45 protein-coding genes (2 of these 45 only partly in view) are annotated in these 57,671 nt (G+C 39.6%); 31 read left to right on the forward strand and 14 right to left on the reverse strand.

The window, feature by feature from the left end; all coding sequences use genetic code 11:
• Positions 1-208, forward strand: the 3' end of a protein-coding gene (locus SOM16_RS07625; protein WP_320463398.1) for a sigma-70 family RNA polymerase sigma factor. 374 nt of this gene lie to the left of the window's left edge; only the last 208 of its 582 coding nucleotides appear in the window; its start codon lies off the left edge, out of view; the stop codon is at positions 206-208.
• A gap of 68 nt (positions 209-276) precedes the next feature.
• On the opposite strand, the gene SOM16_RS07630 is transcribed toward SOM16_RS07625, so the two are convergent.
• Positions 277-2,856: a glycoside hydrolase family 2 protein gene (locus SOM16_RS07630; protein ID WP_320463399.1), complete on the reverse strand. Its 2,580-nt coding sequence runs from the start codon at positions 2,854-2,856 to the stop codon at positions 277-279.
• A 163-nt stretch (positions 2,857-3,019) separates the two neighbouring features.
• Here SOM16_RS07630 and SOM16_RS07635 point away from each other — a divergent pair, with 163 nt between their 5' ends.
• The 4 genes from SOM16_RS07635 to SOM16_RS07650 all read left to right on the forward strand — a co-directional run bounded on the left by SOM16_RS07635 (position 3,020) and on the right by SOM16_RS07650 (position 8,069).
• Entirely contained in the window at positions 3,020-5,491 is a 2,472-nt protein-coding gene (locus SOM16_RS07635) for a glycoside hydrolase family 95 protein (protein WP_320463400.1), read from the forward strand.
• Between the two features lie 399 nt (positions 5,492-5,890).
• Positions 5,891-6,661: a hypothetical protein gene (locus SOM16_RS07640; RefSeq protein WP_320463401.1), complete on the forward strand. Its 771-nt coding sequence runs from the start codon at positions 5,891-5,893 to the stop codon at positions 6,659-6,661.
• Between the two features lie 289 nt (positions 6,662-6,950).
• A complete protein-coding gene (locus SOM16_RS07645) occupies positions 6,951-7,271 on the forward strand; it encodes a hypothetical protein (protein ID WP_320463402.1) in 321 nt (106 codons plus the stop codon).
• Positions 7,272-7,706: 435 nt separating this feature from the next.
• Entirely contained in the window at positions 7,707-8,069 is a 363-nt protein-coding gene (locus SOM16_RS07650; protein WP_320463403.1) for a response regulator transcription factor, read from the forward strand.
• Between the two features lie 178 nt (positions 8,070-8,247).
• Here the strand turns inward: SOM16_RS07650 and SOM16_RS07655 are convergent, their stop codons facing one another.
• Positions 8,248-9,366, reverse strand: a complete 1,119-nt coding sequence (locus SOM16_RS07655; protein WP_320463404.1) for a Gfo/Idh/MocA family oxidoreductase — start codon at positions 9,364-9,366, stop codon at positions 8,248-8,250.
• A gap of 341 nt (positions 9,367-9,707) precedes the next feature.
• On the opposite strand from SOM16_RS07655, the gene SOM16_RS07660 reads away from it, so the two are divergent.
• Both SOM16_RS07660 and SOM16_RS07665 read left to right on the forward strand, forming a co-directional pair.
• Positions 9,708-10,289, forward strand: a complete 582-nt coding sequence (locus tag SOM16_RS07660) for a Crp/Fnr family transcriptional regulator (RefSeq protein WP_320463405.1) — start codon at positions 9,708-9,710, stop codon at positions 10,287-10,289.
• 134 nt (positions 10,290-10,423) lie between these two features.
• Positions 10,424-10,861, forward strand: a complete 438-nt coding sequence (locus tag SOM16_RS07665; RefSeq protein WP_320463406.1) for a nuclear transport factor 2 family protein — start codon at positions 10,424-10,426, stop codon at positions 10,859-10,861.
• Positions 10,862-10,991: 130 nt separating this feature from the next.
• Here the strand turns inward: SOM16_RS07665 and SOM16_RS07670 are convergent, their stop codons facing one another.
• Positions 10,992-11,387 carry a hypothetical protein gene (locus SOM16_RS07670; RefSeq protein ID WP_320463407.1) on the reverse strand — a complete coding sequence of 132 codons (396 nt, stop codon included), beginning with the start codon at positions 11,385-11,387 and terminating at the stop codon, positions 10,992-10,994.
• On the opposite strand from SOM16_RS07670, the gene SOM16_RS07675 reads away from it, so the two are divergent.
• Positions 11,296-12,180: an LLM class flavin-dependent oxidoreductase gene (locus SOM16_RS07675; protein ID WP_320463622.1), complete on the forward strand. Its 885-nt coding sequence runs from the start codon at positions 11,296-11,298 to the stop codon at positions 12,178-12,180. The two genes, SOM16_RS07670 and SOM16_RS07675, sit on opposite strands and share 92 nt — an antisense overlap.
• Positions 12,181-14,636: 2,456 nt before the next feature.
• On the opposite strand, the gene SOM16_RS07680 is transcribed toward SOM16_RS07675, so the two are convergent.
• The gene (locus tag SOM16_RS07680) at positions 14,637-15,542 is read right to left on the reverse strand and encodes a pirin family protein (protein WP_320463408.1); all 906 of its coding nucleotides are present in this window, start codon (positions 15,540-15,542) and stop codon (positions 14,637-14,639) included.
• 373 nt (positions 15,543-15,915) lie between these two features.
• Between SOM16_RS07680 and SOM16_RS07685 the strand changes: the two genes are divergently transcribed.
• The 3 genes from SOM16_RS07685 (at position 15,916) to SOM16_RS07695 (ending at position 19,183) form a co-directional block, all read left to right on the forward strand.
• Positions 15,916-16,602: a hypothetical protein gene (locus tag SOM16_RS07685; protein WP_320463409.1), complete on the forward strand. Its 687-nt coding sequence runs from the start codon at positions 15,916-15,918 to the stop codon at positions 16,600-16,602.
• A 707-nt stretch (positions 16,603-17,309) separates the two neighbouring features.
• A complete protein-coding gene (locus tag SOM16_RS07690; RefSeq protein ID WP_320463410.1) occupies positions 17,310-18,371 on the forward strand; it encodes a cyclic nucleotide-binding domain-containing protein in 1,062 nt (353 codons plus the stop codon).
• A 212-nt stretch (positions 18,372-18,583) separates the two neighbouring features.
• Entirely contained in the window at positions 18,584-19,183 is a 600-nt protein-coding gene (locus tag SOM16_RS07695; RefSeq protein ID WP_320463411.1) for a hypothetical protein, read from the forward strand.
• Positions 19,184-19,356: 173 nt separating this feature from the next.
• Here SOM16_RS07695 and SOM16_RS07700 read toward each other — a convergent pair whose 3' ends face one another.
• A complete protein-coding gene (locus SOM16_RS07700; protein ID WP_320463412.1) occupies positions 19,357-19,947 on the reverse strand; it encodes a TetR/AcrR family transcriptional regulator in 591 nt (196 codons plus the stop codon).
• Between the two features lie 249 nt (positions 19,948-20,196).
• Here SOM16_RS07700 and SOM16_RS07705 point away from each other — a divergent pair, with 249 nt between their 5' ends.
• The 9 genes from SOM16_RS07705 to SOM16_RS07745 all read left to right on the forward strand — a co-directional run bounded on the left by SOM16_RS07705 (position 20,197) and on the right by SOM16_RS07745 (position 30,907).
• Positions 20,197-21,258, forward strand: coding sequence for an efflux RND transporter periplasmic adaptor subunit (locus tag SOM16_RS07705; RefSeq protein WP_320463413.1), 1,062 nt, complete (start codon positions 20,197-20,199; stop codon positions 21,256-21,258).
• An 8-nt stretch (positions 21,259-21,266) separates the two neighbouring features.
• Positions 21,267-24,374 (forward strand): efflux RND transporter permease subunit, encoded by a 3,108-nt coding sequence (locus tag SOM16_RS07710; RefSeq protein ID WP_320463414.1) that lies wholly within the window; start codon positions 21,267-21,269, stop codon positions 24,372-24,374.
• Positions 24,346-25,674 carry a TolC family protein gene (locus tag SOM16_RS07715; RefSeq protein WP_320463415.1) on the forward strand — a complete coding sequence of 443 codons (1,329 nt, stop codon included), beginning with the start codon at positions 24,346-24,348 and terminating at the stop codon, positions 25,672-25,674. Before SOM16_RS07710 ends, SOM16_RS07715 begins: the two co-directional genes overlap by 29 nt.
• A gap of 69 nt (positions 25,675-25,743) precedes the next feature.
• Entirely contained in the window at positions 25,744-26,376 is a 633-nt protein-coding gene (locus tag SOM16_RS07720; RefSeq protein ID WP_320463416.1) for a TetR/AcrR family transcriptional regulator, read from the forward strand.
• A 213-nt stretch (positions 26,377-26,589) separates the two neighbouring features.
• Positions 26,590-27,180, forward strand: coding sequence for a TetR/AcrR family transcriptional regulator (locus SOM16_RS07725; RefSeq protein WP_320463417.1), 591 nt, complete (start codon positions 26,590-26,592; stop codon positions 27,178-27,180).
• 55 nt (positions 27,181-27,235) lie between these two features.
• Positions 27,236-28,330, forward strand: coding sequence for an alkene reductase (locus SOM16_RS07730; RefSeq protein ID WP_320463418.1), 1,095 nt, complete (start codon positions 27,236-27,238; stop codon positions 28,328-28,330).
• A gap of 52 nt (positions 28,331-28,382) precedes the next feature.
• A complete protein-coding gene (locus SOM16_RS07735) occupies positions 28,383-29,111 on the forward strand; it encodes an SDR family oxidoreductase (protein ID WP_320463419.1) in 729 nt (242 codons plus the stop codon).
• A gap of 28 nt (positions 29,112-29,139) precedes the next feature.
• Complete coding sequence (locus tag SOM16_RS07740; protein ID WP_320463420.1) at positions 29,140-29,907, forward strand: SDR family oxidoreductase; 768 nt, start codon at positions 29,140-29,142, stop codon at positions 29,905-29,907.
• 1 nt (position 29,908) lies between these two features.
• Complete coding sequence (locus SOM16_RS07745) at positions 29,909-30,907, forward strand: NADP-dependent oxidoreductase (RefSeq protein ID WP_320463421.1); 999 nt, start codon at positions 29,909-29,911, stop codon at positions 30,905-30,907.
• Between the two features lie 218 nt (positions 30,908-31,125).
• Here the strand turns inward: SOM16_RS07745 and SOM16_RS07750 are convergent, their stop codons facing one another.
• Complete coding sequence (locus SOM16_RS07750; RefSeq protein ID WP_320463422.1) at positions 31,126-31,638, reverse strand: DUF1905 domain-containing protein; 513 nt, start codon at positions 31,636-31,638, stop codon at positions 31,126-31,128.
• Positions 31,639-32,077: 439 nt separating this feature from the next.
• Positions 32,078-32,719, reverse strand: a complete 642-nt coding sequence (locus SOM16_RS07755; RefSeq protein WP_320463423.1) for a DUF2461 family protein — start codon at positions 32,717-32,719, stop codon at positions 32,078-32,080.
• A gap of 206 nt (positions 32,720-32,925) precedes the next feature.
• Here SOM16_RS07755 and SOM16_RS23220 point away from each other — a divergent pair, with 206 nt between their 5' ends.
• A complete protein-coding gene (locus SOM16_RS23220) occupies positions 32,926-33,066 on the forward strand; it encodes a DUF2461 family protein (RefSeq protein ID WP_414692251.1) in 141 nt (46 codons plus the stop codon).
• A gap of 114 nt (positions 33,067-33,180) precedes the next feature.
• Here the strand turns inward: SOM16_RS23220 and SOM16_RS07760 are convergent, their stop codons facing one another.
• Complete coding sequence (locus SOM16_RS07760) at positions 33,181-34,002, reverse strand: universal stress protein (protein ID WP_320463424.1); 822 nt, start codon at positions 34,000-34,002, stop codon at positions 33,181-33,183.
• A gap of 24 nt (positions 34,003-34,026) precedes the next feature.
• Positions 34,027-35,415 carry an inorganic phosphate transporter gene (locus SOM16_RS07765; RefSeq protein WP_320463425.1) on the reverse strand — a complete coding sequence of 463 codons (1,389 nt, stop codon included), beginning with the start codon at positions 35,413-35,415 and terminating at the stop codon, positions 34,027-34,029.
• A 2,908-nt stretch (positions 35,416-38,323) separates the two neighbouring features.
• Between SOM16_RS07765 and SOM16_RS07770 the strand changes: the two genes are divergently transcribed.
• The gene (locus tag SOM16_RS07770; protein ID WP_320463426.1) at positions 38,324-40,006 is read left to right on the forward strand and encodes a GMC family oxidoreductase; all 1,683 of its coding nucleotides are present in this window, start codon (positions 38,324-38,326) and stop codon (positions 40,004-40,006) included.
• A gap of 11 nt (positions 40,007-40,017) precedes the next feature.
• Entirely contained in the window at positions 40,018-40,623 is a 606-nt protein-coding gene (locus SOM16_RS07775; protein ID WP_320463427.1) for a gluconate 2-dehydrogenase subunit 3 family protein, read from the forward strand.
• A 292-nt stretch (positions 40,624-40,915) separates the two neighbouring features.
• On the opposite strand, the gene SOM16_RS07780 is transcribed toward SOM16_RS07775, so the two are convergent.
• The 5 genes from SOM16_RS07780 to SOM16_RS07800 all read right to left on the reverse strand — a co-directional run bounded on the left by SOM16_RS07780 (position 40,916) and on the right by SOM16_RS07800 (position 50,181).
• Positions 40,916-41,731 carry an alpha/beta hydrolase gene (locus tag SOM16_RS07780; RefSeq protein WP_320463428.1) on the reverse strand — a complete coding sequence of 272 codons (816 nt, stop codon included), beginning with the start codon at positions 41,729-41,731 and terminating at the stop codon, positions 40,916-40,918.
• 364 nt (positions 41,732-42,095) lie between these two features.
• The gene (locus tag SOM16_RS07785; protein WP_320463429.1) at positions 42,096-44,045 is read right to left on the reverse strand and encodes a sigma 54-interacting response regulator; all 1,950 of its coding nucleotides are present in this window, start codon (positions 44,043-44,045) and stop codon (positions 42,096-42,098) included.
• Positions 44,046-44,207: 162 nt separating this feature from the next.
• A complete protein-coding gene (locus SOM16_RS07790) occupies positions 44,208-46,145 on the reverse strand; it encodes a sigma 54-interacting transcriptional regulator (RefSeq protein WP_320463430.1) in 1,938 nt (645 codons plus the stop codon).
• On the reverse strand, positions 46,138-48,315 hold the full coding sequence (locus SOM16_RS07795; RefSeq protein ID WP_320463431.1) for a tetratricopeptide repeat-containing sensor histidine kinase: 2,178 nt from the start codon (positions 48,313-48,315) through the stop codon (positions 46,138-46,140). Before SOM16_RS07795 ends, SOM16_RS07790 begins: the two co-directional genes overlap by 8 nt.
• 186 nt (positions 48,316-48,501) lie before the next feature.
• A complete protein-coding gene (locus SOM16_RS07800) occupies positions 48,502-50,181 on the reverse strand; it encodes a sigma-54-dependent Fis family transcriptional regulator (protein ID WP_320463432.1) in 1,680 nt (559 codons plus the stop codon).
• Positions 50,182-50,570: 389 nt separating this feature from the next.
• On the opposite strand from SOM16_RS07800, the gene SOM16_RS07805 reads away from it, so the two are divergent.
• The 8 genes in view from SOM16_RS07805 to SOM16_RS07840 are tightly spaced (at most 35 nt apart) and all read left to right on the forward strand, a layout consistent with a single transcriptional unit that may run on beyond the window.
• Positions 50,571-51,203: a hydrolase gene (locus SOM16_RS07805; protein WP_320463433.1), complete on the forward strand. Its 633-nt coding sequence runs from the start codon at positions 50,571-50,573 to the stop codon at positions 51,201-51,203.
• An 18-nt stretch (positions 51,204-51,221) separates the two neighbouring features.
• Complete coding sequence (locus SOM16_RS07810) at positions 51,222-52,601, forward strand: alginate export family protein (protein ID WP_320463434.1); 1,380 nt, start codon at positions 51,222-51,224, stop codon at positions 52,599-52,601.
• A gap of 18 nt (positions 52,602-52,619) precedes the next feature.
• Positions 52,620-53,363, forward strand: a complete 744-nt coding sequence (locus tag SOM16_RS07815) for a M17 family peptidase N-terminal domain-containing protein (protein ID WP_320463435.1) — start codon at positions 52,620-52,622, stop codon at positions 53,361-53,363.
• 35 nt (positions 53,364-53,398) lie between these two features.
• Entirely contained in the window at positions 53,399-55,291 is a 1,893-nt protein-coding gene (locus tag SOM16_RS07820; protein WP_320463436.1) for an amidohydrolase, read from the forward strand.
• Between the two features lie 2 nt (positions 55,292-55,293).
• A complete protein-coding gene (locus SOM16_RS07825) occupies positions 55,294-55,728 on the forward strand; it encodes a DoxX family protein (RefSeq protein WP_320463437.1) in 435 nt (144 codons plus the stop codon).
• A 24-nt stretch (positions 55,729-55,752) separates the two neighbouring features.
• Positions 55,753-56,226, forward strand: a complete 474-nt coding sequence (locus SOM16_RS07830) for a DNA starvation/stationary phase protection protein (RefSeq protein WP_320463438.1) — start codon at positions 55,753-55,755, stop codon at positions 56,224-56,226.
• Positions 56,227-56,236: 10 nt separating this feature from the next.
• Entirely contained in the window at positions 56,237-56,929 is a 693-nt protein-coding gene (locus SOM16_RS07835) for a YoaK family protein (protein WP_320463439.1), read from the forward strand.
• On the forward strand, positions 56,929-57,671 hold the beginning of the coding sequence (locus tag SOM16_RS07840) for a histidine kinase dimerization/phosphoacceptor domain -containing protein (protein WP_320463440.1). 1,558 nt of this gene lie beyond the right edge of the window; 743 of the gene's 2,301 nt are visible here — the first part of the coding sequence; the start codon lies at positions 56,929-56,931; its stop codon lies beyond the right edge, outside the window. Before SOM16_RS07835 ends, SOM16_RS07840 begins: the two co-directional genes overlap by 1 nt.

Raw genomic sequence — 57,671 nt, forward strand, 5'->3', positions numbered from 1 at the left:
TTTCAAAACCGCTTTATCCAACCTGCCCGATCGGCAACGAGAAGTTTTATTGATGAAATACCATCTGGGTTACAGCTATTGTGAAATTGAGGCAAAAACAGGTATTCGGTATCAATCTATAGCGAACCATTTATATCGTGCTACAATTAAGTTAAAGTCTGATCTGGGAAAGGTGGCTAAACCAGGCAAATATTTCACCTTGGCGTAGGTTTATATGATTTTAATAATTTGTATATCAAATAGTTGTAATTTAAAGTGATATGCTGCAAGACGAAGTTAACGTAAGTCCTGAAGTCCGGTGATGACCACTTCGCTAATCCTTGCCTCATTTTTGTTCTCGAACCGGATTCTTAAAAACCGACCAGCAATCTGCTTTTCGATCATTAAATTTTCCGAATTTTCTGCTTGTGTATTTTTTAAACGGTCTGCGATCGGTTTCCAGTTCACACGATCGTCTGATACTTCTACCACATATTGGTAGATTGCCGTATTAGGGAAATTGATTTTTACGTCAGAAACCGTAACACCACGTTCCATATCCAGTATCCAAAATGGATGTTGATCATCCGTTGATGGTTGCCAAAAGGTAGTTGAATCTCCGTCGGCAGCGCGTCCTGCAGAGTGGTTCTCTTCCGCTGTGCTTGCAAAAGTAGGATTATTACGGCCAAATTGCTGCGGTATGTTTCTGTGGGTGCTATTTTTAAACTGCACATATTCACGCTTTTCTACTTGTGGAGTTTTCTTTTCAAGGTATGGTGTCGGGCCGATAAATTCAAGCGCTACTTCTGAAGATTCCAACCCTGGTGATGTGGCACGGATCAACGTTTTACCTGCATAATAAGAACGGAATTCTATGGCCGCTTGCCCATCCATAATTCTTATATCGCTGGCTTCTTCAAAATGAATCGACCGCCCTGTCGGAAATTCTCCCGGCCCGGAAATAACAGTAAATGTAACAGCAGGTGAGTTGGAAATCACCTTGCCCGTTTTGTCTGTGACTTGAACCAACAAGTGTACATCGTCGGTTCCGTCGGTTTTAAGCCCTGCTTTTTGCGATGCTTTAAGTGAAAGTTTAGCCGGTATGCCAGCCAAAGGCCATATTGGCGGGGCGACATGCGCATACGCATTACGATACCAATACCAGGCACGCTTCGGAATTCTGAAATAATCTATAATTCCCATTTTACCTAATCGGGATCCCGCTATACTGCCATGATCAAATCCGCACCAAATAACTTGCCCACTTCTCCAGGCGTAGGTTGCTAATCCATTGTCTTTTGTTAGATCGCCCCAGCCTGGCTCATACTTTCCAGGCCTATCGGAGGTTGTGCTCCCATACTCTGATACGATTGTTGGAAATCCTGGATGTTGAAATTCTTGAATCGTGCTTCCATCACCATTATAGCCCGCTAAATCTCCCAAATTATCTATTCTGGTTTGGTCAAGTGGTCGCTGTACCCCACCTATGGCTGCGGGTCTGCTGGGGTCAAGTAATCTAGACAATGCCACTTCCTTTTCCAGTAATTTTCTCATGGGGTCAATAGTGGCAGGAGCGGTGAAAAAGGGTTCGTTAGACATGCTCCACGCAATAACAGAAGGATGATTACGGTTTATTCGAATCATGTCTCTTAGCTGTTGCAAAACACTGCTGTCGAATGCTTTTCTATCCGCTTCCACTACTGGGTATGCATTTGTATTCCAATTTCCTTCTGGATTTTGCTCACTACCGCCAATTCCCCAAAAGGCATTTTCCGACCAAAAAAGCATCCCTTGTTGGTCGCAACTTTCGGCAAACGAAGGGTCGTGTGGGTAATGTGATCCCCTAATAAAATTAAAACCTGCTTCCTTAATCATTTTAATGTCCCTGTAAAACCCTGCATTTGTTACGGCATCGCCCCAGCCTGCATGATCTTGGTGCACATTAGCGCCTTTGATGTAAATGTGTTTGCCATTCAGGAAAAATCCACTATCTGCAGTCCACTTTATAGAACGGATGCCGAAATTCGTACTGTAAACATCCCTCACTTTTCCACCTATGCTGATGGTGGAAACTGCCCGGTACAATGCTGGATTATCCAGACTCCAAAGGCTTGGTTTTATCAATTTACCAGATTGTTGATCAATAGTTACCGTAGATTTTGCAGCAATGACCTTGGTTGAACTGAACTGAGCAACTACTTTTCCGGCCGGATTAAAAATACTGGTATGAAGCAATGATTTTACGGGTAGTAAGCCATCGTTGTCCACCTCAGTTTTAATTTTCACGATTGCGGAAGCACCGCTAACTTCGGGAGTGGTAACCTGGGTTCCGTACCACGCCACATGAATCTCATCAGTAATCACCAGGTGAACGTCCCTATAAATACCGCCGGCAAAAACATGTTCACCCGCTCTTGGCGCAATGCCAGGTTTCCAAATGTTGTTTAGCCGCACTGCAAAGGTATTAGTTCCGGTTTGAAGAAATTTTGTAATATCAATCGAAAAGCCAGTATAACCACCTTGATGTTCACCTGCTTTTTTGCCATTCACGAAAAGTTCCAAATCTTGAAAAGCGCCCTCGAAATCGAGACTAATCCGTTTACCTCTTCTGGAAAAGGGAATCGAAAATTCTTTACGATACCAACCATAGCCAACAAAAAAGTCGGGCGATAAAAAATAAGGCATGCTGAATGAGTGAGGTAGTCCTACTGTTTCCCAATTGGCGTCTTTATAGTGAATAGATTGCGCCCCGGTATGGTCACCAATTTTAAATTTCCAGTCACGGTTAAAATTAAGTTGTTGGCGGGGTGTTTGGGCTAAAGCAGAGATCCAAAAAATCGGAAATAAGAAAATAGATAGGAGCAGCTTTTTGATCATATTTAAATTATTGACATGAGTATAGCAAAAATTGTGAAGCCGTTTTAAATCTTCACTGTAACTTAATGACAATCATTTTTACTTAATTTACTCTATTTATTTTTTTTTACTGGGTAAAAATTTAGATAAATAGTGTCTATCAAATAAAAGGACCTTAATGAGCATGGCAAAAACTATCTTAAATTCACTGATCATATCATTTTTGATGATTTTTACTGTATTAAACTGTAGGGCTCAAAATCGTGAAATAAACACCCAAAAATTAAAACTTTGGTATAATACGCCCGCCAATTCTGCCATGCCAGATGTTAAAGATGTGTTTGAGAGCGATTCGGAATGGTTAAAGGCTCTTCCAGTGGGTAATGCTTTTTTAGGTGCAATGATTTATGGAGATGTAAATAGGGAAAGGATTCAATTAAATGAAAAATCACTTTGGTCTGGCAGTCATCAAGACAGTAACAATCCGGTGGCTGCAGAATCTTTACAAAAAATACGTGAACTACTATTTTCAGGGAACTATAAAGAAGCCAGTCGCCTTACAGAACAAACACAGGTTTGTAAAGGTCCGGGTTCGGCAGGCAAACAATATGGCTCCTATCAAACGCTAGGAGATCTGTTCTTCGACTTCCAAACAGAAGCTCCTTATACTGATTATCATAAAGAGCTAGATTTAAATAACGGAAAGGTAACCATCTCCTACATGCAGAAGGGGATACGGTTTAAGCGTGAGATTTTTGCCAGTTATCCGGACCGGGCGCTGGTGATCCGCTTCACGAGTAATAAAAAGTCAGCTATTAATTTCAATGTCAATCTTACTCGCTCAGAACGCTCAACAACTAAGGTACAAGGTAATCATCTATTGATGAGCGGAATGCTCGACGATGGGAAGGGTGGAGCAGGAATGATTTATGCCGCACGCTTGAAAGCGGTTGCTTCGAGTGGAAAGATTAGTCTTCATGACCATTCAATCTCTATTCGTAATGGCGATGAGGTTACATTGATACTCACAGCAGCGACTAATTATGTGCAGCAATATCCCAGTTATAAGGCGGGAGATCCGTTACAAAGTTCACTAAATCAATTGCAGAAAGCGGCTGCTCTCCCTTATGCTTCGCTTAAAAAACGGCATGAAAGCGACTATAAGTCATTATTTGATCGGGTTAAGTTAGACCTTGCTGTTAAAGGTGAAGATACTATTCCAACAGATGTTCGCCTTCATCAGCAAAACGACCTGCGTTTACAGCAAACCTATTTTCAATTTGGTAGGTACTTGTTAATTGCTTCTTCACGCCTCGGCTCCCTGCCCGCCAATCTACAGGGAATTTGGAGCAACAAGATACAAAACCCATGGAACTGTGACTACCACACCAATATTAATCTACAAATGAATTATTGGCCCGCAGATGTGACCAATCTTTCCGACTGTTTTAGTCCGTTAACTAACCTGGTCCAATCGCTCGTTAAACCTGGAGAAGAAACTGCACGTGTTCAATACGGTGCAAACGGCTGGTGTAGCCAGGCGATAACCAATGTTTGGGGTTTTACGTCGCCAGGCGAAGGAACCGGCTGGGGGATGTATGTAGCCGGTGGTGGCTGGGTGGCACAACAGCTTTGGGATCATTATACTTTCAACAGAGATCCAGCTTATTTAAAAAAAATCTATCCAACGTTGCTTGGTTCAGCAAATTTTTACCTCTCCTGGCTGGTTAAAGATCCAAAAACCGGGAAGTTGGTATCTGGACCGTCTACCTCTCCTGAAAACTCATTTACCGCACCAGATGGTTCGGTGGGTTCGGTTACAATGGGGCCATCTCATGATCAGCAAATTATTAGCGGACTTTTTAGTGCGGTAATACAGGCTGGGGAAATTATGAACGATCACTCCGCATTCCAAAGTCAAGTTAAAGAAGTCTTCGCTCAACTTGCCACGCCCACAATTGCTAAAGATGGGAGATTAATGGAATGGCCAGAAGATTTTAAAGAAAGGGAACCTACTCACCGTCACGTTTCGCATCTTTTTGCCTTGTATCCTGGAACTCAAATTAATCCGGAGCTAACGCCTGGTTTAGCTTTAGCGGCGCGAAAAACCTTGGAAGAACGTACTGACATAGGAACAGGCTGGTCTTTGGCGTGGAAGATAAATTTCTGGGCCAGGCTAGAAGATGGAAACCGGGCATATTCGCTACTGCAACGTTTGCTGAGGCCAACAACAAACTATAAAGTAAACATGTCGGATGCTGGTGGTACTTATGCTAATTTATTCTGCGGACACCCACCTTTTCAAATCGATGGGAACTTTGGTGCGACCGCTGGTATGGCAGAAATGCTTCTACAAAGCAGCAACGATGAAATACACTTGCTGCCAGCCTTACCTGATGCCTGGCCGGTTGGAAATGTTACCGGATTAAAAGCACGTGGTGGCTTTGAAGTGGGTTTGCAGTGGAAAGATGGACAATTGCAAGCCACAACGATAAAATCAATAAATGGCTTTCCTTGCAAAGTGCGTACAAGCGCACCGGTATATCTCCCAGGTATAAAAACAATTAAGGAAGGTAGATTTTACTTAACCACTTTTCCAACAGATAAAGGAAAAACCTATCGTCTAATATCCAAGATACCATTATTAAATAAATAAAAATTAATTAAAATATTGATAGTAAGGCTATTGGTATTCAAAAGGGCTCTTCAGTGAGCCCATTTCTATATCTAAATTATGCTGTTTCAGAAAAACGAACACTAAAACGATCCGCAATTAACTCCTTTCTTCGCTCTCGTCAGTTCCACGAGTATTGGCCAGCTTTATAGTTTAGTGGTGGGAAACCTGATCATATTGCAATGGGAACCTTCCTGGGTTTTTGATTGGATACCTGTAATTCATAAATTAATGTTGATAAAAGTCAAAAACTGACAAAAGTTTAATATTTTGTATTTTAAGTAATACTACATTTGGCCTTTCAAACATCGGTTGTCTAGAAATTTCTTCGTATTAAACGTCTTCGGCAATAGGTTGTTTGTATTTGATTAATATAAACATATGTGGGCACACTTTAAGCAATCAGATCTTTTAATTCGACCAGGTATCAATCAGATCAGCATTCAGGGAAATGCATTGAGCAAAGACTTGGAATTAACGAAAGAAAAGATTTCAGCGCTACAGCTATCACTCCTGGAAATAGCTGAAACGGAATTAGATCATGGTATCCAAAACGATTGGTCTGCTCCAATAAGGATAGTGTTGGAGGCGAACCCTGATTGTACTCCGAGTATATTCTTCAATATATTAAGCCAGATTTCCAGGGAAGAATACCTTTTTTTAGAAGAGGCATTACTGGAAATGATTACCCACGTGCATCAATTAAGGAAGGAGATGCAGGACTTATGCAATATTAATGCGACCAGGATCGGAGATTTGAAGCGCAAATTAAAGTTACTGAAGGCATCGTTATTTAAATTGATGGATAGTAGCAAGGGTATCAGTATTAAAGAGGTTATCCTATCAGACAGAATCCTGGCTATTGAATATGAGTTAAACAATTTACAATACAACAGGAAGTATAGTGAACTCTCTAATACCAAAGCGCATGCAAAAGTATTTCCCACGGACAGGCTCAATGATTCGGAATTATCCAGCCTGACCAAACTCGGTATCCTTAAAGTTGTCAGATTCCCGCTTCATCAGGAAAACGTGGTGATTATTGCTGATAAAAATGATCTTCAAACATTTGATTCAGGTGATAAATTGCAGTATGGCTTTTCTGAGCTTGGATTAAAATTCATCGAAGCATGTACAGGCAAAACGCTTTGATTTGCTTTGCAATGGCAAGTCACAAAAACCTTCTCTATTGAGCCTTGCCTGATAAATAGCTGAAGTTATTTAAAAAATTAGCTTATTGGGTGTTTTATTCAGGTTGGCGTTAATCAATTACAACCTTTTGTAATTTTATTTAATGTCCAGGTTTCAGGCGCGGGTGGTGATAAGACTCAGGCTTGCTTTCGTCTGTATGCTGTACTACATTGCAGGTAAATACATTACCTGGGGTCAGGTTTGAATTATTAAATTCAAAACATTTTTATTCCAAATTTGTCGATACAGTATGATAAATGAATTAACAGATATAGTTTTATTTACTCAGCTACAAATCTTTGGAACGGTTATCACTTTGTTTGGCATTACGCTTGTCGCTTTGATTCTGCGCCGCAAATATCTTCGAAGAAGCATTCAGGGTATTCACAAGTTTGCCTTAACTGATAGAGCGCGACTGTCTAAACGTTCAGAAAATACATTGCAAAGAATAGGTTTTTTGATGGTGATGGGCGGAATAATTACAATTGCAGCGGATGCGGTTAAACAACATGAAGAGCTTGCAAGCAATGAACAAAAGCAAGTAACATTACTTAAGCAGGATATTCATTAAAAAGGTAATTTGCTTTCTCCTTTGTTCTGGCTACCGGGCAATTGCCAGGAAGATGCAGATATAATTAAACAAACTCTTGCTATTCACGAAGTGAAGCTGATCGAGGACAATCAGCAAAAGCAATAGGTTCGCTGGTTAAAATTCAGTTGGAGTACAATTAAAAGGTACTTTTGGTGGTTTCGATCATGTTTACAAAAAGCAGGAAATTATAATCACTGTTTCCAATTTTCATGGGTTATGGTTTGGAAAACCTTGATCACCAGAATAGGCCAATCCCACTTTGTGATTCCCGCTTCTTTAAATTTTCCATACGGTAGAACTTTTCGAATATCTCTTGCCTTTCATGCTCAGTAAAACCGTTATAATTAGATTAATGATCATTAGTAAAACAAATAGCCTTATTAAATGATTGTATAAGTTAGAAAGACTGGGATAATGAAAAAAAGAATATGTGTATTAGAGGATGACGAGGGGATAAGAGATATCATCACCATAATTCTATCTGAAGAAAATTATGATGTGCAAAGTTTCCAAAATATTAATGAGTTTATGAAAAGGAACCAATATGAGCTCACTGATCTTTTCCTTTTGGATGTGATGCTGCCGGATGGGAATGGTATGGATGTATGTAACTCACTAAAAAAAGAAGATCATACACGTCTTATACCAGTAATAATGATGAGTGCAAATTTTAATGAGTTACAGATTAGAACCGCTTGCGAGGCTAAAGGTTTCGTTGCAAAACCCTTTGAAATAGATTCCTTTCTTCATCAAATTAGTACCGCCATTAAAAATTAATTGGCGAACTTAAATTGTTCGAAATTTTAAATCTTTAACGCGATTATAAAAGGCTGCAAATTCTATTGAGTCTAGTACCCGGTATAGATTTCTATAACATCACTTAGGGGTCAAAAGTAGATAATTTGTTTTTCTTGACGTAATTAAATCAACACGACCCACTTTAAATGTGTTTTAGCTAAGCCGTTAGTGTGACTTTTTTTCCTGTTTTTACTGCCTGGTATACCGCATCAATAATTTTAAGATCTTTCAGGCCTTCTTCACCGTTAACAGGAACTACAGGCTGTTTATTTTCGAAGATAATAGTGGCCATTTCATCCATTTGTACCGTTTGATGAGTGGTTATTGGCTGCGTCAGTTCACCTTTATGCGTTCTACCTGTAATTGGGCCATAGCCGGTAGAAGGTTGGAGTTCTGCAAATCCATTGTCTCCACTCATAAAAAACCGATCTAAGTGATTGATGTTATAACTAGACAACAGGGAAGCTACTGCACCGCTCGGAAAACCCAATTGAAATTGTATGGTTTCATCTACCCCTTCTTTAAACTTTATTGGGTCGGTTTTGGTTTCCTGAGCCGTTACCCAGATTGGCTCTTCGCCTACCATATATCTTGCCCCGTTGATTGCATAGATTCCAATGTCCATCATTGATCCTCCGCCAGCGAGTGCTTTATTTAATCTCCACTGATTAGGATCGCCTGTTTTAAAACCACATTGTCCCTGAAAAAACATAATCTTACCGAAATCACCTGCATTTCTCATTCGGATCACTTCCAGCGTCTGGGGTTCAAAATGCATGCGATAGCCAACCAGTAGCTTTACATTTGCTTTTTTACAAGCGGCTATCATTTCCTGCCCTTCTTTGGCATTCAATGCCATCGGTTTTTCGCAGATGGCATGCTTCCCTGCTTTTGCTACACGAATAACCTGATTATGGTGCAGTGCATTTGGCGTTATCACGTAAATCGCATCTATATCTGGATTGTCTTTTACCTGATCGAAGTTTTCATAGTTGTAACAATTTTTTTCCGGGAGGTTGTACTTGGCTTGCCAGTCTTTAATTTTTGAAGGCGTACCACTAATTACACCTACCAGCTTCGCCTTGGTACAGGCTTTCATGGCCTCTGCTACGCGGGTTCCATATCCACCCAAACCCATAATGGCTACCCTAAGTACCTTGCCTTGATAAGGCTGTTCAATTTGGCCGGGAGTATTTGAAAAAGCGGTTATTGAACTTAATTGCAGCATTAATGCTGATGCACCTATTTTTTGTAGAAAATCTCTTCTGGTATTCATATGCCCATGGTGGTTATGTATCTATTCAGCAATATACGCGATCATCTATTTTGCCGTTTAATTAGTTGATCTACATCATGAAAGCTAACATGGATTTGGGGCGTTTAGTTTTAGTGATGTGGTTTGCAGCTTGGTTTACACCATAAAATAGTGGCATAATGAGCTCAAAATCTTAGATTTATTTTATGCTTCTATAATATGAAATAGTTGGTTTTTCCGGTAAACTGGCCGAACTTGTGGTTTACTATCGGAGAAAAACAAAGGTATCCTAATCAAATTTGTGCTACCAATGTAACAAAACTATTATGTAAATTGCGGAGCTATAATTTAACCAGACATCAATGCATCAACAGCTTATCAGTTATATTAACAGTCATAATACGCTGCCACTAACCAGCGAAGAAGAAGAATTGGTGAAAACTGCATTTCAACCAAAAAAAATAAGGAGAAAACAATACTTTTTGCAGGAAGGTGATGTATGTAAGTACAGTGCTTTTATTGTTAAAGGTGCCATGCGGCAATATAGTGTTGATGAGAAAGGCGTTGAGCATGTTGTACATATTTTTGTAGAAAACTATTGGGCAAGCGACCGTGAAAGTATGATTATGCTCACACCATCAGTTTTTAATATTGATGCATGGGAAGATACGGAGATGCTTATTATTACAAGAGCTGAAATGCTTAGTTTGATGTCTAAAATCCCTGCTCTTGTGGAAATGATACGGTTAATGGACGAAAGAAATGCCATCGCGAATCAACGAAGGCTAAATTCTACCATCAGTAGTACTGCAGAAAGGCGTTATGAGGAATTTGCCAGTAATCACCCACAGTTTATTCAGCGATTTCCGCAACACCTTATTGCTTCCTTTTTGGGCATCACCAAAGAGACCTTAAGCAGGATACGAAAGCAATCTGTAAAATAACATCATTTAATTTTTAGCAAAACCGTTGACAATTATCAACGGTTTTTTTTATTATATCTCATCTTCAGAGTGGTTGCTTCTTTTGCAATTTTGTATTGTCAAATCAATAAAGATTAAAATAAGATTTAAAGACAATGGAAAATACCAATTCAAAAAATAGCACGGCCGTACAACTAATTCGCAACAGTTTAGACACATTTTTAGCTAAGGATATGAAAGGCTGGTCGGAGCTTTGTGCTGAAGACGTAGTGGCTGAATTCCCTTTTGCACCAGAAGGTTCACAAGCACGATTTGAAGGGCGTGAAGCACTTTATGCTTACTTAAAAGATTATCCAAGTTATATCGATGTGAAATCACTGCCAACTTTAAAAATTTATGGTACCGATGATGAGCATGTTGCTATCGCAGAGTGGAGCGCTTCGGGTGTGGTAATCGGTAACGGAAATCCGTATGAAATGAGCTATGCCACTTTCGTAACTTTCCGTGATGGACTTATTGTAAACTACCGTGAATACTGGAATCCACAGGCTTTTCAAAAAGCAATGAGTGGTGGAAGTTTTGCTGTTGAATAAATATCTGCAACATGGCTTTCTTAGAAAGCCATGCAACTGCCAATGTGACGATTATTGCTATGGCAGAAAATGATGAGCACATCAAGTAGGATTACATCAATTACTGGTGTTGCAACAAGTATAGGCCGTGCTAATGCGCTTCGTTTGGTAAAGGACTCTTGCTGTAGCTGTTAACTATGCAGGCAGCTAACAAAGGCCAAGGGAATTGTGAGTGAAACAATTCAGACTTGGTGGCTTTGGAAGCAAATGTTGGGTTAGCAGCACAAATAAACGAAGGCGATAGGATATAATTTTTAAAAAAGAGTGTAATGGAAATAGGAATAGACAGTTTTGCATCAGGTACCACCCAAAAATCTGCAGATGGCGCAGATGTTTTGGAATAGTTATTAACCAGGATTGAATACGCAGACCAGGCCGGGCTTTCAAGTTTTGGTATTGGCGAACACCACCGTCGTGAGTTTTTTGATTCTGCACCCGTAGTTATTCTAGCTGCCGCTGCCGCCAGAACAAAAAAAATCAGGCTCACTAGTGCCGTTACGGTATTAAGTGCGGCTGACCCAGTAAGGGTTTTTCAGGAGTTTGCCACGCTTGATCTTATTTCGAAAGGAAGAATCGATTTAGTAGTGGGCCGTGGTTCCTTTACTGAAGCCTTTCCTTTGTTTGGATATAATCTTCAGCGTTATGATGAGCTTTTTGTAGAGAAATTGGAACTGTTGATCCAGATCCAACAGAATGAACAGGTGACCTGGTCGGGGAAATTCAGACCTCCACTGGACAATCAATCCATCTATCCGAGACCTTATAATGATCAATTGCCTTTGTGGATTGGCGTAGGGGGTACGCCGGCATCCTTTATAAGAGCTGGCAAATTAGGAATACCATTGATGATCGCCATCATTGGTGGAGAAACCAGAAGATTTAGAGGGCTGGTTGATGCTTACAGGGAAGCAGGAATACAAGCAGGACATGCGCCCGAGAAACTTAAAATTGGCGTTCATTCCTTAGGTTATGTTGCCGATAGTAAAGAAAAAGCACTGGCAAATTATTACCCTGGTTATGCTGAAACCTTTACCCGAATGGGAAGGGAGCGAGGTTGGCCTCCAATTACCACTGCTCATTTTGATGCACAAGTTGGTAGAAATGGAGCTTTGCTGGTAGGTGAGCCCAATGAGGTAGCAGATAAAATTCTCCGGTTTAGTGAAGATTTGGGAGGCGTTTCCAGATTTACTTTCCAAATGGATAATGCAGGCTTAACCCATTCGCAGTTAATGGATTCAATAGCACTTATTGGCAACAAGGTCATTCCTTTATTAACTTAACCCATGGAGATGAGTTATTGGCAAGTTGAGACCCGGTAGACAAAGAAATGAAAGCGCTTCTCAAACTGCATATTTCTAATCCTGTCTCTATTTCCGAAAAAATGTACAACTGATGAATAAATTAAGGCTTGGATCTGATGTCGGATTAGCGCGTTGAAATTTAATGGCGGTAGCGCAAGGCGATTGCAATTCCCCTCCATTGGAGGGGTGCCCGCAGGGTGGGGTGGTTTTTGAACTAGCTGTCTTTCCGCTGCGCTTGGCTTGCCTCGGCTAGCCGCTGAAGGGCTCTCTTCTTTTTCTTGGCAAAAAGAAGCAAAACCCAAGGCTTGGACCTGATGTCGGATAAACTCGTTAAAGCTTTATTTCGGCAGCACAAGCACCCGATGAAGGATCGGGAAAGAACGCGCTGCCTTGGGTTGTGGTGGGTTGAAAGATTGTGGCAGAAGCTTTAACGTTTTCTCCTTCCATCATTTCCTAGGCCGGGTAGCAGGGTGGCCATAGCATGATGAGAAAATAGGATGCAGACTTAGATTTATAACAAGAATGGGCGATCGCTATCACTACCCAACAAGGCCAAACCACCGTTTCTTCGTTCTGCTCTTAGACCGGCATGGTCAATTTTTTGGGATGGCACTGACCTAGCCCATCTACTGACTTGGATAAAAAAATTGCGAGCCGGCAGTTTTGTTTCTTTTGCTGTCAAAAGAAAAAAGGCCCGTCCGGCCAGGACAAGAAAATTTTTTTTCCACTACGCAGTCTTGCCTCGGCTGGCCGCCGAAGGGCTCTCTTCTTTTTCTTGGCAAAAAGAAGTAAAACCCAAGGCTTGGATCTGATGTTGGATTAGCGCGTCGAAATTTAAATGGCGGTAGCGCAAGGGCTCGATTCGTCTTGTCATACAGATTTGTCTTAGTAGCCGTTCGCGCTACCTTGGGTTGTGGGAAAATTTGAACGTTGGTGCAAAAATTTCAACGGCTTCTCTTTCCATCATCTCCTAGGCCGGAGAGCAAATTGGCAATAGCACGATGAGAATTAGGATGCAGACTTAGATTTATAACCAGAATGGCGATCGCTATCACTACCCAGCAAGGCCAAACCACCGTTTCTTCGTTCTGCTCCTAGACCGGCATGGTCAATTTTTTGGGATGGCACTGACCAAGCCCAGCTCCTGACTTGGATAAAAAAATTGCGAGTCGGCAGTTTTGTTTCTTTTGCTGTCAAAAGAAAAAAGGCCCGTCCGGCCAGGACAAGAGGATTTTTTTTTCCACTACGCAGTCTTGCCTCGGCTGGCCGCCGAAGGGCTCTCTTCTTTTTCTTGGCAAAAAGAAGCAAAACCCAAGGCTTGGACCTGATGTCGGATTAGCGCGTTGAAATTTAAATGGCGGTAGCGCAAGGGCTCAATTCGTCTTGTCATACAGATTTGCTTTAGGAGCCGTTCGCGCTACCTTGGGTTTGAGGTATTTGAACGGGAGTGCGAAAATTTCAACGGCTTCTCCTTCCATCATCTCCTAGGCCGGATAGCGAGGTGGCAATAGCACGATGAGAATTAGGATGCAGACTTAGATTTATAACAAAAATGGCGATCGCTATCACTACCCAACAAGGCCAAACCACCGTTTCTTCGTTCTGCTCTTAGACCGGCATGGTCAATTTTTTGGGATGGCACTGACCTAGCCCAGTTACTGACTTGGATAAAAAAATTGCGAGCCGGCAGTTTTGTTTCTTTTGCTGTCAAGAGAAAAAAGGCCCGTCCGGCCAGGACGCGATAAAATCCTTTTAACTCGAAGCTTAAAATACATCTAAATTGTACCAGTCATCTATCAGCTGGTGTCAACACCTGCCGAAAACTTTTCCCGCTGCGCTGGCTTGCCTCGGCTAGCCGCCGAAGGGCTCTCTTCTTTTTCTTGACAAAAAGAAGCAAAACTCAAGGCTTGGATCTGATGTCGGATAAATTCGTTAAAGCTTTATTTCGGCAGCACAAGCACACGATGAAGAATCGGGAGCGGACGCGCTGCCTTGGTTTGTAGTGGGTTGAAAGATTGTGGTTGAAGCTTTAACGTTTTCTCCTTCCATCATTTCCTATGCCGGATAGCGAGATGGAAATAGCATGTGGCTATGGCAGGGTGGCGATCGCTGGAGTGTGAACCATCCTACGGCATAATGCAAATTTGGTCCCGCAGATCTAAATGATCACCGCAGATTTTTACCATCATGATTCTGCGTAAATCTTCTTAATCTGCGGGAAAACTATTTAAGCGAGCAGGGTGGCGATAGCTAGGCTGCGATTGCAATTCCGCTCCGTTGGAGGGGTGCCCGCAGGGCGGGGTGGTTTTTGAACAATAGCAGCATGTTGATCGCGAGATGCGAAAAATTTCCATTGTGCGCCCTTTCCTTCCCGGGGATAGGTACCTCCAGGCGGATAGGGGCTGTTTTTAAAGTAAACGTAGCCACATAATTGTTTAAGAAAGCGCGCCTGGTGGCGGGCCGCCGGCAGGTTTTGAACGGTCTTGTGGTAAGGGTATAAAAACCTCATTATCTGTTGGTGGTAAAAGAATGCGGCCCTGTAGCCAATCTTCTTTAGCCTGTTCAATTCTTTCTTTACGGCTGGATACAAAGTTCCACCAGATATACCGCTCACCGAGGTGTTCCCCACCAAGCATCATGAGTGTTACCTTTTCTTTAGCAATGATTAGCGGGTCTACTCCCTTGGTAAATACCAATAACTTACCTTCGCCGTAAGTAACTCCATTTATTTCAATACTGCCTTTTACAATGTAGGCACCCCTTTCACTATGTTCTTTTGGAAGGCCAAATCTGGCACCCTGCTCAAGTACAACATGCAGATAGAATAGGGGAGAGTTTGTTTTTACATTGCTGGATAGACCAAAGGCATCTCCGGCAATTAAGCGCATCCATACGCCCTTGTCAGTAAAAATTGGTAACTCTTCTGAAGCATAATTTTTAAAAGAAGGATCAGATTCTTCATCCTTTTCAGGGAGTGCTACCCAGGTTTGTATCATTTCCAAACCGCCAGCACGCATGGCTGGGTCTTCAAAGCGTTCGCTATGTGCTATCCCTTTTCCTGCATTCATCCAGTTCACCTCGCCAGGTTTAATTAATTGTTCTATACCAAGGCTATCCCTATGGGTTACATTTCCGCTAAATAGGTAGCTAACAGTAGAAAGGCCAATGTGTGGGTGAGGTAGCACATCCAGGTTGGTGGTGGCAGGAACATCAATCGGACCTCCATGGTCCATAAAGATAAAAGGGCCAACCATTCTCCTGAGCTGGAATGGAAGGATACGTTTTACCGAGAAACCCGGTGAGATGATCGCCTGTCTGGCTTCTATTACAATATCAAGCATACGGTTTGAAATTTATATAAAATTGCTGATAAATAAGAGCATTTCTGTAGATCCATAAAAATTTATTCTCCGTGATGATTGTTTTCCAGCACCGCTGATAGACTCATTTAAATCGTGTTTTATCTATTTAAGATTTTTTAAATGATATCATCTAAACTTTACCTGATCAAAATCAATGATATGGTTAATTTAAGTTAAGTGCGTTTAGGGTAGGTATGTCGAGTTTTACCGTACAATTACCCCCCATTCATGTCTATCAACTCTTTCAAAGTAAAAGCACTGATTTTTAGTAATCATGTCAACTCCTGCGGTTATACGTATGGTCTTAGTGTAATCAGCATTCCATTATTGCAAAAATCAAAAATTCATAGCTATGGATAACCAGGTCAATATATCTGTACTCTTTTTAAAATATATGTTTCTTGCTGGTATTCTGCTTGCCATTTCCTCTATTATTGGAGAAATTGTTTATTATGGAAGATTCAAAATCGATATTTTGGAACTGGCAGGTCCGGTGGAGGTGCTGATGTCTCAAAGAGCATTATCAAACTGGGGTCAGCTGATTTTTCTTCTGGCAGTGCCATTGATAATCAGTATCATCTTCGTAGGGCACTGCTGGCTGAGAGATATCTTATCCATCAGCTTTTGCAGAAAGCTATTTTTTGTGCTGGGTATACTGCCCATGATCTGGCTGCTGGTGAGTATGCTGAATAATGGAGAAGTTTTTTTTACGGTATGGCCGGCAGTTGTAATGGTGCTAACCACTTTCCTGTGGATCGTGTTTTATCATATCCGGAAGTTTGAGATCCGGTACTTTTCGATGCATTTATTTTTTTCGTTTGCACTTATCCTAGCGCATTCCGTTTGTAATATTGCTGATACGCAGGCGGCTAAATGTCTTAACAACCCTTCTAATCGAACTTATGCGGAGCAGTCACGCATTTCGAGAAATTCTGTTTTTATAGGATGTACCGGGGGCTGGAATATGTATTATGACCGTAGTCGGGATTGTGCCGTTCTTATTCCCCAGGTGCCAGACTTCAGCGAAGTACATTATTAGGGATGCAAGTAAAAATAGTTATATCATCGTTTTTATGCTGTTGATCAAGTATGAAATGCATCATTCCTGAAAGGAATAGTATTGATTAGATTTACTGTTTTAATGAGGGAACGGGGTGTTTTACAACGGTTCTGTATCGTATTCAGGATGCATAAATGGAAGATCTATTTTGTGATATTAGCGTCGCTATTCTATTATTATTGATTATGGTCAATCTGGATGTTGACGGTTATCAAGCTTGCATCACGAATGATTTCCGATTTTCATGGGCAATTGTCTATCACTAAACATAATCCTATCGGATTTCCATTTGTGCGTTTTGAGTCTATATATTTTACAACCAAAAGACGGGGTGTACGAGATGTATAATTATTTAAGGATTGGCTTTCGTGGATGCCGGTTGATAGGCTAAATCATAATTTGTAAATGAAGTTTTTGATATTATTATGATGTATGCATATTACATGTTAATATTCCTGTTACTTTTGGAGGCATATCCGCGCTCTGGCCTTTTAGGTTTGGGAGGTTCCGTAGATTCTCCCCGGAACAGTAATATTGATGAGTCTCTCTTGCCTGGAAGTTGTACGCTCCGGGATGAAAGATTTTTAGGTTCCAGCTGCTCGTTGGTTACCTGATAATTAACTGATATTTTTTTTATAGCTATCCCAGAGAAGGGTGACCAGATCGGGATTAAACCAAACATTTGAATGGAAGGATCAAAAATCCTGATTATTCTGGATGATGCCGATTTAATGTCAAAAATCTCCAAGATACTTACAGTGGGAAAGTATAATGTAAATTCGACCAATAGCGGGAAACGGGCGATGGACATTATCCGCAGATATCCGGTAGATATTATTATAAGTGGCATCAAGCTCTTAGAGATTGATGGCTTTGGTGTGCTGCGCATGGTCAATAAATTTGTTGAAAATGCAGGCGTAGGCTTTATTATGCTGCTCAATGCCGATGAGCATGATCTGACCCGCAGGGTTATGGAACTTGGTGCAGATGGATATTTATTAAATCACTTTGATCATGGTGAACTTCTAAATCAGGTAGAAGTAAGGATAAGGAAAAAAAGACTTCAGCGGGAGTATTTTTCAAAACACAAAGAAAGATTAGGTGATGGAGGCAACAAGAACGATGAAATGATGTGGCTCAAGTCGAGGTTTGACGGATTGATCCCCAGAATGATTAGGAAACACCAGGTAATTTATTATCCAGGAGATAAAGTAGCAGAAATATATTATATATTATCCGGACGGGTCAAAACCTATGTAATTGACGATGCAGGAAATGAACTCATTACAGGTGTTTTTGGGCCTGGTGAGTGCTTTGGTCTTCTTGGTGCTATTCTCGGAAGCGAAAGCATGGAGAGCGCAGAAGCAATGGATTCTGCCGAAATCTCCATTCTTAAAGTGGGCAGTATCGAGAGTATTTTAACTGATGATACAGATTTAAACAAGTTTTTTTTCAGGCAATTGGCCAAAGAGGTTAACGAAAGCCACGGAAAGCTTTTAGATATTGCCTATTATTCTGTAAGAAAGCGGATTGCAAAGAGCATATTAAAGTTTAGCAAACCAGCCGATGATTCTTTAAAGAAGAACGGTTTTGTAATGCCAAGAAATGACCTTGCATGTGCAGTAGGGATTGCTACCGAAACGCTCAGCAGGGTTTTGGGCGATTTTCAACGTGAGGGACTAATCGAAAAAGATGGAAACGAGATTATCTTAAGGAAACCTGAACAGCTAAAAAGCATGAAAAACTAAACTTGACTGCTCTACTGGTTGGTGGCTTCCTTAGCCGTTTAAGTTAATATTGTCTTGAAAACAATCAAGACTGGTGTTATCCGTAATCAAATATTTTTAATCAGAATAGTAGAATATTTGGGTGGTTTTCAACAGGTACTACTGTCTTCCATATAATTGGTTAGAGACCTTGGATAGATTGCCGCTCATCCGCCTATTTATAAATGGATTTTATGAACATCAATATATCTGAATTCAATACTTCTACAAGTATCTCCGTTTGTGAAAGAAAGGCTTTTTTAGCGTTATTTGTTCCGGTTCTTGGAGGCCATTACCGATATGCGCTAAGGTATGTTTTCAGGCACACGGTTTTCTTTCGGCTTGCAGCCGGCGAGGTGGCTTTGGCGGAGAGGCTTTATGGGGACGATGATAATGTCATTATCGTGCTTAGTGGTTTGGTAAGTGGTTACAGGCGTTCTGATTTAGGAGAAAGATACGATACGTGGCTGGGAGAATCTAAAAGCGTATTTATTTGTAGCCAGCATAACCATGAATCGCAAGCGATAAGTCTGGAGGCAATAGATGACGCGCAGCTGATCATTATTTCCCGGAAAGAACTAGAGTCAGGATGCCAGGCTTTTCCTATCCTGAACCGCCTGTTTACCCACTTAATTTTTCCTTATGCCACCAGGGATCTTAACCATTATGCTATTCTTTCAAAACTGGATTCCTCCTCGTCCAGGTTAAGCTATTTGCAAAGGATGTATCCTGAGGTTTGGCATCGCGTGCCGGCAAGAATTTATCAGACTTATGGCAGCAATTACTTTCTTTAATACGTTTATGTCAACCGCTGTGAAGATCACCTTGGATAATGGCAAGCCTTTCGTCTTACGGGTTAATGGCTCACCAACCCGCATAAGTTTATCCTGTTAGCCAGACATTAATGGATAGATAAAAATGTTAATCGACCTCGTTTTGATTAATTTCCTTTCTTTGAATTTTTGAATTATAAAAGTCCTTTGTGGAACATTTGAGCTAACCACGCCACCTTATTTTCATAATTTGGAAATCGGCCAAAAATAACGATCTCCTGTTCAAAGCTTTTAAATGCCGCGTTAAGTGTTTCAGACAAAAACTGAGTGTCTTCATCTGGTAGTTCGGAAATGTCCCTGTTTTCCATTCCCCAAATGATAATTTTTTTTACAACTGCAATTTCATCTTCAGCGAAAGCCCTTAATTTTATTAAGAAGGAGGAAGGGTCTTGCCTCAGGTCATCAATCGCAAGTTTGTATTCCCTTACCATCTCGCGAAGATTTTTCAGCTTAGCAGCATTAAATGACTCTATATTTGCGGAAAAGGATTTTCTTTTACTGATTGCCTGCTCACTTTCCTGTAAACATTTGGAAAAAATCTTATAACAGACCGCATCCAGCACCTCTTCTTTGTTTTTAAAATAATGGTACAGCGTACTACGGCCCTTCTTGCATTCCTTAGAAATATCCTGCATGGACACCCTTACATAGCCATATCGTTTAAACACCGCTTGGGAGGCGCTGATGATCTCTTCTCTTACTGAATCTTGCTCCAACTTTCTCATAGTCGACAAAAATACAATTAATGTTTGTCAACTGTGGTGGGAAAATGTCCTTTTATTCAATTCTAGCCCCTAATTTGTTTTATGACATATAGATTGATAATGGTATAGAAACAAAAAATGTATATTTGTCGAAAACTATTATTGCTTTGAAAATGTAAATATGCGCATGAACACATATTTATTCACCTTTCCATATTCTTAATCTAATATCAATAAATCGACAAAAAAACATTAAATGTTTAAATTACAATGAAGACAACAACAACTGTAACCGGGCTCGCGATCATGGTCCTCGGATTATTCGGCTGCTCTAATGAAGCAAAACACAACCCTAATCAAGATACATTAGCTGTTAATGTAGTTAATTTAAGAAGCGGAAATGAGAATTTTACGGATCGTATCCTGTATGATGGAACTCTTGAAGCCAATAAAACTATTGAACTGAGTTTTCAGGTTTCCGGAACTATTCTAAACTTTTCTGCCCGCACTGGCGACTACATCAATAAAGGCCAGTTGGTTGCTGCAATTGATGAAACCATTTACCGTAATCAATATAATGCTCAGCTAGCCCAGGTTAAGCTTGCCAAAGAGAACTATACCCGTATTAATGAGGTCTTCAAAAAAGGTAGCATTGCTGAGATTAAGATGTTGGAAGCAAAATCAAATTACGAACAACTAAATGCAGCAGCAAAGGCAACCTATCAAAATCTTGTTCATGCCCGTTTATATTCGCCTGTTAGCGGTTATGTAGGCGAAAAAAAGGCTGAAGCAGGAGCGGTGGCAATTCCCGGGCAGTCTGTATTACAATTGTTGGATACCCGAGCACTTAAGGTAATTGTAGCCGTACCAGAAAGTGAAGTAAACCAATACAAGGTGGGAACACAGGCTGAGGTGAAAATTGATGCCTTGGGTGGCCAGTCCTTGTCTGGTAAAGTGACTGAAGTTGGCGTTCTGGCGCTTAATGGAAGTGCAAATTACAATATCACCATCACCATAGCCAATTCTGGCGGGAAACTGAAACCTGGAATGCTTTGTAAAGTATTGTTTAAAAAAAGCAGTTCTGGTACGACCTCAGCAGCTGATTCAAGCAAGGTAATTGTCCCGGTTCAGTCTGTACAGGTAGATGAAAAAGGGAATCGATTTGTTTATATCCTTAACAATCAGCATAAAGCTATCAGGAAAAATGTGGAGGTAGGAACGCTTTATACTAATGGCATTTCTATTCTGTCAGGCCTTGCCGGCGATGAGCAGATTATCACCTCCGGCTATCAGAAGCTTGCAGATCAAAGTCCCGTAACGATAAACAACTAAGCGGAGATATGAAAAAGAAATCAAATCTAATAGAATGGGCCATGGAATACCATGTGTTCCCACTTTCCTTATCTGCAGTACTGGTCATCATAGGAATTGTGGCATTTTTTAATATGTCGCGAAATGAATTCCCTGACTTCACCATCAGACAGGGACTTATTGTAGGGCAATACCCAGGTGCCTCCTCCAAACAAGTAGAAGAACAATTGACCAAAAAAGTAGAGGAATATCTGTTCAGCAATAACGAAGTCAATAAAAAGAAAACCTATTCCTTTTCCAGAGATGGACAGATGTTTGTTTTTGTGGAGGTTGCAGATAACCTGAACGCTATACAAACCAAGGCTTTCTGGAATAAGATTAAAAATGGTATGCTTATTTTGCAAAGCCAGCTACCAAAAGAAGTTAAGGGATTTTATATCGATAGTGATTTTGGAAATACATCTGCATTACTGATGTCGGTAGAATCGAAAACCAGACCCTACAAGGAGCTTTTGAAAAATGTAGAGGATATTGAAGCAGAATTAAGGCAGGTACAGGATGTGGCGAAAATTTCGCATACCGGAAATCTTAATGAGCAAATCACTATTTATGTTGATCAAAATAAACTCCTGCAAAAAGGTGTTTCAGTAGGCAATATCATGCAGGTTCTTCAAAACGAAGGTGCAATAAATGCAACAGGAAAGGAAGAAGGAGCGGTAGTAGATCAACCGATCCATGTCAACACCTATTATAAGTCAGAGGCTGAACTGTCTGATCAGATTATCAGGCAGGATGCAAACGGCAATGCCATCCGACTTCGGGATGTGGCCACGCTGAAACGCGAATACGATGAGCCAGACAGTTATGTTACCTCTAATGGAACCAAATCAATCATCATTTCGCTTGAAATGATCACTGGAAAAAATATTGTAAGCTTTGGCAAGGAGCTGGAAAAACACATAGAAAAGGTAAGTGCGCATTTGCCATCTGATGTAAAACTGGTGAAACTGGCAGATCAGCCCGAAGTAGTTGATGATTCCATCAGTCACTTTATGAAGGAATTTGCTTTTGCACTTATTGGAGTTATTTTTATTGCAGTACTCTTATTGCCGTTAAGGGTAGCGGCAGTTGCAGCAGCAACCATCCCGATTACGATATTAGCCACACTTGCCATTATGTATATGGTTGGTATCGAATTGGATACGGTTACCCTTGCGGCCTTAATCGTTGTGCTGGGAATTGTAGTAGATGATCCCATTGTAGTCATCGACAGCCATGTAGAGAAACTCGATCACGGTTTATCGGTATGGGCTGCGGCCAGAGAAAGTGCCAAGGAATTATTTCCTTCAGTATTCACCGCAACGCTGGCCATTTCGGCAACCTTTATTCCACTCGCATTTTTTATGGTTGGTGTTTCAAAAGATTTTATCTTACTCTTTCCAGTTACCATCGTTATCGCATTGACGCTTTCGTTAATCATATCAATGCTGATCGTTCCTTTCTTTAATACCTTATTCATTACCAAGGGATTATTGCATAATAAAGATGATTCTAAAAGATCATTTTTAGACAGGTTACAGGATTTTTTCAATGGTCATATCGGAAACTCCATGAAACACTACAAAATCACTGTTTTTTTAGGCGCACTTGCAGTGGTTGCAGGCATCGGTATTATGGGTATTCTGCCACAACAGTTGTTTCCAAAGGTAGAACGAAACCAGTTTGCCATGGAAATTTACCTGCCATCAGGTTATAGACTTACTCAAACTGATAGTGTAGTTAAAAGTATGGAGCGGATTCTTAAAAAGGATAAGCGAATTCTTAATTATACCAGTTTTATCGGAAGTAGTTCACCGCGTTTCCACTCTGTATACGCACCAAATCTGCCCGCTAAAAACTATGCACAGATTTTAATAAAAACGGAATCAGAAGAGGCAACAGAAGAGATTATCACCGAATATGAATCCAAATACGGCAATCTTTTTCCTTCTGCATTTGTACGCATGAAACAATTAAATATGATTAATGCCCTGGCGCCAATTGAGGTTAGAATTAGTGGAAATAATTTGGCTGATTTGAAAAAAGTAGCGCAGCAGGTATCGGCAATTGGTAAGAAGCATCCGGAAGTAAACTGGGTAAGAACAGATTTTAATGAGCCACAGCCTACACTGGCACTGGATATTAAGAGTGCAGATGCGGCAAGGTTAGGCCTTGGGAAAAATGATATCGCAAATGCTGTGCTGATGCATTCAGAAGGGATAGTTGCCACCCAGCTTTGGGAAGATACCTACGCCGTGGATGTGAAGATAAAATCGCCAAAAGTGTCAAGAAGTAATCTTGATGACTTAAGAAATCTGAATGTGGTGTCTCCTAAGACGCAGTCAATTATCCCTCTAAGACAGGTTGCAGACGTTAATTTCGAGTGGAACGATGGTCAGATTACCCGCAGGAACAGTGTACGCACGTTAACTGTACGAATGGACGTTACCCAGAAAGCGGTTGCCAATGCCGTATTGATGGACTTCATGCCTGAGATAAAAAAGATTAAATTGCCAAAAGATGTTACTGTTACTTACGGGGGAGAATTGGAACTCCAGGGTGAAAATCAAGGCCCGATGGGTATTGCTTTAGGCGTAAGTATTGTGCTTATTTTTCTGATCTTATTGTGGCATTTCAAACATCTTAAACACGCTATACTAAGTATCACCACCATGCCGCTGAGTATCTTAGGTGCATCGTTCGGATTGTTTGTAGCCGGATATCCTTTTGGTTTTACTTCATTTCTTGGTTTACTGGCCCTTTGTGGTATTGTAGTTCGAAATGGAATTATATTAATTGATCATGCCGAAGAACTGAGAATTCATGAAGGGAAATCAGTTTTTGAAGCAGCGAAGCTTTCTGCTGAGCGTAGGATGCGCCCAATTTTTTTAACCTCTTCTGCAGCAGCAGTAGGCGTAATACCAATGGTAATCAGCAGGTCATCCCTTTGGGGCCCTTTAGGAACAGTAATCTGCTTTGGGCTAATTGTTTCCATGCTTTTGACACTATTTATTCTGCCTACGCTTTATTGGTTATTCTTCCGTAAGGAGGATCAAAATAAGCCAGAAAATGAAATATCTGAACCCACACATGTTTAAGGATAATACCATGAAATTTTTATTATATTATATCACCTTTGTCGGATTTCTTAGCGCTACTGCACAGACTCATACCGTTTCACTCGAGCAGAGTAAACAGGCCGCAATAGCGTACAGTTATTCACTTAAAAATAGCGAATTAAGAATCAATTCTTCTAAAACCGATGTTGCAGCAGCTAAGTCTGATTATCTTCCTGCTGTTAGCGGTACGGGAATTGGCCTATATGGCTTTAAAGATTTGGTAGCTGCCTTACCACCTCTTTTAAACGAAAGCATTAATAACCTATACCTGGTTGGCGTAACGGGAACAGAAACCCTGTATGCGGGGGGAAAGATCAAGACTGGAAATCAGCTTGCTGCCCTCCAGTTGGAGGTTAGTCAAATCAGAAGAAAGCAATCTTTAGATTCTGTAATTCTGCTGACGGAGCAAAAATACTGGAACCTTGTAAACATACAGGAGCAGCAAAAAACACTTTCGGTTAATGAAACTTTACTGAATGCTGTACTAAAAATGCAAAAAGATATGTTGGCATCTGGTTTAATTGCTCGCAATGATCTCCTTCGAGTTAAAGTACAGTTGAGTGAGTTATTGGTAAATAAAAGTAAGTTGCAAAATGGACGCAGAGTCGCGCTGCTTGATTTCTCCATGTACACTGGTTTAACCTTTGATTCCTTATTGGTGATGCAGGATACGATGGATAAGAAAGCCATGCCGGTATTACTTGCACTTCATCCCGATACCAGTTTAACGCAGAACTCCAATTATATCCTGCTCAATAAGCGTATTACAGGTGAAGCGTTACAAACCCGCCTGGCTAAAGGTGATAACCGGCCAAGTCTGGCGCTTGGTGTAAGTGCTTCGCAAGTTGGCTCCATAAATAGTGGCATAGGCAGTAATTTTGCTCCCGCAGGGTTCCTTACCTTAAGTGTACCAATCTCTAGTGGCTTATGGGGCAGAGGGAAACAAAAAGTAGCACAGCGAAAGATCAGTGAAGCGATTGCCAAAAATGATTTTCTTGATGGTCAGAATCAGATAAAAGTCGGTATTACACGCTATTGGTATGACATGAAAGATCAGCTTATCCAGATTTCGTTTGCAAAGGATAACCTTGAACTCGCTACCGAAAACTTAAAGGTTAATCAGGATAATTATAAATCCGGACTGGCTACAATTTCTGATGTGCTTGATGCACAGGCCTCTTATCAGCAGGCTTCCAGTATCGTTGCTACTGCTTTTTCTGATTTCTATTTTAAAGCTGCTGTTTATAACTATGTCACTTCAAAGGTGGCCCTGCAATAATGAGTTATGCATCCGGCCTTTAAAGATAAATTTTATTAGAATCAGATCTTTTTAAATAGAAGTTTAAATATGCTTAAAATTAATCCTGGTGTAAAAAACAGTAAAATACTGAAGGATAAAGGGCGTATGATAGTCAATGTGGCAATCAAGCGGTTTATCTATTACGGAATTGCAAAAACGACAATGGATGATATTGCAAAAGATTTAGCCCTAACCAAGCCATCACTTTACTATTATTATAGTAATAAGAGCCACTTGGTTAGGGCGGTCTTTGACCATGTTTTCGCTGAATACCTCAGCCTTTTACAGGCATTACCACTCAATCAATCATTAGAAAAAATTTTAGATGATGTGATAAAAATACAATGGAAGTTATTTAAGCACTATGCACTGCTTGGTTATTCAACAACTTTTTTATTTAATGCTAAAGATAAAATTTTACAGCATAAATTTTTCGAAGTGAAGATGAGCCATATTGCCTTTTTGACTCAGGTGTTTCAAGCTGCAAGCAGGAGTAACACAACCACCTATACAAATATTGATCAGTTGGTACACCTTTATTTTTCTTGCATGCAGGGCCTATTATGGAATCATATTGTAGATAAGCAAACATTAATTCCTACGCATTACAGACAGCACATTATAGTTTATAAAAATGCAAGAAATTTATCTTCAGTTTTTGTGAAGGGAATAAGCTTGTAACCATGCGAAATTGATGATTGGCTGAGCGGTTGTATAAGTTTCATGTATGAAGATCGACTTGCAAAAATTCTTTAGCGCACAGGCTTTTGAATTCTCGTAAGTCGATCACTTATATGCATTCGCCTTCATACAAAAACTAAAAGCAATTAAAAAACAGTCTTAATTTTTTAGTTAAATATACTTTTTAGTATATTTGTATAAGAATTAGGTTTTATGTTAACAAAAGCAGAGAAAACAAAGCAGTTCATATTGGAAGCGGCCACACCCTTGTATAACGAAAAAGGTATATCTGGTGTTACTATTGATGATATTCTTTCTGCTACCAAACTAACTAAAGGCGCATTATACGGGCATTTTAATGGTAAAGATGATCTTTCTGCACAAGTTGTTGATTACTCATTAGATAAACTTTCTCAACGCATCAGGTCTGCTGTTTCAAAGGGTAAATCTGTTAAAGCGAAGGTGTGGGCATTTATGGATTTTTATAAAGATCCGCTTAATTCGCTTATACCAGGGGGGTGCCCGGTTTTTAATACCGCTGTTGAAACTGATGATAACTACCCATCACTAAAACAAAAAGTGGCAAAAGTAATCAGGATTGGTCAACAGGAACTGACCGCGCTACTTCAAAGCGGGATTGATAACGGGGAGTTTTCAACTGAACTGGATCCGGCAAATTTTGCCTTTAAGCTGGTGGCAGCCATTGAAGGTGCTACGGTAATGTGCAGGGCTATGGAAGTAAGTAAACCAATGGTGGTGCTAATTAAAGGCCTTAAATCCGAATTGGCACAATATGAGCGTTAAAGCTCTTTTTTTGGTGTAAAATATACTAAAAAGTATAAAATATAAATTAAAGAATATGAATATTACAAATTTATTTGATCCTTGTTTAATCGGGGATATTGAATTGAAAAACAGGATTGTTATGGCTCCTATGACACGAAGCCGTTCTGACAATGAAGAACACGCGGCAACCGAATTGACTGCAAAATATTACGGTCAACGGGCCACTGCTGGTCTTATCGTTACCGAAGGTACGGTCATCAGCGAGGATGCGGTTGGTTTTCCAAATGTTCCGGGGATATTTAACCAAGAGCAGGTAGAAGGTTGGAGGTTGATTACTTCTGCCGTGCATGAGAAAGGTGGTAAAATCTTTGCCCAACTGTGGCATACAGGCGCTAATTCGCACCCTGACCATCATAATGGGTTAGCGCCATTAGCGCCATCTGCTTACAACCCGAACATCAAAGTCTTTTCTCCAACTGGATTCAAGGAGAGTGAAACCGCTAGGGCAATGACTTTAGAAGACATCAAGAAAACAGTATCTGACTTTAAAAAAGCTACAATTAATGCTTTTGAAGCTGGTTTTGATGGTGTGGAACTGCATGGAGCAAATGGTTATCTGCTGCAACAATTTTTTTCAAAAAATTCAAATTTCCGAACAGACGAATATGGGGGTTCGGTGGAAAACAGGGCACGTATTCTTTTTGATATTTTAGATGAATTAAAAGATGTAGTGGATATTAAGCGCGTGGCCATTCGCTTAAATCCATCATTAAACGGAATCATGGGCATTTCGGTCGATGATGAAACAATTAAACTTTATGATTATATCGTAAACAGATTGAATGATTATGGTCTTGCTTACATCCATCTTATAGAGCCTTTTACCGATGTTACTGCAATTCCGGAAGCGATCCAGGAAATTGCCAAACATTTCCGAAAGATTTACAAAGGCACCATCATCATCAATAGGGCATTCAATAAAGAAACAGCTACAAAAGTATTGAGCGATGGTGATGCGGATCTGGTGTCATTTGGCGTACCGTTTATTGCCAATCCGGATTTGGTAGAAAGATTCAGGACTAATGCAGTACTCAATGCTCCCGATCAAAACACCTTTTATACACCGGGCGAAAAGGGTTATACCGATTATCCTTCTTTATCTAAATAGCCTTTAAAAAAACAACAAAAAATATATTTCCAGATTTTAAAAATAAAAAATAATGAAAACAACAGGAAACACCATATTCATCAGCGGTGGAAGTGCAGGCATTGGTTTGGCAATTGCTAAAAAGCTAAGTGCTGCCGGCAATAAAATCATCATCAACGGACGTAGCGAAGAACGCCTTCAAAACGCCCTAAAAGAATTAGCGCATACCGTTGCCATTCAAGGTGACTTATCTGTAAAAGAAGATAGAATTCGCATAGCCGAAGACTTGAAAACAAATTACCCTGAACTGAATATCATTGTAAATAATGCAGGTACTGTTTTTATGAATGATCTGAGTGATCAAAATAATAATGCAGCAGAAAAAGCGCATCAGGAGATGAATACCAATTACATCAGCGTGATTGATTTTACTTCACTGTTAATTCCACAGCTTTTACAGCAGGAAGAAGCTGCAATCATTAACATTACTTCCATTGTTGCATTCAGATCAAATAAATACCTGCCCACTTACGCTGCCAGCAAAGCGGCACTCCACAGCTATACACAAGGATTGAGAGATACCTTTTTAGATAACGAAAAATTGAATGTTTATGAAGTATATCCGCCTTTGGTTAACACGGAGTTTTCAGCAGAAATTGGAGGTGCAAACGGTATTCCGCCATCAGAAGTAGCCGATGAACTGTTTACAGCCTTAGCGCACAATCAATTTGAAGTTCCGGTTGGAGACAGTAAGAAAATACACGCTCTGCTACACCCAATCACAGAACAGGCACCTTACTGATTCTTTTAAAAGATAAAATTCAAAAGATATGAACTTAAAAGGAAAAACAATCCTGATTACAGGTGGCGCATCGGGCATCGGACTTGAAGCAGCTAGGCAATTTTTAGCAATTGGGGCTAAAGTGATTATCACAGGTAGAAATCAGGCGAAACTGGATGCGGCTAAAAAAGCGCATCCAGCACTGGTTGCCATACGAAGTGATGTGGGAAATGAAGCAGATGCAAAAGCGCTCTTTAATACCGTAAAAGAATTGGGCGGTATTGATATTTTATACAATAATGCTGCTGTGCTCGTTGCACCCTCAAATTTAGGGATTGCAAGCGATAAGCATGCTGAAGGTGCAGCGTATGAAATGGAAGTTAATTATATTGGTGTAATCAGGTTGATTAATCTTTTTCTTGACATGCTTAAATCAAGAAATGAAACAGCAATAATTAATACCACATCAATTCTAAGTCAGGCTCCTTCTCTGATTGAAGCCACTTATTCTTCATCAAAAACAGCACTGGCCTTTTATACCACATCGTTACGTGAGCATCTAAAAATTATCGGGAGTAAGGTAAAGATCGTTGAATTGATCCCACCACTTGTTGCTACAGAAATGACCGCAGAAAGAAAGGATAAAAAAATATCACCTGAAGATATGGTTAAAGGTTTGATCAAAGGTCTATCAAAAGAACAGCATGTAATCCGCGTGGGCGATGCAAAACTATTTAATCTGGTTAACAGGTTTTTACCTAAAACAGCCTTTAAGATACTTAACCCTCAAAAAGACCATCAACTTCTAAAAAAATAACATGAAAGCATTTATCATCAACAAATATACCAAGGGCGGCCTGCAACTTGCGGCTATTCCGACTCCAACGGTGGGTGAAAACGAGGTTTTGGTAGAGGTTTATGCTGCAGGCCTAAATGTTTTGGATTCTAAAATTAAAACAGGAGAATTTAAGCTGATTTTGCCTTATAAGCTTCCATTAATTTTAGGTCACGATGTGGCAGGTATCATCACCCAGGTGGGGGAAAATGTAACGAAATTTAAAGTTGGCGACGAGATTTATTCCCGCCCTGCCGATCATCATATCGGAACCTTTGCTGATTACATTTCGATTAATGAAAAAGATGTGGCACTTAAACCTAAAAACCTGACAATGGAGGAAGCGGCCTCTATTCCGCTGGTGGCACTTACTGCGTGGCAGGCATTGGTTGAGCATGCTGATTTGAAAGAAGGACAAAAGGTGTTTATACAAGCAGGTTCTGGAGGTGTAGGAACGATCGCTATCCAGCTGGCAAAACATTTAGGTGCTACTGTTGCTACCACTGCCAGTACTAAAAGTTTTGAATTATTAAAGCGCCTGGGTGCAGATGTGCTGATTGATTATAAAACGCAGGATTTTGAAACAATGCTGAAAGATTACCATGTTGTACTCAACAGCCAGGATACCAAAACACTTAAAAAATCAATCAAAATCCTGAAGCCAGAAGGTCAGGTGATTTCCATTTCTGGTCCGCCAACTCATGAATTTGCCGATGAGATGGGATTACCCTGGTACTTGAAAGCTGTCTTATCATTAATTAGCTTTGGCATCAGAAGAAAGGCAAAAAAACGTGATGTCGATTTCTATTTTCTCTTTATGAAAGCCAGTGGAAGCCAGCTTGAAAAGATTACTAAGCTCATTGAGGCTGATATCATTAAACCAGTTGTGGATAAGATCTATCCTTTTGAACAGACCAATGAAGCGCTAAAATATGTGGAAAGCGGGCGTGCAAAAGGAAAAGTGGTGATTAAGGTAAAATAGGTTTATTAAGTGCTATCGCGATTCGAACAGATCATTCGCTAACTGATTCTAAATTTCTTTTTATAGGTCTATTTTACGGATGAGGTAAAAGGAATCGATGCCTTTAATTTAAATGTATAGCCTAATCATTTAACCAGCTAATCCGGGTTTGACATAAATGAGGAATCAAAAATAATCTTCGTTTCTGAGGGGGCACAAATGGTGTGCCCTTATCTTTTTTATAACTGCCTAGTTCCTTTAAAGTTGCGGAAGAGAAACATAGATTGTTGTTTTTTTGAATCCAGTTTTTTGATATGAGCAATGATTCTTTTTTCCTGGCTGTCTTCCGTTTTTTGAGAAACGATGTCATCCAGAATGGCCGTTTTTTCATCCTCTGGCAGGCTCATGAATTTTTTATATACCTCAGCATCCTTAAAACAATCTTTGACTTCATCTTCATGGGTCAATCGATCGTCTGATGTTTTAACCATACTTACTGTTACTTCGTCGCCACCACCTTTATTTATTGCTTTGCGAATAGTGCTGTTTAGCGAGATACGTTTGTCTTGATCTTTAAGTGGTGCCAGATTTAAATCTTTGAATTCATAGCCATCTATTGTGCCGGAAACTTTCATAAAACCCCATTTACCCCGAATATCTTTCGTACCCGGAATCACCAGGTTATACGTCCATGCACCCTTACCTGGTTCGTGTCTGATTTTCAATTTTTCGTTTTTTAAAAGTTCTTTCATTATTTTCTTTTCAAAGGATTTAACGGATGGAATACTCAGCGTAACATCATGACACATTGTATTGTTTCGTCCCTTCATGAGCGTTGACAAAAAAGCCAAACTTGATGAATATGATGCGAAGGATTACAAACCCTCCTGAAATTGACATTTAACTAAAGTGATAAACGAGGGCATTTTTAACAGGAAGTTTATGGAGATGGATGAAAAGCGCATTGCTTTATGGGTAAAAATGCTGATTAGCGCTTTGGATGGAATTAAAATGATATTTTAGCTGATGCAAAAGCCACAAAGATTAATCTGGTAAAAGAACTGCTTTCGACAATATTTGTGGGCGGCCCTGGAACGACGGAATCATTGATAGCATCATTCGCCCGCTTAATATATCTATACTTCTTCAGGATGGTAGAAATATTAGTTACAGAAGTATAAAGACCTCAGTCTATAACCCAAGTCCATTACGTAAAAACTGAATAATGGGTAATACAGTGCTAAAACTTAAGGTTATATCCCGAATCAATTCATCTTTAGTTTTTAACAACTCTATGGGACTCTTCAGTTCGTATTGTTGGAGTTTGATGTAAGCCTCGCCCGGAATTCCAACAGGATATCCCTTAGGTAAGGCACTTAATGATGAAGATTGCACCAAAGTAAATCCCGAAGAATAGGTGTCCTTAAGTATCCTGTCAAACTCATCTGCATGTTTTGAAATGTAACTCCTCATCACCTGTAGTCCAAAAATATCAGGGTCGTATTTAACGCTGATATAGTTTAGGCCTGGTTCAATATGTACCAGGTATACAGGTTCATTACCATCATTCGCTAATGGACTAATGGATATTTCAAAAAAGGCATTGTAGGTGATTGCCTTTTTGGGCTTGAAATTGATAAGATTGGAGATAAACCTTTCCACTTCAATTTCATCGTTTAACCTGGTATCGATAGGAGAGAGTTGTTCTAATAATAGATAGGCTAAATCACCTATTTCGGTTTTCGCCCGCTCATATTCACCAATATGATCCATAAACCAAGTTTGGTTATTATTGGATTTTAGATTAAGTAGAAATTCGAGGGTTTTTTCCATGTGATTGATGAGGATATAATACAAGTTTGGTAACAAAATGACGTTATAAATGTTTTTCTCATATCGTCATCGTCATTAAAATCTGTTTTCGATTTTACACCTGCCATTTACAAAGATGTTAAATAAAACAACGTTTACATTTTTATCTAAACTAAAAAAAATAATAATACGGCGTGGATGAATAGCAATCGTGATGCTTATAATAATTGATTGACGACTTCTCTAATTTCTTACAAATGTTAATCAAAGCAATTGCAACATTTGATGATGATATTTTGAAATCAGATTTGAAAGCAAAAGATTGCATACCGAGGCTAAATAGAGATTTCCGTTTTTCCAAAGGATAAGTCTCCATATAAAACCTGTCTTTCTGCTGTCATCAGTAAAAAATGGACGGAAAAGTGGCGATTGCTAAAGTAGCGTTACTGACTTTACGCGCATTAATAAATCCGAAAAATCAGTTATTCATGAAGAACCAATATCGCTTTTACTGATCTGTTCAATACCTTATTAACTGTACTGGTGGTAAATAAGCGATAGATGATATTGTGGTGATGTTTAACCAAACACAAAATATCAGTGTGGTTTTGCTCAATAAAATCCATGATGCCGTTTGGCGCACTGTTATCTTTAATATAATTGAACTCGATTTGTGTTTCTGGTAACAGCGCTCTAATGCTGTTTTCTCCAGTTTGTATGTGTTCCTCGTCTGATCTTTCTGCTACATAAAGTACTTGCATTCTTTGGGTACCAGATGCCTTTAACATTTCATTCAGTGCCAGAATATCTTTTTGAGATAACGTGGTCTCATAGTCTGTTGCTAAAGTGATTACAGGTTGTGATGGAAAGCTACTTTCAGTAGGAACAATTAAGGTAGGGATTCTCATTTTTGTAACGACCATACTCGCATTGCTCCCAACAATCCCGGTAATTCCTGTTGCACCTATTATGCCCATTACAAGCAATTCAACTGCATTTTTTTTGGTATAGTCGGATATTACCGCCCTTAAAAAACCCACTTCACAACTGGTTGATATTTTAATCTCCGTTAGTTTTTGTTCTTCACGAATCTGCGTGGCCCAATGTTCCAGCGCATTTCGTTTATTCTCATAGTAAGATTCTATAAAAATGGCATTGTAGGTGCTATTATTTATCCCTTCTGTAGGATGAATGGCATGAATGGCGGCAACATCCATATTTAATACTTTTGCCAGGGCAAGGGCATAAGCGAATGCATTGGCTGCACTTTTCGAGAAGTCTGTAGCAACAAGTATTTGTTTCATGGTTTAGATATTTTGAAAGTCAGGTTAGATAAATAGGTGAAACAACATGAACAACAATATAGCCAGAATGATGGATACGGGCAGTGTAAGTACCCAAGCCAGGCCGATATTTTTTAGGGTATTATTATTCAGATTTTTTGTTCCGCCAGATGCCACCATAGCTCCCGCAATTCCACTTGATAATACATGGGTAGTACTCACCGGAAGACCAAATGCCGTACTTAAGCCAATGGTTGATGCTGCTACAATCTCTGATGTAGCGCCCTGTGCATAATTTAAGTGTTCGTTCCCTATTTTTTCACCAATAGTGACCACAATACGCTTCCATCCAATCATGGTACCCAATCCAAGCGAAATTGATATGGTCAGGATTACCCATAAGGGGGCAAATTCTACTAATTTTGAAAGTTCTTCCTTGTTTTTGTTGAGTGTTTGATGATCATGCTCGTTAATAACCAGGTTCTTATCAGCTTCAATCGTTTTTATAACCGCAATTACACCTTCAATCTGCTTTCTAAACTTATAAGTATTTTCCTTATCTGTCCCGCTTTTTAATAAAAGATGTTTTTTAGTCTGTTCTATTTTTCTTGTGAAATCAAGAAGGTTAATGCCTTTATCATGATTTAGGACAGAGACATTTTTGATCACTTGTTCTGTAGCATTTAATTGTGTCATTACATCCTGTTTAGGGATATGGTGGTTTACAGCAAACTTTGCTGGCAGGAATGCAATCAGGATAAGCATTAAAAGGCCAACACCCTTTTGTCCATCATTACTTCCATGAAAAAAACTCACCAGGGTACAAGTAGTGATTAATAAACCCCTTATCAACAGTGGAGGCCGGTCATTTTCGCCATGCGGAATATGAAATAGGGCATGGTATTTAATGACATGTTTTAAGAAATACATGAGTAAAATAGCCAAACCAAACCCAATTATTGGAGAAAGGATGAGTGATAATCCAATTTCTTCTGCTTTACCCCAGTTTACGCCGTTACCTCCATAATACCAGGTAAATGCTAGTCCGGCACCAATCATGGCGCCAATCATAGTATGAGAACTGGAGCAGGGAATACCAAGATACCAGGTGCCTAGGTTCCATGTGATAGATGCAATTAACACCGCAAGTACCATGCAGGCACCTACACCAATAGGAAGATTCATCAGTGCATCAAGAGGTACAAGTTTAAGAATTCCCATTGCAACGGCGATTCCACCAGTAAATACGCCCATGAAATTCCAGAATCCAGACCAAGGTATAGCGATAACTGGTTTTAGCGCTTTTGTGTAAATTACGGTCGCTACTGCGTTGGCAGTATCATGAAATCCATTTACAAACTCAAAAGCAATTACGGCAAGTAAGCACAATAGGAATATCAGCAATAGTGGGGTGCTTAAATGAGTATCGCCCATGAAAGGGAATATAACGTTAATGGATGGCATAAAATGTATGAAGATTAGGTATGGGCAACTTTTTACAAAGTACCATCTTAATGATGATGTGTGTATACCTTTAATATTAAATAACTGTTATGTTATGGCTGATAATAAATAGATATTTAATGGTGAATGATGTTATCCTCGAACATTCTAAAAAAGAAAATCCCATTCGTAAATACTTAATATAAATGTGGGTCAAGTGGTAATGAAGTCATGAATACAAACCGGCCGAAATAATTGACCATGCCGGTCTAAGAGCAGAACAATGAGACGGTGGTTTGGCCTTGTTAGATAGTGATAGCGATCGCCATTCTTGTCATTAATCTAAGTTGTATCCTATTTTCTCATCATGCTATTGCCACCCTGCTATCCGGCCTAGGAGATGATGGAAGGAGAAGCCGTTGAAATTTTTGCACTAACGGTTCAAATTTCCCCACAACCCAAGGTAGCGCGAACGGCTCCTTAAAACAAATCCTTATTACAAAGCAAATCGAGCCCTTGCGCTACCGCCATTTAAATTTCGACGCGCTAATCCAACATCAGATCCAAGACTTGATTTTTTTGTTACTTTTTTGATCAAGCAAAAAAGTAAAAGCCCTTCGGCGGCTAGCCGAGGCAAGGCTGCGCAGCGGGAAAAGTTTTAGGCAGGTGATGACACCAGTCGATAGATGAATGCTACAAAAAAATTCTTTTACGCTTCGGGTTTAAAGGATCTTAGCGTGTCCTGGCCGGACGGGCCTTTTTTCTTTTGACAGCAAAAGAAACAAAACTGCCGGCTCGCAATTTTTCTATCCAAGTCAGTGAGAGGGCTTGGGCAATGCCATCCCGAAAAATTGACCATGCCGGTCTAAGAGCAGAACGAAGAAACTGTGGTTTGGCCTTGTTAGATAGTGATAGCGATCGCCATTCTTGTCATTAATCTAAGTTGCATCCTATTTTCTCATCATGCTATTTCCACCTCGCTATCCGGCCTAGGAGATGATGGAAGGAGAAAACGTTAAAGCTTCAACCACAATCTTTCAACCCACCACAACCCAAGGCAGCGCGTTCTCTCCCGATTCTTCATCGGGTGCTTGTGCTGCCGAAATAAAGCTTTAACGAATTTATCCGACATCAGATCCAAGCCTTGATTTTTTTGTTACTTTTTTGATCAAGCAAAAAAGTAAGAGCCCTTCGGCGGCTAGCCGAGGCAAGGCTGCGCAGCGGAAAACAGCCAGTTCATAAACCACCCCGCCCTGTGGGCACCCCTCCAACGGAGGGGAATTGCAATCGCCCCAGCCATCGCCACCCTGCTCGCTTAAATAGTTTTCCCGCAGATTAAGAAGATTTACGCAGAATCGAGCGGTAAAAATCTGCGGTGATCATTTAGATCTGCGGGACCAAATTTGCATTATGCCATAGGACGGTTAACACTCCAGCGATTGATACTCTGCTATGACCACGTGCTATTGCCAATTTGCTATCCGGCCTAGGAGATGATGGAAGGTGAAGCCGTTGAAATTTTTGCACTAACGATTCAAATACCTCAAACCCAAGGTAGCGCGTCCTCTCCCGATTCTTCATCGGGTGCTTGTGCTGCCGAAAAAAAGCTTTAACGAATTTATCTGACATCAGGTCCAAGCCTTGATTGTTTGGTTCTTTATTATCAAGAATAAAGAACAAGCCCTTCGGCGGCTAGCCGAGGCAAGGCTGCGCAGCGGGAAAAGATTATAGCAGGCGATGACACCTGCCGATAGATGAATGGTACAATTTAAATGTCTTTCACGCTTCGCGTTTAAAAGGTTTTGATCGTGTCCTGGCCGGACGGGCCTTTTTTCTTTTGACAGCAAAAGAAACAAAACTGCCGGCTCGCAATTTTTCTATCTAAGTCAGTGAGAGGGCTTGGACAATGCCATCCCGAAAAATTGACCATGCCGGTCTGAGAGCGAAACGAAGAAACGGTGGTTTGGCCTTGTGGGGTAGTGATAGCGATCGCCATTCTTGTTATAAATCTAAGTCTGCATCCTAATTCTCATCGTGCTGTTGCCAATTTGCTATCCGGCCTAGGAGATGATGGAAGGAGAAGCCGTTGAAATTTTTGCACTAACGGTTCAAATTTCCCGACAACCCAAGGTAGCGCGAACGGCTCCTTAAAACAAATCCTTATTATAAAGCAAATCGAGCCCTTGCGCTACCGCCATTTAAATTTCGACGCGCTAATCCGACATCAGGTCCAAGCCTTGATTGTTTGGTTCTTTATTATCAAGAATAAAGAACAAGCCCTTCGGCGGCTAGCTGAGGCAAGGCTGCGCAGCGTAAAAAGTTTACGGCAGGTGTTGACACCAGCCGATAGATGAATGCTACAAAAAAATTCTTTTACGCTTCGGGTTTAAAGGATCTTAGCGTGTCCTGGCCGGACGGGCCTTTTTTCTTTTGACAGCAAAAGAAACAAAACTGCTGGCTCGCAATTTTTCTATCCAAGTCAGTGAGAGGGCTTGGGCAATGCCATCCCGAAAAATTGACCATGCCTATCTGAGAGTGGAACGAAGAAACAGTGGTTTGGCCTTGTAGGGAGCCCACAGCGATCGCCATTGTGCTAAACAAACTTAAAATACCTTCCGCTTTACCTAATAACGTTGAGTCGTAGCGTCTCACTACGACTGGTCGGCTTACGAAGTTTAGGTGGCCTGCGCGATAGGGGAACTTCTTTCGTCTAATAACGAATTTAGCAGCGTATTAAAACTGGCCAAGTCTTTCTGCGCTCTGGCCTTTAAAACTTCGTAAGTTGATCGCTTAAGAAATTTAGGTGGTCTTGCTACGATTATAAGCGGTTAGAAGTTTTTAAATTCCAGCTGTTTTCTCATTGAACACTACTATATTTGTTAGATAACCAAATATCTACATGACAAACAAAACTGTTTATGATGCTATCGTTGTCGGCTCCGGAATTAGTGGTGGGTGGGCTGCAAAGGAGTTAACGGAAAAGGGACTGAAAGTGTTACTTTTGGAACGCGGCAGGAATTTCGAACATATTAAAGATTACAAGTCTGCACAAAGTGATCCTTTTTCGCTTCCACACCGTGGGAAAACAACCGAGGAACAACGTAAAAATTATCCGGTAATTCATCGGGGATGGGCCGCCCAGGAGCCAGTGATGGATTATTGGGCGAATGAAAAAGACAGCCCTTATGTAGAAACTAAGCCCTTTACCTGGTGGCGTAGTTACCAAATGGGTGGGCGTTCAATCTTGTGGGGGCGCCAGAGTTATCGCTTAAGTGATCTTGATTTCGCAGCAAATGAAAAGGATGGAATAGCAGTAGATTGGCCTATCCGTTATCAGGATATTTCTCCATGGTATGATTATGTTGAGAAATTTGCCGGAATTAGTGGTTCTAAAGATGGTATTGCTCATTTACCCGATGGCATGTTTTTGCCTCCAATGGATTTGAATTGTGTAGAAAAAGATGTAGCAGCCAGAATAAAAGCACATTATAAAAATGAAAGGCATTTAATTATTGGTCGCACCGCAAACCTTACGGCAGCCATCCCAGGCAGAACAAAGTGTCAATTTAGAAATCGTTGTTGGGAAGGTTGCATTTTTGGTGGCTATTTCAGTACACAATCTTCAACGCTGCCTGCTGCGCTGCAAACGGGTAATTTAACCGTAAGGCCGTTTTCCATTGTCACTCAAATTCTATACGATAAAGATACCAGGAAAGCAAAAGGCGTGGAGGTTCTCGATGCAGAAACCAATCAAACCTATGAGTTTAATGCCAAGATAGTATTTCTTTGTGCTTCAGCGTTGAACAGTGCCTGGGTATTGCTTAATTCTGCTAAAGATATCTGGCCGGGAGGCTTGGGGAGTAGTAGTGGTGAACTTGGTCATAATGTAATGGATCATCATTACAATCTGGGTTGTTCCGGAACCATAGAGGGGTATGAAGATAAATATTATTATGGGAACCGGGCCAATGGTTTTTATATACCACGCTTTGTTAATTTAGGTAATGATAAGCGCGATTATCTGCGGGGTTTTGGCTTCCAGGGAAGTGCAGGCCGGTCTGGATGGAGTGGCAATATACCAGAGTTAGGAATTGGCGGCGCTTTTAAAGAAGCCATGACTGAACCCGGAGGCTGGTCTATCGGCGCTACCGGCTTCGGAGAGATTTTACCTGATCACCGGAATAAAATATCATTAGATCCTAATACAAAGGATAAATGGGGTTTACCGGTTTTAAATATGGACGCAGAACTCCAGGATAATGAGATCAAAATGCGAAAAGATATTTTAATTGAAATTAAAGCAATGTTCGAAACCGCTGGCGTAAAGAACATTAGTAGTTGGGATAGTGGCCATGCCATGGGACATGGTATACATGAAATGGGTACTGCAAGAATGGGACGTTCGGAAAAAACTTCTGTACTAAATGGCAATAACCAGGTTTGGGACTGTAAAAACGTATTTGTTACCGATGGTGCCTGTATGACCTCTTCTGCCTGCCAGAATCCATCGTTAACGTACATGGCGCTTACTGCAAGAGCTGCGGATTTTGCTGTTCGTGAATTGAAAAATGGAAATCTTTAATTAAAAACCCAATGGATAGAAGAGATTTATTAAAATCAATTGCCATATTAACTGGCGGAACCCTGGTAGGGGGCGATTTGTTGCTAAGTAGTTTTACCAATCCAGATCCTAAAGCAGTTGGAATATTATCGCTTAATCAGATCAAATTCCTTAATGAACTCGGCGAAACGATTTTACCCACAACTGCTAAATCAAAAGGTGCCAGGGATGCAAATGTTGGTGCCTTAATCAATGTAATTACTACTGATTGTTACAAAAAAGAAGAACAAACTACATTTATGGAGAGCCTGAAGCAGATTAATGTAGAGGCTCTGAAAAGCCTGAAAAAACCTTTTCAAAGTGCTACAAAAGCGGAACGGGATAGGTTTTTAACCGGCTTAGATCAGGAAGCTTACCGTTATCAGCAGGAGAAGCACCTCAAAGATGATGAGGAAAGAAAAATCAATAAAAATTATGTTCCCTTGCCCAATCATTATTTTACGGGTTTAAAGCAGCTTATCATCTGGGCTTATTTTAATTCAGAAATCGGAGCCACCGAAGCCCTTAGATTTGTTTCGGTGCCTACCCGTTATGATGGGTGTGTACCCTACCACAAAGGCGATCGGGCTTGGTACTAAAATAGGTTAAAAATGTTTTCTATACTAGCTGATTGGTGTTGAAGTACAGAATGAACAGGTTTTTATCTCTCCCTATAAAGCTGATAAATAAGGATATTAAATACGGAAAAAAGAGGCTGTATCATCAATTCGAAATGTCATTATTTATGCATTAAGCCAATGATCATTTCGGTCGGTGAGACATACCACCGATTGATAACGGTTTTGCGACATGCTCCACATGGCAACATTAATATCAATTAATCATCATGATACAGCCTCTTTCATAGATTTTCTGGGTAATATTTGTGATTTAGGCTTTTATAAAGGCTAACAAATCTTTGTTAATTGTTTCAGCTTCAGTCGTAGGCATTCCGTGTGGAAAACCAGGATAAGAAATTAATTTTCCATTTTGTAAAAGTGCAGCGGCTTTTGGCGCTTGCTGAAATGGAACTATCTGATCGTCTTCGCCATGCAAAACCAATACCGGAACAGTTACAGTTTTAAGGTCTTCTGTTAAATCTGTTTCAGAAAAAGCTTTAATGCCTTCGTAATGTGCCAATACAGATCCCATCATTCCCTGACGCCACCAATTGTGTTTAATGCCTTCCTGAACTGTTTTGCCTTCGCGGTTCCATCCATAAAAAGCTACTGGGAAATCATAGAAATACTGTGCTCTGGTAAATCCTGTTCCCAGGCGAATTTCATCAAATACAGATAATGGAACACCTTCCGGATTGTTTTCATTTTGAATCATGATTGGCGTAACCGCACTAATTAAGATCGCTTTAGCCACGCGTTCACCATGTTTTGCAACATAACGAATTACTTCTCCACCACCCGTTGAGTGACCAATGTGTATAGCGTTTTTAAGGTCTAATGCTTCTGTTAGTTCGGCTACATCAGCTACGTAAGTATCCATATTGTGTCCTTCAGCGGCCTGGCTCGATCTTCCATGGCCACGGCGATCGTGTGCAATAACTCTGTAACCTTGTTTCAAAAAAAACATCATTTGTGTATCCCAGTCATCTCCTGATAATGGCCAGCCATGATGGAAAACAATTGGTTGTCCGGTTCCCCAGTCTTTGTAATAAATTTCAGTTCCGTCTTTTACTTTAATAGTTGCCATAATTTTAATTTTTAATTAAATAATTTATTATAAATCTTATTTGATAAACGCACCGTAAAGCAGTTCAGCAATCGTTTAAATAAAATTCAATTTACGTGCCTATTGTTTAAATTACTGATAGTTAGTGTTTTAGTATTGATTTAGCTTTGTGTTTTTTCTCTTTATTTCGTTAATTTACCAATAGGTTTCACCAGTAGGTTTATGGCTGTATTTCGTTTGGTGATGAGGCCAGCCGATAGGACTAGCGTTAGGATGATGGTTTTTATTCTATTTATATGAGCCTATGATTACGCACTACATTTTACATGATTATTTGTATTCCGTTTGGTGAGGATATATCCACCTATGGGGTAATTATTCGCTGCTACTTAACAAATTCAAACTTTATACCTAGCTTTTTAATTTTTGAATTTAACGTCGTCGATGGGATATTCAGAAGTTCGGCAGCACCTCCCGGGCCAAAAATTTTGCCGTTGCAGCGCTTTAAAATACTTAGAATATGCGCTCGTTCCATTTCTTCCATCGTTTTAATTTGAAAAGAATCATCAGCTGATAATGCAGCCTTAACTGATGAATCTGGTAAACTAACTGCTGTTATCGTATCACCTTCGGTTAATAACATCGTTCTTTCAATTAAATGCTCAAGTTCTCTGATATTTCCCGGCCAATCGTATTGTTGCAATTCGGCTAAAGCATCTTTAGAAATTTCAGTAACGGTAGACGACGATTTTTTACCAAATTTTTGGATGAAATATTCAGTTAAAAGTGGAATATCTTCTTTTCGTTGCCTTAATGCGGGCAATTCTATAGGAAAAACATTTAACCTGTAATATAAATCTAAGCGGAATCTACCTTCGGCAACTTCCTTTTCCAGGTTTCTATTCGTTGCAGTAATAATTCTAACGTTTATTTTCTTTGTGTAATTTCCACCCAAACGTTCAATTTCTTTTTCTTGCAGTACGCGAAGTAATTTCACTTGTGCCTCTAAAGGAAGTTCACCAATTTCATCTAAAAATATGGAGCCACCATCTGCTTGTTCGAATTTTCCAATACGCTTTTCATTGGCTCCGGTAAAAGATCCTTTCTCATGGCCGAAGAGTTCAGATTCGATTAAAGTTAGTGGTAAGGCCGCACAATTTACCGTAACCAAGGGCTTGTTTTTTCTTGGTGATAATTTATGAATGGTATGCGCAATTTTTTCTTTTCCGGTTCCACTTTCACCTAAAATAAGTACCGATGTATCATCAGGGGCAACTAGCGTTAGCTTTTTAAACACTGCATGTAATAACGAACTGTCTCCAATTATTCCATTAAAATCTTGTATAATTTTTTGCACTGGTTGATTTGTCTCCGTTGATTTTTCGAAGGACACTGGTGCTGAATGATCTATGGATATATCTTTGGTATAGAGTTTTTTGTCTAAAATCAGTTCGAAACTTTTCTTAAACTGATTCAGGATTCCTGTATGAACTTTGGTGTACAGGTCTGATAAATGATTGAAAAATACAATTTGAAACGTTTCTCCATTCCGCTCAATTTCAGTTACTATAGCCGATTCTAATTGGTAATGATCGGAAATAGATTGGATCCACAGGTTTTCCATCCTCAATTTGCGGAAATCGTAACTATTAAAAATGAATTGATCATGATGCAATACAGCAGTGGTATTCCAGGATTTAAAATCCCGCGGCGAAATTCCGGTTTCTTTCAGAAGGGCTTCATGGCTTAAAATATTAAAATTGCCTTCTGGCAATCTATTGATCTGAATATCTTTAACGCTGGCAGGTGGATTTGATTTGGTTATCCATAAGAAATCAAAGGGCACAACAGCATGAAACGCAGCACTGATCTGCTTTAGTTTTTCTGTATTTGATTCATTTTTTTCTACAATGTGCTCAATTTTTTTATGCAAAGATGGTTCTGCATGTTGGTTGTATTTTAGATTTTGCTCATGTCTGTATCGGGCAATATCGAGCATTACCAATAAGTCTTTTTCCCTGAATGGCTTAACTAAAAAGCCGTAGGGTAACGTAGCCTTTGCTGCCTCCAAAATTCCCTGATTCGTATTTGCAGAGATGTAAATAAATGGAATTCCCATTTCGGTAAGCTGCCCTGCTAAATCTATTCCGGTTTTATCGCCTTGCAAAAATATATCCAGTAAAATCCATGTTGGCGCTTTGGTTTCAATTAGTTCTAAGGCTTTTACAACTGATGGCGCAATTCCGCACACTTTGTAACCAGCCTTTTCGAGCATAATTCTAAGGTCATTAGCGACAATAAACTCATCTTCAACAATTAAAATTTTCTGTTTCATTTTTTATTCATCCATCAATTAACAGCGCTTAGCCAGATTACTATTTACAATTAACTCAATAAAAATACCATAACATAACTTTTTGTATTTCAGATTATTATGGTTTAAGCTGGTTTTGTGATTGATGATATATCGTTAATTTACTAAATATGATTAGCTGATCTACATCCTTCTTATTGCTAATTTTTTAATTTTCGAATTTAGGGTGGTGGCTGGTATTCCTAATAATTCGGCGGCACCACCCAAGCCTGCCACTTTGCCTTTGCATAACTCCAAAACCTTTATAATATGGTCGCGTTCATTGTCGACGATGGTTTTAATACCCATTGAGGATGCAGGTTCCTCATTTTTATTTCCGAATGTTAAATGACTGGCATCAAGTTTTTCGTTTGATGAAAGTAAGATACTTCGTAAAATCACGTGTTCAAGCTCCCGGATATTGCCTGGCCAATGGTATTGTATTAATTTATTTAAAAAATCTTCCGGTATTGCTGCTATATTTTTGCCTAGTGCACCTGCGTGTTTCCGAACAAAATGTTCTGCCAGAAGTGGTATATCTACTTTTCTTTGCCATAGTGGAGGGATGTGAATCGGGAAAACATTTAACCGGTAAAAAAGATCCAGTCGGAAGCGGCCTCGGGCAATTTCTGTTTCTAAATGAAGATTTGTAGCTGCAATAATCCTTAAATCTATGCCAATTGGCTTTTTGCCACCTATTCGTTCAATTTCTTTTTCCTGTAAAACCCTAAGTAATTTTGCTTGCAAATCAACAGGCATTTCGCCAATTTCATCCAGAAAAATAGTTCCGCCATTGGCTTCTTCAAATTTTCCTATCCGGGTATTAATGGCACCTGTGAAAGCGCCTTTTTCATGGCCAAATAAAATAGATTCGATCAGATCAGCTGGTAAAGCAGCACAGTTTACGGCAACAATTGGCTTTAAATTCCGGTGTGATAAACGATGCAGGCTTTTTGCAATTTCTTCTTTTCCTGTTCCGCTTTCTCCCGTAATTAAAACGGAAATATCTGTTGGAGCAACAATTTTTACCTTATCTAAAACACTTAACAGCGATGTGCTTTTACCTATAATATTTTTAAAATCATGTTGGTTTACAACATAAGCATCAGGTGTAACCGTTTTTTCTGCAACTACCGCTGTTCCGGCCTTTTCGAGTTCAACAATGTGCACCAGCTTCTTTTCCAGTGTGCCAGATAAGAAATTGAGCAATTCCATATGTGGCTTTTGATAAATGTTTTCAGTTCTGCTGTAAAAAGAGAAACTAATCTGATCGCCGTTTTCCAATAAAAATGTTTTAACCAGATTAGAATAAAGGTGGTAAGTATTAGCAATCAACTCCTTCAATGGTGCAGTTTTTTTTACAGCTTCAAAAGCATCGCCAATGTATATGGCGTCATTGGTAGTTTCTGGTATCAGTTGGTTAATGGCATTATATTCTCTTCTGCTCAGCGAGGAAATGTTTAATAACTCATTAACACTAAGTAATTCATATTTATCAAAGTTTTTTCTGTTAATGCCAATTTCATTGTAGCGTTTTCCTTCTTGATCAATGCCAGAGAGTGCAATAAAATCAAATGGAATATAAGGTTGAAAAGCACCTGCAATGGAAAGTATTTTCTTTTGCCAGGTTAAAGATTTCATTGAAATATTTACAATAAAATCCTGCATAAACAGCTCGCTGCTCATTTTCATATTATTGCTGTTTTCTTTACGATACCTGGCAATATCAATACTCATCAGTACATCTTTATCCCTGTATGGCTTAACGATAAAACCATAAGGGCAGGTAGATTTTGCAGCTTCCAACACCTTTTCGTTCGAATTGGCAGAAATGTAAATAAATGGAATCTGACTTTTCATTAAGTCGTGTGCCAAATCAATTCCAGTAAGTTTTCCTTTCAGATAAATATCTAAAAGCACTAAATCCACCACGTTATTTTCGAGTATAGCTTGCGCATTTTTCACCGAATCGGCAATGCCTGCCACATCATAACCTGCACGCTTTAAAATCATTTGTAAATCATGAGCCACTATAAACTCATCTTCAACGATTAGAATTCTTTCTTTCGTTATCTTATTCATAGGGCTTTATTGGGTTTTCATCAGTATTGGTAAAGAGTAAACTTACGGTAACGCCATTATTGCTTTCCATAGAAAAGATCCCATCTATTTGCGCACTCAAGCCTTTCATTAGCGTGAGCCCTAAGGTATTACTCATTTTATAGTCAAAATCTGGCGGAAAGCCAACACCGTTATCTGTGATGAGTAAAAGATATTGATGCTCTTGTTGTTCTTTCAGGCTGATTTCTACCTTTCCCTTTTGCGCATTCGGAAAAGAATATTTGAAAATATTCGTAATTGCTTCGTTAATGATAAGGCCAAGTGGTACCGCCTTAGCAATATCCAATTCCAGGTTTAGGATATCCAGTTCGAAACTTATCTTTTTATCATCATTAAGGCTTTCCTTTAAGTATTCTATCAGTTCGAAAATATAGGGATGGAAATTAATGGTAGCCAGATTTTCTGTTTGATAAAGCTTTTGATGAATTAAAGCTATGCTTTTTAACCTGTGCTGACTTTCCTTTATCGCCTCTATAGCAGCTAAATCTTCCAGGTAATAGCTTTGGCTGTTTAGCAAACTCATGGTTAATTGTAGATTGTTTTTAACCCGATGGTGAACTTCTTTAATTAAACTTTCCTTTTCCTGAATTAACTTATTTTTTTGCTGCACATTGATTTCGAGTTTCGCATAAGCGAGATCGATGTCTTTCTTTTTCTTAACCAGCGTATTATGCAGTTTTTTCTTTAACCTCGATCGTCCGTAAATTAAAATAATAATGAGGGTTAAAAATACTAATCCACCAATCGTCACATTTTTAATTAATTGGATACGATTGAGTTCCTGGCTTTGGAGCTGTGATTTCTTCCTTAAAATTTCATTGTCATTTTCCTTTTGGGCGGCCTGAAACTCAATCTGCAGTCGTTCAATAGTATTTAAGTTTTCCTGACTGAGCATAGAATCCCTTAGTTTATGAAAAGTTTGCAAGCGAAGCACAGCTTCTGCCGGGCGATTGGTGGCCAGATCTATTTTATAAAGAATTTCATTTAGCCTAATTTGCCTGGGCAAGGTCATACTGATTTGGTTTTCCTTTGCTTTTTTAGCAAACTTTAATGCGAGGGCATATTGATGCTGCGCAAAATAAAACTCGCTTATGGAGAAAAAAACAGAGGTGCGAAACGGATTCGAAATGGATTCCTGTGTGGAATCAGCAAGTAGAATGTCGAAGTTTTTTTTAGCTAAGTCGTATTTTTTCAGTGCAGTGTAGCATTCGCCATAACCTAAGTGCATAAAATATATATGCTCATTGTTTTTATCTGGAACTTCAGCCCAAATGCTATTGAGTACCGAAAGTGCTTTTTTAGCCTCGCCCAATTTTATCATTTGGCTGGTTACATCATAAGCCGCGATAAATCTGAATGGATTTTTTTTATCCTTACCATTAAGGGTTTTACTATACCAGGCGATGCTTTCCTTAGGTTTACCTATGGCCTCATAAGCAGCACCCACACGATTTAAATAGGTGTCGAGTAATTCTTCATGGTTGATTTGAGAAGTTTTTACGCTGAGTAGTGCGTAATTTAAAGCCTTACTTAATTCGCCCTTTCGTTCGTAAACAGCAGAAAGTAAGTCGTAAGCCATAGGTAAATCCCGAAGTTTATGCTTTTTATCGAGTGCAATTACTTCAAAGAGTTCTTGTATGGCCAGGTCAAATTTCTCTTCTTCCAAATGGAAATCGGCCATTGCTTTTAACAAAGTAGCTTCTCTATATTTTTCTTCAAAAGAGTTTCCAACTTCTTTGTATAGCGCATGTGCCTTTTCAGCCCTGCTGTAAAAGGTTTTATTCCTGTAATCAGATACGGTATCAGGAATTTTTCTGAAGTAAAAATACCAGGCATTAGCTTCTAAGTGTTTGTTCCACGTTTTTTGAGCAATAGAAATCGCGCTTTCATAAGCAGAACTTTGCTTCAGCCTTAAATGTTGCTTGCTGTAAAAGCGGGCAAACATTAACTGTGTTTGGTATTGCCAATTTGCAGAATTAATCTGATTGCTTAACGTTAAAGCATTTTCTAAATAATAAGATGCCTTTGCTAAATCGCCATATTTATTTTCTTTTTGATTGATAAAATGACTGGCTAAACTTATCAGATATTTAATCCGGTTGGTATCAGCTTTTGATTTTAACAGGAGCATGTTTAGCTTTTGCAGGGAGTCTCTGCCTTCCAGCTGGTTTGGCAGATTTATAGCTGAACTGCTATTATTTCGGAGAAAAACCAAACAAAGAATTAAAGATAAAACTAGCGAAATCGGTTTTCGGTTGATTTCTGTTATCCTTAAGATTTGTATAAGTAATCTGTTTAATATCATGTTAAATTTGCCTCACTTATTTAGCACGTGCGCTCGTTTGATTTTAAATTTTTTAATTTTCGAATTGAGCGTAGTGGCAGGAATATTTAAGATCTCTGCGGCTCCACCCGGGCCAGATATTTTACCATTGCAGCGTTTTAGTATCGAAAGAATATGGTCGCGTTCGTTCTCAAAAATGGTTTTAATTTTTTGTTCCGTACCCTGGCTTGTGATCTCGGCTATATCAATTTTTGGAAGATGTATTTCTTTTAAGATATCACCCTGTGCCAGTAACAAGCTCCGTTCAATTAAATGTTCCAGTTCTCTGATATTTCCTGGCCATGGATAAGCCATTAATTTATTCAATGCGCTTTTGGAGATGCCATTTACATTTCGGCCTGTTTTTTTTGCAATTCTTTCTATAAAGTGAGCAGCTAAGTAAGGAATATCTTCTAACCGCTCTCTTAACCGTGGAATGGAAATCGGGAACACATTTAATCTATAATAAAGATCACTTCTAAAATTTCCCTTTTCTACTTCGCTTGCCAGATTTCGGTTAGTGGCCGCTATAATTCTAACATTTGTTTTAATTACGGTTTTACCGCCGATGCGCTCAATTTCTTTTTCCTGCAGGGCCCTAAGCAACTTTACCTGGATATCTAAAGAAAGTTCACCAATTTCATCCAGGAAAAGCGTGCCGTTATGAGCGAGTTCAAATTTACCTAATCGGCGTTCTGTTGCGCCAGTAAAACTTCCCTTTTCGTGCCCAAATAGTTCGCTTTCGGCTAAACTCGCAGGCAAAGCCGCACAGTTAATTTTTACCATTAAAGCTTTAGATCTTGGCGAGGCATTGTGTATGGCTCTGGCAACAAGCTCCTTGCCTGTTCCGGTTTCTCCTAAAATAAGTACGGTGCTATCTGTTGCTGCAACCTGGTTAATTAAATGAAAAACTTCTTTTAACGAACTACTTTGGCCAATAATTTCAGCATGATTGTATTTGTTGTCTATTTCTTCTTTGAGGTAAATTTTTTCGCCCTCTAATTTTTCCTTGTATTCGTTAATCTCTTTAAACTGTTGCGCTATTTTTTCGTTAGCCAGAATATTCGAGATGGCGATGGAAATTTGCAAGGAAATGCCATAAAGTAAATCAAAATAAATATTGGAAATAGAATTGGTAATTTTAGTGTACAGATAAAAGAATCCAATGCAGCCATTTCTGTCTATCATTTTTAAACCAATCATTTCTTTTATGCCTTTGTTGTGCCAGAAGCCAAGCCATGCAGGTGCATCATCCCAAGCTAAAACTTCTTCTACATTAAAAACGATCGGTTTATCTGATGCAATCATCGCTTTGCACATGCCATCATCCAGTGTATATTTCTTTGATGATTCTGGTGCAATACCAGCAGTTTGCAGGAAATCTTCTTTCTGGTTATAAATAAAAGCACTATGGGTTTGCTGATCCTCATTAATTAAACAAATCACGAAATCATCGAAATTGAACAACTTTTTAAGCTTTTGATCAATAACCTCGAATAAATCAAGCTTGTTTCTGATGGAGGCTATTGAATTGCTGAGCGAAAGCAGTACTTTATTTTCTCTTTCTTTTTGCGCTATCTTCTTTTTTAAGAACGCATTTTTCTCTGCCAGCTCAGTTTCTTTGGTAGGATAAATTTTAATATTCGCATCAAATGTATTACCACTGCTTCCCATTCTGCTAAAGTAAGATTTATAATCTATAATTTAATTTATCTGGTAACGAAATTTCGCTAAATAAATTCATTGTGTGTTGATTTTTAGTTATTTATAAGTATGTTTTCTTTTTAAATTATTGCAAATATTTCGCTAAAATTAAATTGGTCTTATCAAATTGATTGGAGCATCATCATCAAAGACGTCAATTCGACTTTTTACCACCTCAGTAACCTTCGCGCCACAGGCTTAAATTTCTAATATGATATATGTCTTGCAATACCCAATTCGTAAATCAACGATATATGGTTAATCAAAATTTATCAATTAAACCTTAATTGCTTGATTAATAGATTTTTGGCTGATGGTATGTTTCTTGGAACATGGAAGGAAACAAAAATATTATCATTATGAAACCATCACCAGACTTATTATCTCCAGAAAACCATGTATTAGTATTGATCGATTTCGAAGGTCAAATGGCTTTCGCTACCAAGAGCATTTCAATTACGGAGCTTCGTACCAATGTAGCAATCGTTTCTGGTGCATCTAAAATTTTTAATGTACCTACAATTGTAACCACTGTTGCCGAAGAATCTTTTGCTGGTCCGGTTTTTCCAGAAATCGAAGAATTTTATCCACAGGCCACTACAAATTATATAGACAGAACATCCATGAATACCTGGGAAGATGAGCCTGCCTATCGGGCAATCACTGGCGCAGGAAAAAAGAAAATTGTACTCGCAGGCCTTTGGACAGGTGTTTGCATCGTTGGCCCGGCATTATCTGCAATGGCAGAAGGTTATGATGTTTTTGTAATTACCGATGCTTGCGGCGATGTAAGCAATGAGGCACATGAACGTGCCGTGCAGCGGATGGTTCATGCAGGTGTAAAGCCAGTAACTGCTATACAATACATCTTAGAGCTTCAGAGAGACTGGGCAAGAACAGAAACTTATGTTCCGGTAACTGATTTGATGAAAAAATACGGTGCAGGTTATGGTATTGGTATCCAATACGCTCATAAAATGATTAAACATTAATCCTCATTGCTAAATAAAATGAGCATTAGTTATCCACATTGGACCATAATATTTGCCTTTTGCATCTGTAATTTAAGTACAGATGCATTTGGGCAAAGCATTAAGCTAATGCGTTACGATGAGGATTACAGTAGCCTGAAAGATTCGAGCAGGAATTTTTACAAAGCGCTAAAATTTATGCCGCTTTCGGCAGATAAGAACGTTTACGTCACTTTTGGTGGCGAAATCAGGGAAGAATTTGGAGGGAAAATTAACGAAGACTGGATAAAAGATCAGGGTTTTAATTCATCGTTCTTGCAAAGGTATTCGCTCTACGCCGATTTAAATTTCAGCAAACGCCTGAGGTTTTTTGCACAAATCAACAGTGCCCTGGAAAATGGCAGCAAATATGGGCCATCGCCAGTGGATGAAGATCAATTGGCAGTACAAAACTTATTTGCAGAATACCGCATACTCAATAGATCAGGTAACAAACTGGCTGTTCGGGTTGGCCGACAGGAAATAAATTATGGTTCAGGGAGATTAATTTCGGTGAGAGAGGGAACAACGGTTCGACAGTATTTTACCGGGGCCAAAATGATGTACGCATCACCTAAGTTCACTCTCGATGCTTTTGCCCTTCAGGCAGATGAAGTTAATTTTGGTGTATTTGATAATAAACCAAGTCATCAGGCCAATCTCTGGGGTGTATATTCCAATTTAAATATAGAGAAAAGCGGCAACTTTGATTTTTACTATTTAGGAACCAGAAGAGACCATGCCGAATTTGAAGAGGGGATAGCGAAGGAAGTTAGACATACGCTAGCGACCCGATACTGGAAAAGTGGCGGCGGTTTTATCTATAATTTGGAGGCCGCTTACCAGTTTGGGAAATTTGGAAATGGCCAAATCAACGCCTGGACAACTGCAATAGAATTTGGATATCTCTTTGAAGAAACTAAGTTCAAACCTTCCATTAATCTGCGTAACGATTACATTTCCGGCGATAAAAAAGCAGGAGACGGAAAGCTGCAAACGTTTAATCCACTATATCCTAAAGGTGGATACTTTGGATTTAATCCACTCATTGGCCCTTCAAACCTGATTGATTTACATCCGTACTTGACCTTAACGATAACAGATCAGTTAACGGTTCAGGCTGATGTGGTTTTTAACTGGAGATATTCACTTAATGACGGTATTTATCGCCCAAGCGGAAACTTTAATACCACTGGTTCTTTTTCTAACCATCGTTTTGTTGGAACAACTTACTTGTTAAGTGCAGATTATCAATTCAACGATCACCTGTCAATTAGTTGCGGTGGGCAGTATTTCAGGGTAGGAAGTTTTATAAAAGACCTGGTTCCTCAATTCGCCAACTCAAAGTTTTTTAACACTCAAATTTCATTTAAATTTTAACGAATTAAACATAAAAACATGAAAAACAGCAGCATTAAATCAGTAAAATCAACCAACAGAACTATATGGGCAGCCATGATCATATTTTCGGTATTGATTACAGGTATTCCGGCATTTGCCCAACAAACTACCGCAATTGGAACATCCAAGATTTGGGGAACGGTTGATGGTGTAGCCATCGAAGGCGTTGTTCAGGGGCCATCGGCACAAGTGAGCGATTTACAGGTTGCCTGCCTGTTTGAATATACCGAAGGCGATATCTTCGTTTCTCCGCCAGCACTTCCGCCTGCATTAAATGGCCTGGTTCATTTAGATCAGGATATGAAAGGTTTGGTGACTGAAATGCGCAAAAACGGAAAATTTCTTGGACATGCTTACGAAACCATTTTAATTTCTCCACCAAAAGGAACTATCGGCGGTAAGAAGTTGCTTTTAATTGGCTTAGGTGATCGAAATAAATTCACCGCAGATTTAATGATCGGCGTAGGAAGCGTAGCCATGAGAGAGGCACTCAAACTTGGCGTAAGCAATTTTGCTCTTGCCAGCGATTTAAAAGACGCTGGAATTGATTCACCAACGGCACTCGTTGCTGGTAATGTGGTAAAAGGAATTTTCGAGGCTTACCGTGCGCAAACCTGGTTGAAGGATAAAAATATGTCAACTTTTAAGCCAGTTTCTAAAATAATATTGTTGGCTGGTCCGGCATTTTTTACAACCGCAGGAGAAGGCATTCAAGAAGCAATTTCTGTGATTAAGAATTAATATCTCCAATAAATTTCAATAAAAACGAAAAAATTATGAGTGCAGATATGATTTTATTCAATGGTAAAATTCATACCATTGCCAAACATAAAGCAGAGATAACAGCTGTTGCCATCAAAGACGGGAAGTTTATCGCCATTGGTCATGATAGCGAAGTCATGAAGTTTTCGGGTTCATCTACAAAGTTGGTTAACCTCGATAAAAAACGTGTTGTACCCGGAATTAATGATTCTCATATCCATTTAATTCGCGGTGGTTTAAACTTTAATTTAGAACTGCGCTGGGATGGGGTTCCATCTCTTGCAGGTGCCATGCGGATGCTCAGAGAGCAGGTAGACAAAACACCATCGCCACAATGGGTCCGTGTAGTGGGCGGGTGGTCTGAATTTCAATTTGCCGAAAGACGAATGCCAACCTTAGATGAAATTAATGCCGTTTCGCCAGATACACCGGTTTTTATTCTGCATTTGTACGACCGGGCTTTTATGAACCGTGCGGCTTTAAGAGCGGTTGGATATACAAAAAACACACCTGCGCCTCCGGGCGGCGAAATACAGAGAGATGCAAATGGCGAGCCTACGGGGTTAATTATTGCGAGTCCGAACGCCATGATTTTGTACTCCACTCTGGCAAAAGGGCCAAAACTTTCTTACGAACATCAGGTAAATTCTACCCGGCATTTTATGACAGAACTTAACCGTTTTGGCATCACCAGCGTGATCGATGCGGGTGGAGGTTTTCAAAATTTCCCCGACGATTATAAGGTGGTAAATGAACTGAATGAGCAAAAACAATTAACTGTTAGAATTGCCTATAACTTATTTACCCAGCGCCCGAAACAAGAGTTTGAAGATTTCGATAACTGGACAAATTTGGTTAATCTGTACCAGGGTGATGATATGTATCGCCATAATGGTGCAGGCGAAATGTTGGTTTTCTCGGCAGCAGACTTTGAAGATTTTCTTCAACCCAGACCAGATTTGCCCGAAAACATGGAAGCTGAATTGGAACGTGTTGTTCGTTTACTAGTAGAGAAAAGGTGGCCGTTTAGATTGCATGCTACTTATAACGAAAGCATCAGCAGGTTTTTAAATGTCTTCGAAAAAGTAAATCTTGATATTCCTTTTGCAGGTTTACCATGGATTTTCGACCATGCAGAAACCATTGATGAGCGAAATATAGAACGTGTAAAAGCATTGGGTGGTGGAATAGCAATTCAAAGCAGAATGGCCTATCAGGGTGAATATTTTACAGATCGTTATGGCGAAAAAGCAGCTTTACAAACGCCTCCTGTAAAGAAAATGCTCGAAATGGAAGTTCCTGTTGGTGGTGGTTCTGATGCCACCCGTGTGAGCAGTTATAATCCCTGGGTGTCGATGTTTTGGTTAACGGCAGGTAAAACCGTTGGCGGATTAAAAATATACAATGAGGATACTGTTCTAACCAGGGAAACGGCTTTGGAACTTTATACCCGTGGCAGTGCCTGGTTCTCCAATGAGCAGCAAAAGAAAGGCGATATTGCAGTGGGTATGCTAGCAGATTTAGCGGTACTTAACCGCGATTATTTTGAAGTACCGGATGATGATATCAAAGGAATCGAATCTGATCTGACCATTGTTGATGGCAAAATTGTTTATGCCAAGGGCGATTTTTCTTCGTTTTCACCACCAAAAATCCCTATTCTGCCAGATTGGTCGCCAACCAATAGTTACAATGGCTATTATGCTGCAGCTCATCATAAAGCCAATCAGCAGGGAAACACCAAAGGCGCAAACGGTTCCGGTTCAGTGCTAGCTTCAGTTCACGCTTGCGTAGGTAGTTGCGGTGTTCATGCGCACAATCACGATGCGGTGAGGACAAGTAATCTGCCAGTAAATAATTACACCGCCTTCTGGGGTGCATTAGGTTGTTCATGCTTTGCTTTTTAACAATGGAAAATTTAATCAAATACCTGCTTTATTCCGATTTAGGTTCGGAATTTAACAATATAGCCGTTTTACTATTCAGGGTTTTGCTCATGCTAGAACTTTTCAGGGTACACGGAATGAAAAAGTTTCGTGTGCAAAATGGAGAAAAGGAACATGTGCCAAATCCCTTAGGTTTACCTGATAAACTGAATGGTTTGGTGGCCACATTTTCTGATACCGTTGTGCCTTTTCTGGTTGCAATAGGTGTTGGAACCCGCCTTTTCCTTTTACCATCTATTGGGGTAACCGCAATAGGATACTTTGTTGTACACAGAAGAGACGCTATCGAAGTAAAAGATGTGCCTTACATGTACACTTTGGCCATGCTCTTTTTATGGGCAATAGGGCCAGGTACTTTTTCAATCGACTACTATTTATTACAAACTTTTTTTAATTAACCACATCAATTAAACATTAAAATTATGGAAGCTAAAATTGGAATCAGCCCAGACAACCTAGCAGCGGTTGCACATTCGTTAAGCAAAATTCTTGCTGATGAATACGTTTTATACACCAAAACACGTAAAGCACACTGGAACATTGAGGGGCCAGACTTTTACAACAAGCACAAGTTTTTCGAAGCGCAATATACGCAGTTGGAAAATATTGTTGATGAGGTTGCCGAACGGATTCGAAAATTGGGACATTATGCACCTGCATCACTTAAAGAATTTTTAGCGTTAACGCATTTAACCGAGGATGATCGCGGTAAAAATGATGCACAGACTTACATCAAAACATTACTTGAAGACCACGAAAGCATACTTATTCACTTAAGGGAAAACATTAATAATTATGCAGGTCCGCTGAAAGATGCCGGAACCAGCGATTACATAACAGGCTTAATGGAAACGCATGAAACCATGGCTTGGATGTTAAGAGCACATTTATCTTAAAACATAAAAAATGGAAGAAAAACAACCTAATATCTGGTTTGTAACCCTGGTATTAACCATTATAGCGGGTTATTGTGATAGCATTACTTTTGTTGCTGCCGATAAGATATTTTCGGCTCATGTAACGGGTAACTTTATTGTATTTGCCTATCAAATGATAAAAGGCGCTGATGGAGATGCATGGATTAAACTGCTTACTTTCCCCATGTTTATGGTCGCTGTGATGCTTGGTGGCTGGATAGCCGCAAAATTTTCAAACAGGCATCTGCTGCTTTTATGCGAAGGCATTATACTTCTCATTGGTGGTGTAATTGCTTATTCGCTGGGCTACATCGATAATGGAGAAGTTACCTGGCCAATGTATGTAGTAACCATGATTGTGGTGATTGCCATGGGCTTACAAAATGCTTTTGGCAAACTCTTCGCTAAAGATACATTTGGCCCAACCACCATGATGACAGGTAACGTCACTCAGTTTGCGTTAGACATCAGGTCATATTGCAACTCCGGGTTTAAAAATGCCGATTTCCTTGCAGGAATATCCAGAGGTTTAGTTACGCTGGGTGGATTTTTAGCAGGTTGTTTGTTGGGGGCGTTGGTGGGTAAACTATTTGGTTTAGTAGGAATCTTTTTGCCAGGTATTGCCATGGTAATCTGCTATTACACTACCCGGGCAAATACAAGAGAAACTAAATCGGCCTGATGATAAATAACGTTTTCCATAATGTTGCTGTAGTAAAATTGATTAGATATCTGTTTTTTGTACTGCTGGTTTTAATCATTCCTGGTCTGTTAAAAGGCCAGGATATTAAAACCACAGTAGCATTTGAAAAGGCACTTGCCAGACTTGAAAAGCTTAACGATGGTGAAGATAAAGTTGATCTGTTAATAGGTATTGGAACTTACTACCTCAATTTACCCGGCGAATTAAAAGCTGATTTAGCAAAGGCAACTCAATATAAAAATAAAGCACTGACTTTGGCTGATCGAATAGATTATCCGAAAGCTATTGCCGATGTTTTGGTGTTGAGCGGAAATATTGCACGGGAATCAGGAGATAAAATTTCTGCAGAAAAAACATATCAACAAGCTATTCAATACGCAACAAAGAAGGATTTAAAAGACCAATTGGCAGCGGCGTTTTCGGCAATGGGTCAACTTTATGGGAACGAAGGAAAAGATTTAGACAAAAAGATCACATTTAACTGGAAATCTTTAAAACTATATCGTCAATCCGGCAACAAACTGGAAGAAGGAAATTCGCTTAAAAACCTTGGCGATTATTACACTTTAAAAGGCCAATCTGAGGAAGCGCTCAAGTTAATGGATTCATCACTTTTGGTGTATAAATCCATCAATTTTACAGAATTACAAGGGATATACAATAATATGTGTATCGCCAATACGGATGCTGGTAACTTTTCTAATGCTTTAAAATATGGTTT

Origin of the sequence: Pedobacter sp. CFBP9032 (genome assembly GCF_034045265.1) — a bacterium.
Taxonomy (GTDB): domain Bacteria; phylum Bacteroidota; class Bacteroidia; order Sphingobacteriales; family Sphingobacteriaceae; genus Pedobacter.

Bases quoted from the DNA above. Each gene is read 5' to 3' on its own strand.
- SOM16_RS07630 (WP_320463399.1), bottom strand. From the start codon at position 2,856: ATGATCAAAAAGCTGCTCCTATCTATTTTCTTATTTCCGATTTTTTGG.
- SOM16_RS07635 (WP_320463400.1), top strand. From the start codon at position 3,020: ATGGCAAAAACTATCTTAAATTCACTGATCATATCATTTTTGATGATT.
- SOM16_RS07640 (WP_320463401.1), top strand. From the start codon at position 5,891: ATGTGGGCACACTTTAAGCAATCAGATCTTTTAATTCGACCAGGTATC.
- SOM16_RS07645 (WP_320463402.1), top strand. From the start codon at position 6,951: ATGATAAATGAATTAACAGATATAGTTTTATTTACTCAGCTACAAATC.
- SOM16_RS07650 (WP_320463403.1), top strand. From the start codon at position 7,707: ATGAAAAAAAGAATATGTGTATTAGAGGATGACGAGGGGATAAGAGAT.
- SOM16_RS07655 (WP_320463404.1), bottom strand. From the start codon at position 9,366: ATGAATACCAGAAGAGATTTTCTACAAAAAATAGGTGCATCAGCATTA.
- SOM16_RS07660 (WP_320463405.1), top strand. From the start codon at position 9,708: ATGCATCAACAGCTTATCAGTTATATTAACAGTCATAATACGCTGCCA.
- SOM16_RS07665 (WP_320463406.1), top strand. From the start codon at position 10,424: ATGGAAAATACCAATTCAAAAAATAGCACGGCCGTACAACTAATTCGC.
- SOM16_RS07680 (WP_320463408.1), bottom strand. From the start codon at position 15,542: ATGCTTGATATTGTAATAGAAGCCAGACAGGCGATCATCTCACCGGGT.
- SOM16_RS07685 (WP_320463409.1), top strand. From the start codon at position 15,916: ATGGATAACCAGGTCAATATATCTGTACTCTTTTTAAAATATATGTTT.
- SOM16_RS07690 (WP_320463410.1), top strand. From the start codon at position 17,310: ATGGAAGGATCAAAAATCCTGATTATTCTGGATGATGCCGATTTAATG.
- SOM16_RS07695 (WP_320463411.1), top strand. From the start codon at position 18,584: ATGAACATCAATATATCTGAATTCAATACTTCTACAAGTATCTCCGTT.
- SOM16_RS07700 (WP_320463412.1), bottom strand. From the start codon at position 19,947: ATGAGAAAGTTGGAGCAAGATTCAGTAAGAGAAGAGATCATCAGCGCC.
- SOM16_RS07705 (WP_320463413.1), top strand. From the start codon at position 20,197: ATGAAGACAACAACAACTGTAACCGGGCTCGCGATCATGGTCCTCGGA.
- SOM16_RS07710 (WP_320463414.1), top strand. From the start codon at position 21,267: ATGAAAAAGAAATCAAATCTAATAGAATGGGCCATGGAATACCATGTG.
- SOM16_RS07715 (WP_320463415.1), top strand. From the start codon at position 24,346: ATGAAATATCTGAACCCACACATGTTTAAGGATAATACCATGAAATTT.
- SOM16_RS07720 (WP_320463416.1), top strand. From the start codon at position 25,744: ATGCTTAAAATTAATCCTGGTGTAAAAAACAGTAAAATACTGAAGGAT.
- SOM16_RS07725 (WP_320463417.1), top strand. From the start codon at position 26,590: ATGTTAACAAAAGCAGAGAAAACAAAGCAGTTCATATTGGAAGCGGCC.
- SOM16_RS07730 (WP_320463418.1), top strand. From the start codon at position 27,236: ATGAATATTACAAATTTATTTGATCCTTGTTTAATCGGGGATATTGAA.
- SOM16_RS07735 (WP_320463419.1), top strand. From the start codon at position 28,383: ATGAAAACAACAGGAAACACCATATTCATCAGCGGTGGAAGTGCAGGC.
- SOM16_RS07740 (WP_320463420.1), top strand. From the start codon at position 29,140: ATGAACTTAAAAGGAAAAACAATCCTGATTACAGGTGGCGCATCGGGC.
- SOM16_RS07745 (WP_320463421.1), top strand. From the start codon at position 29,909: ATGAAAGCATTTATCATCAACAAATATACCAAGGGCGGCCTGCAACTT.
- SOM16_RS07750 (WP_320463422.1), bottom strand. From the start codon at position 31,638: ATGAAAGAACTTTTAAAAAACGAAAAATTGAAAATCAGACACGAACCA.
- SOM16_RS07755 (WP_320463423.1), bottom strand. From the start codon at position 32,719: ATGGAAAAAACCCTCGAATTTCTACTTAATCTAAAATCCAATAATAAC.
- SOM16_RS07760 (WP_320463424.1), bottom strand. From the start codon at position 34,002: ATGAAACAAATACTTGTTGCTACAGACTTCTCGAAAAGTGCAGCCAAT.
- SOM16_RS07765 (WP_320463425.1), bottom strand. From the start codon at position 35,415: ATGGGCGATACTCATTTAAGCACCCCACTATTGCTGATATTCCTATTG.
- SOM16_RS07770 (WP_320463426.1), top strand. From the start codon at position 38,324: ATGACAAACAAAACTGTTTATGATGCTATCGTTGTCGGCTCCGGAATT.
- SOM16_RS07775 (WP_320463427.1), top strand. From the start codon at position 40,018: ATGGATAGAAGAGATTTATTAAAATCAATTGCCATATTAACTGGCGGA.
- SOM16_RS07780 (WP_320463428.1), bottom strand. From the start codon at position 41,731: ATGGCAACTATTAAAGTAAAAGACGGAACTGAAATTTATTACAAAGAC.
- SOM16_RS07785 (WP_320463429.1), bottom strand. From the start codon at position 44,045: ATGAAACAGAAAATTTTAATTGTTGAAGATGAGTTTATTGTCGCTAAT.
- SOM16_RS07790 (WP_320463430.1), bottom strand. From the start codon at position 46,145: ATGAATAAGATAACGAAAGAAAGAATTCTAATCGTTGAAGATGAGTTT.
- SOM16_RS07795 (WP_320463431.1), bottom strand. From the start codon at position 48,315: ATGCTCCTGTTAAAATCAAAAGCTGATACCAACCGGATTAAATATCTG.
- SOM16_RS07800 (WP_320463432.1), bottom strand. From the start codon at position 50,181: ATGGGAAGCAGTGGTAATACATTTGATGCGAATATTAAAATTTATCCT.
- SOM16_RS07805 (WP_320463433.1), top strand. From the start codon at position 50,571: ATGAAACCATCACCAGACTTATTATCTCCAGAAAACCATGTATTAGTA.
- SOM16_RS07810 (WP_320463434.1), top strand. From the start codon at position 51,222: ATGAGCATTAGTTATCCACATTGGACCATAATATTTGCCTTTTGCATC.
- SOM16_RS07815 (WP_320463435.1), top strand. From the start codon at position 52,620: ATGAAAAACAGCAGCATTAAATCAGTAAAATCAACCAACAGAACTATA.
- SOM16_RS07820 (WP_320463436.1), top strand. From the start codon at position 53,399: ATGAGTGCAGATATGATTTTATTCAATGGTAAAATTCATACCATTGCC.
- SOM16_RS07825 (WP_320463437.1), top strand. From the start codon at position 55,294: ATGGAAAATTTAATCAAATACCTGCTTTATTCCGATTTAGGTTCGGAA.
- SOM16_RS07830 (WP_320463438.1), top strand. From the start codon at position 55,753: ATGGAAGCTAAAATTGGAATCAGCCCAGACAACCTAGCAGCGGTTGCA.
- SOM16_RS07835 (WP_320463439.1), top strand. From the start codon at position 56,237: ATGGAAGAAAAACAACCTAATATCTGGTTTGTAACCCTGGTATTAACC.